The organism is Devosia oryziradicis, from assembly GCF_016698645.1.
Classification (GTDB): Bacteria; Pseudomonadota; Alphaproteobacteria; order Rhizobiales; family Devosiaceae; genus Devosia; species Devosia oryziradicis.
In genome coordinates this window covers 2952775-3010445 of the sequence record NZ_CP068047.1, presented here as the reverse complement: position 1 = coordinate 3010445, position 57671 = coordinate 2952775, and the positions used below count along the sequence as shown (strand labels likewise).

46 protein-coding genes (2 of these 46 only partly in view) are annotated in these 57671 nt (G+C 63.7%); 22 read left to right on the top strand and 24 right to left on the bottom strand.

Going from position 1 to position 57671, the window contains the following annotated elements; translation table 11 throughout:
• The 6 genes from JI749_RS14935 to JI749_RS14910 all read left to right on the top strand — a co-directional run.
• On the top strand, nt 1-80 hold the 3' portion of the coding sequence (locus tag JI749_RS14935) for a heme lyase CcmF/NrfE family subunit (RefSeq protein ID WP_201655618.1). The gene continues 1894 nt to the left of window position 1, outside the view; only the last 80 of its 1974 coding nucleotides appear in the window; its start codon lies off the left edge, out of view; the stop codon is at nt 78-80.
• Nucleotides 77-517, top strand: coding sequence for a cytochrome c-type biogenesis protein (locus JI749_RS14930; protein ID WP_201655615.1), 441 nt, complete (start codon nt 77-79; stop codon nt 515-517). Before JI749_RS14935 ends, JI749_RS14930 begins: the two co-directional genes overlap by 4 nt.
• A 125-nt stretch (nt 518-642) precedes the next feature.
• Complete coding sequence (locus JI749_RS14925) at nt 643-2181, top strand: Do family serine endopeptidase (protein ID WP_233280780.1); 1539 nt, start codon at nt 643-645, stop codon at nt 2179-2181.
• A 123-nt stretch (nt 2182-2304) separates the two neighbouring features.
• Nucleotides 2305-3024: a response regulator transcription factor gene (locus JI749_RS14920; protein WP_325166747.1), complete on the top strand. Its 720-nt coding sequence runs from the start codon at nt 2305-2307 to the stop codon at nt 3022-3024.
• A gap of 3 nt (nt 3025-3027) precedes the next feature.
• A complete protein-coding gene (locus JI749_RS14915; protein WP_201655607.1) occupies nt 3028-4449 on the top strand; it encodes a sensor histidine kinase in 1422 nt (473 codons plus the stop codon).
• An 81-nt stretch (nt 4450-4530) separates the two neighbouring features.
• On the top strand, nt 4531-7413 hold the full coding sequence (locus tag JI749_RS14910; RefSeq protein ID WP_201655603.1) for a bifunctional [glutamine synthetase] adenylyltransferase/[glutamine synthetase]-adenylyl-L-tyrosine phosphorylase: 2883 nt from the start codon (nt 4531-4533) through the stop codon (nt 7411-7413).
• On the opposite strand, the gene JI749_RS14905 is transcribed toward JI749_RS14910, so the two are convergent.
• The 3 genes from JI749_RS14905 to pepN form a co-directional block, all read right to left on the bottom strand.
• A complete protein-coding gene (locus JI749_RS14905; protein ID WP_201655599.1) occupies nt 7410-7589 on the bottom strand; it encodes a hypothetical protein in 180 nt (59 codons plus the stop codon). The genes JI749_RS14910 and JI749_RS14905 overlap by 4 nt on opposite strands.
• Nucleotide 7590: 1 nt before the next feature.
• A complete protein-coding gene (locus tag JI749_RS14900) occupies nt 7591-9237 on the bottom strand; it encodes a sensor histidine kinase (RefSeq protein ID WP_201655595.1) in 1647 nt (548 codons plus the stop codon).
• 203 nt (nt 9238-9440) lie between these two features.
• The gene (pepN, locus tag JI749_RS14895) at nt 9441-12080 is read right to left on the bottom strand and encodes an aminopeptidase N (RefSeq protein WP_201655592.1); all 2640 of its coding nucleotides are present in this window, start codon (nt 12078-12080) and stop codon (nt 9441-9443) included.
• 307 nt (nt 12081-12387) lie between these two features.
• On the opposite strand from pepN, the gene JI749_RS14890 reads away from it, so the two are divergent.
• The gene (locus tag JI749_RS14890) at nt 12388-14238 is read left to right on the top strand and encodes an ABC transporter ATP-binding protein (RefSeq protein ID WP_201655590.1); all 1851 of its coding nucleotides are present in this window, start codon (nt 12388-12390) and stop codon (nt 14236-14238) included.
• 221 nt (nt 14239-14459) lie between these two features.
• A complete protein-coding gene (locus JI749_RS14885; protein ID WP_201655587.1) occupies nt 14460-16322 on the top strand; it encodes an ABC transporter ATP-binding protein in 1863 nt (620 codons plus the stop codon).
• Nucleotides 16323-16369: 47 nt separating this feature from the next.
• On the opposite strand, the gene JI749_RS14880 is transcribed toward JI749_RS14885, so the two are convergent.
• The gene (locus tag JI749_RS14880; protein WP_201655584.1) at nt 16370-18346 is read right to left on the bottom strand and encodes a putative bifunctional diguanylate cyclase/phosphodiesterase; all 1977 of its coding nucleotides are present in this window, start codon (nt 18344-18346) and stop codon (nt 16370-16372) included.
• A 258-nt stretch (nt 18347-18604) separates the two neighbouring features.
• Between JI749_RS14880 and JI749_RS14875 the strand changes: the two genes are divergently transcribed.
• From JI749_RS14875 to JI749_RS14865, 3 genes are all read left to right on the top strand, one after another.
• Nucleotides 18605-21124 carry a beta-mannosidase gene (locus JI749_RS14875; RefSeq protein ID WP_201655581.1) on the top strand — a complete coding sequence of 840 codons (2520 nt, stop codon included), beginning with the start codon at nt 18605-18607 and terminating at the stop codon, nt 21122-21124.
• Between the two features lie 251 nt (nt 21125-21375).
• Nucleotides 21376-22290 carry a DMT family transporter gene (locus JI749_RS14870; RefSeq protein WP_201655578.1) on the top strand — a complete coding sequence of 305 codons (915 nt, stop codon included), beginning with the start codon at nt 21376-21378 and terminating at the stop codon, nt 22288-22290.
• On the top strand, nt 22290-23204 hold the full coding sequence (locus JI749_RS14865) for a DMT family transporter (protein WP_201655575.1): 915 nt from the start codon (nt 22290-22292) through the stop codon (nt 23202-23204). Before JI749_RS14870 ends, JI749_RS14865 begins: the two co-directional genes overlap by 1 nt.
• Here JI749_RS14865 and JI749_RS14860 read toward each other — a convergent pair.
• The 3 genes from JI749_RS14860 to JI749_RS14850 all read right to left on the bottom strand — a co-directional run bounded on the left by JI749_RS14860 (nt 23201) and on the right by JI749_RS14850 (nt 26451).
• On the bottom strand, nt 23201-24481 hold the full coding sequence (locus JI749_RS14860) for an NAD(P)/FAD-dependent oxidoreductase (protein ID WP_201655572.1): 1281 nt from the start codon (nt 24479-24481) through the stop codon (nt 23201-23203). The two genes, JI749_RS14865 and JI749_RS14860, sit on opposite strands and share 4 nt — an antisense overlap.
• A 69-nt stretch (nt 24482-24550) precedes the next feature.
• A complete protein-coding gene (locus JI749_RS14855; RefSeq protein ID WP_201655569.1) occupies nt 24551-25915 on the bottom strand; it encodes an FGGY-family carbohydrate kinase in 1365 nt (454 codons plus the stop codon).
• Nucleotides 25916-26001: 86 nt separating this feature from the next.
• Nucleotides 26002-26451 (bottom strand): universal stress protein, encoded by a 450-nt coding sequence (locus JI749_RS14850; protein WP_201655566.1) that lies wholly within the window; start codon nt 26449-26451, stop codon nt 26002-26004.
• Between the two features lie 296 nt (nt 26452-26747).
• On the opposite strand from JI749_RS14850, the gene JI749_RS14845 reads away from it, so the two are divergent.
• The 3 genes from JI749_RS14845 to JI749_RS14835 are packed head-to-tail and all read left to right on the top strand — an operon-like array spanning nt 26748 to nt 32064.
• A complete protein-coding gene (locus tag JI749_RS14845; protein WP_201655563.1) occupies nt 26748-28769 on the top strand; it encodes a beta-galactosidase trimerization domain-containing protein in 2022 nt (673 codons plus the stop codon).
• On the top strand, nt 28770-29804 hold the full coding sequence (locus JI749_RS14840; protein ID WP_201655560.1) for a LacI family DNA-binding transcriptional regulator: 1035 nt from the start codon (nt 28770-28772) through the stop codon (nt 29802-29804).
• Between the two features lie 19 nt (nt 29805-29823).
• Nucleotides 29824-32064 carry a glycoside hydrolase family 95 protein gene (locus JI749_RS14835; protein WP_201655557.1) on the top strand — a complete coding sequence of 747 codons (2241 nt, stop codon included), beginning with the start codon at nt 29824-29826 and terminating at the stop codon, nt 32062-32064.
• Nucleotides 32065-32090: 26 nt separating this feature from the next.
• On the opposite strand, the gene JI749_RS14830 is transcribed toward JI749_RS14835, so the two are convergent.
• The 5 genes from JI749_RS14830 to JI749_RS14810 all read right to left on the bottom strand — a co-directional run bounded on the left by JI749_RS14830 (nt 32091) and on the right by JI749_RS14810 (nt 37659).
• Complete coding sequence (locus JI749_RS14830; RefSeq protein WP_201655553.1) at nt 32091-33071, bottom strand: ABC transporter permease; 981 nt, start codon at nt 33069-33071, stop codon at nt 32091-32093.
• Nucleotides 33068-34642 carry a sugar ABC transporter ATP-binding protein gene (locus JI749_RS14825; protein WP_201655549.1) on the bottom strand — a complete coding sequence of 525 codons (1575 nt, stop codon included), beginning with the start codon at nt 34640-34642 and terminating at the stop codon, nt 33068-33070. Before JI749_RS14825 ends, JI749_RS14830 begins: the two co-directional genes overlap by 4 nt.
• 72 nt (nt 34643-34714) lie before the next feature.
• A complete protein-coding gene (locus tag JI749_RS14820) occupies nt 34715-35665 on the bottom strand; it encodes a sugar-binding protein (RefSeq protein WP_201655546.1) in 951 nt (316 codons plus the stop codon).
• A gap of 168 nt (nt 35666-35833) precedes the next feature.
• A complete protein-coding gene (locus JI749_RS14815) occupies nt 35834-36850 on the bottom strand; it encodes an ABC transporter permease (RefSeq protein ID WP_201655543.1) in 1017 nt (338 codons plus the stop codon).
• 11 nt (nt 36851-36861) lie between these two features.
• The gene (locus JI749_RS14810) at nt 36862-37659 is read right to left on the bottom strand and encodes an ATP-binding cassette domain-containing protein (RefSeq protein WP_201655540.1); all 798 of its coding nucleotides are present in this window, start codon (nt 37657-37659) and stop codon (nt 36862-36864) included.
• 227 nt (nt 37660-37886) lie between these two features.
• Here JI749_RS14810 and JI749_RS14805 point away from each other — a divergent pair, with 227 nt between their 5' ends.
• From JI749_RS14805 to JI749_RS14780, 6 genes are all read left to right on the top strand, one after another.
• The gene (locus tag JI749_RS14805; RefSeq protein WP_201655537.1) at nt 37887-38867 is read left to right on the top strand and encodes an NAD-dependent epimerase/dehydratase family protein; all 981 of its coding nucleotides are present in this window, start codon (nt 37887-37889) and stop codon (nt 38865-38867) included.
• A gap of 47 nt (nt 38868-38914) precedes the next feature.
• A complete protein-coding gene (locus tag JI749_RS14800; protein ID WP_201655534.1) occupies nt 38915-39904 on the top strand; it encodes a substrate-binding domain-containing protein in 990 nt (329 codons plus the stop codon).
• Nucleotides 39905-40127: 223 nt separating this feature from the next.
• Complete coding sequence (locus JI749_RS14795) at nt 40128-41153, top strand: LacI family DNA-binding transcriptional regulator (RefSeq protein ID WP_201655530.1); 1026 nt, start codon at nt 40128-40130, stop codon at nt 41151-41153.
• A 132-nt stretch (nt 41154-41285) separates the two neighbouring features.
• Nucleotides 41286-42131, top strand: coding sequence for a sugar phosphate isomerase/epimerase family protein (locus tag JI749_RS14790; protein WP_201655527.1), 846 nt, complete (start codon nt 41286-41288; stop codon nt 42129-42131).
• An 84-nt stretch (nt 42132-42215) separates the two neighbouring features.
• Complete coding sequence (locus JI749_RS14785; protein ID WP_201655524.1) at nt 42216-43391, top strand: AraC family transcriptional regulator; 1176 nt, start codon at nt 42216-42218, stop codon at nt 43389-43391.
• A 97-nt stretch (nt 43392-43488) separates the two neighbouring features.
• Nucleotides 43489-44598 carry a Gfo/Idh/MocA family protein gene (locus JI749_RS14780; protein ID WP_201655521.1) on the top strand — a complete coding sequence of 370 codons (1110 nt, stop codon included), beginning with the start codon at nt 43489-43491 and terminating at the stop codon, nt 44596-44598.
• 8 nt (nt 44599-44606) lie between these two features.
• On the opposite strand, the gene JI749_RS14775 is transcribed toward JI749_RS14780, so the two are convergent.
• From JI749_RS14775 to JI749_RS14765, 3 genes are read right to left on the bottom strand one after another with little or no spacing between them, the layout of a single operon-like run.
• Nucleotides 44607-45422 carry an alpha/beta hydrolase gene (locus JI749_RS14775; RefSeq protein ID WP_201655518.1) on the bottom strand — a complete coding sequence of 272 codons (816 nt, stop codon included), beginning with the start codon at nt 45420-45422 and terminating at the stop codon, nt 44607-44609.
• Between the two features lie 13 nt (nt 45423-45435).
• Entirely contained in the window at nt 45436-46893 is a 1458-nt protein-coding gene (locus JI749_RS14770) for an NAD-dependent succinate-semialdehyde dehydrogenase (RefSeq protein ID WP_201655515.1), read from the bottom strand.
• 13 nt (nt 46894-46906) lie between these two features.
• On the bottom strand, nt 46907-48127 hold the full coding sequence (locus JI749_RS14765) for an iron-containing alcohol dehydrogenase (protein ID WP_201655512.1): 1221 nt from the start codon (nt 48125-48127) through the stop codon (nt 46907-46909).
• Between the two features lie 118 nt (nt 48128-48245).
• Between JI749_RS14765 and JI749_RS14760 the strand changes: the two genes are divergently transcribed.
• Both JI749_RS14760 and JI749_RS14755 read left to right on the top strand, forming a co-directional pair.
• Complete coding sequence (locus JI749_RS14760) at nt 48246-48932, top strand: GntR family transcriptional regulator (protein WP_201655509.1); 687 nt, start codon at nt 48246-48248, stop codon at nt 48930-48932.
• Between the two features lie 64 nt (nt 48933-48996).
• Nucleotides 48997-49590 carry a DJ-1/PfpI family protein gene (locus JI749_RS14755; RefSeq protein ID WP_201655506.1) on the top strand — a complete coding sequence of 198 codons (594 nt, stop codon included), beginning with the start codon at nt 48997-48999 and terminating at the stop codon, nt 49588-49590.
• 103 nt (nt 49591-49693) lie between these two features.
• Here JI749_RS14755 and JI749_RS14750 read toward each other — a convergent pair whose 3' ends face one another.
• From JI749_RS14750 to JI749_RS14710, 9 genes are all read right to left on the bottom strand, one after another.
• Nucleotides 49694-50764: an ABC transporter ATP-binding protein gene (locus tag JI749_RS14750; RefSeq protein ID WP_201655503.1), complete on the bottom strand. Its 1071-nt coding sequence runs from the start codon at nt 50762-50764 to the stop codon at nt 49694-49696.
• Nucleotides 50764-51867 carry an ABC transporter ATP-binding protein gene (locus JI749_RS14745; protein WP_201655500.1) on the bottom strand — a complete coding sequence of 368 codons (1104 nt, stop codon included), beginning with the start codon at nt 51865-51867 and terminating at the stop codon, nt 50764-50766. The genes JI749_RS14750 and JI749_RS14745 overlap by 1 nt, the downstream gene beginning before the upstream one ends.
• Nucleotides 51860-52111: a hypothetical protein gene (locus JI749_RS14740; protein ID WP_201655497.1), complete on the bottom strand. Its 252-nt coding sequence runs from the start codon at nt 52109-52111 to the stop codon at nt 51860-51862. Before JI749_RS14740 ends, JI749_RS14745 begins: the two co-directional genes overlap by 8 nt.
• The gene (locus tag JI749_RS14735; protein ID WP_201655494.1) at nt 52108-53067 is read right to left on the bottom strand and encodes a carbohydrate ABC transporter permease; all 960 of its coding nucleotides are present in this window, start codon (nt 53065-53067) and stop codon (nt 52108-52110) included. The genes JI749_RS14740 and JI749_RS14735 overlap by 4 nt, the downstream gene beginning before the upstream one ends.
• A 1-nt stretch (nt 53068) precedes the next feature.
• Entirely contained in the window at nt 53069-53971 is a 903-nt protein-coding gene (locus JI749_RS14730) for a carbohydrate ABC transporter permease (RefSeq protein WP_233280778.1), read from the bottom strand.
• Between the two features lie 66 nt (nt 53972-54037).
• Nucleotides 54038-55351, bottom strand: a complete 1314-nt coding sequence (locus JI749_RS14725; RefSeq protein WP_201655490.1) for an ABC transporter substrate-binding protein — start codon at nt 55349-55351, stop codon at nt 54038-54040.
• A gap of 223 nt (nt 55352-55574) precedes the next feature.
• Entirely contained in the window at nt 55575-56315 is a 741-nt protein-coding gene (locus tag JI749_RS14720) for a TetR/AcrR family transcriptional regulator (protein WP_407644887.1), read from the bottom strand.
• A gap of 102 nt (nt 56316-56417) precedes the next feature.
• Nucleotides 56418-57620, bottom strand: coding sequence for a mandelate racemase/muconate lactonizing enzyme family protein (locus JI749_RS14715; protein WP_201655488.1), 1203 nt, complete (start codon nt 57618-57620; stop codon nt 56418-56420).
• A 7-nt stretch (nt 57621-57627) separates the two neighbouring features.
• Nucleotides 57628-57671, bottom strand: the 3' end of a protein-coding gene (locus JI749_RS14710) for an NIPSNAP family protein (protein ID WP_201655485.1). It continues 283 nt past the right edge of the window; the window shows 44 of its 327 coding nt (coding positions 284-327); its start codon lies off the right edge, out of view; it ends in the stop codon at nt 57628-57630.

Here is a 57671-nt window from a genome sequence, read left to right as displayed (position 1 = left end):
TCCTGTCGCTGACCGACCGCAAGCTGCGTGTCGGTGCGCCCCGGCGCGCTGCCAAACCGATGCCACAGGCCGCGCAATGACCTGGCTTCGCGCACTGCTATTGGCTCTATGCCTTGCTGCTCCGGTTTTAGCGCTCAGCCCCGATGAAATCCTCGACGATCCCGTTCTCGAGCAGCGGGCGCGGGATATTTCGGCGGGGCTGCGGTGCCTGGTCTGCCAGAACCAGTCCATCGACGACAGCGACGCGGACCTCGCCAAGGACCTCCGCGTGCTGGTGCGCGAGCGGCTGGTAGCCGGCGACAGCGACGAGGCGGTGCGGCAATACCTGGTCGACCGCTACGGCGAATATGTGCTGCTCAATCCACGCGTGAACGGGCACACGCTGCTGCTGTGGATCGCCGCGCCGGTCTTGCTGCTGGCGGGACTGGGGACCCTGCTTGTAACCGCCCGCAGGCGGCGGGTGGCGGAGTCGGGCCTGAGTGCCGAAGAGCAGGCAGCGCTGGACGAGCTGAAGTAGGGATTGCCCCAATCCCGCCGCCAACATTGCCAAGGTTTAATGTTGGCGCAACTTCCAAGAAAGGCGGCGCATTCCATATCTAGGCCCACAAGCTGTTGAGGGCTTGCCGAAGGAGAATGACTTACATGCGCTCGACCATTCTGAAGCGTACCAGCCGCTGGCTCGGGGCCTCCGCCCTGGCGCTGCTGGTCGGTATCGGCGGTGTCTCCACCGCCTTCGTGATGACCGGTCAGGCTGCGACTGCGCAGGTGCAGAACGCCGCCCAGATCACCGTTCCCCAGGCCACGCAACCCCAGGCCGGCTTTGCCGACCTCGTCGAGGCGGTCAAGCCAGCGGTGGTCTCGATCCTTGTCGAAGCCGAGGAAAGCCCGAGCAACATGCAGCGCCGCGGCGGCGAGTTCGATTTCAATTTCCCTGACCTGCCCGAGGGCCACCCCTTCCACGATTTCTTCGATCAGTTCGGCGATCAGTTCGGTGGCCGTAACGGTCCCAATGGTGGCCAGCCGACGCCCCGCCACTTCATGGCGGCAGGCTCCGGCTTCGTGATTTCGGCTGATGGCTATGTTGTCACCAACAACCACGTTGTGCAGGACGCGACCAAGGTAACGGTAGTGTTCGACGATGGCACCGAGCAGGTCGCCAAGATCGTCGGCACCGACGAACGCACCGACCTGGCCGTGCTCAAGATCGAGGGCACCGACCTGCCTTTCGTGAATTTCGAGACCGAGGCCAGCCGCGTTGGCGACTGGGTGGTTGCCGTGGGTAACCCGTTCGGCCTGGGCGGCACCGTGACCGTCGGCGTCATTTCGGGTTCCGGCCGCAATATCGGCGGCTCGAACTATGGCGACTTCCTGCAGATCGACGCTGCGGTGAATACCGGCAATTCGGGTGGCCCGGCCTTCAACACCAAGGGTGAAGTGGTCGGCGTCAATACCGCCATCTATTCGCCCAATGGCGGCAATGTCGGCATCGCCTTCGCCATCCCGGCCGCAACCGTCAAGGGCATCGTCGGCCAACTGATCGAAGACGGCACCGTGACCCGCGGCTATCTGGGCGTCGGCATCCAGGACGTGAACCGGGACATTGCCGACGGCGTCGGCCTGGCCAATGCCAAGGGTGCCATTGTCAGCAACGTTGCCGAAGACGGCCCCGCCGGTCCTGCCGGCGTCAAGTCGGGCGACATCATCACCGCTGTCGACGGCGACCCCATCGACGACGCTCTCGACCTCAGCCGCACCATTGCCGGCAAGTCACCCGACTCCAGTGTCGAGCTGACCATTTGGCGCGATGGTGCCGAGACCAAGGTTTCGGTGAAGCTGGGTACGCTCAACGAGGAGCAGGTTGCCCAGGCCGACCAGGGCCAGCCTCCGGTTCCGCCCGCTCCGCTGCCGGCTGAAACCAGCGTCGGCCTGACACTGGTGCCGAACGCCGATGGCGCTGGTGGCCTGCTGGTCCAGGACGTCGAGCCGGAATCGGCCGCTGCCCAGAAGGGACTAGCCGTTGGGGATGCGATCCTCGAGGTCAACAACAAGCCGGTCAACTCGCTCGAAGAGTTCGAGGCTGCGCTTGATGCGGTCAAGGAACAGGGCCGCAATACCGCGCTGATCAAGGCCAGCCGCGACGGCAACGACCGCTTCATCGGCCTGCCGCTGGCTGCCGACTAAGTGACACGGCCCGGGTTTCCACCCGGGCCGACCACCCAACCGCAATCGTCACCCTCGGGCTTGACCCGAGGGCTCTTCACTTGACGATATATCGAGAAAATCAGTGACCTCGGGTCAGGCCCGATGGTGACGACAAAGAGTCAGGCGTTAGCGTCACCAAGGAGCGTCGCGGTGAAGATCCTGCTGATTGAAGACGACCGCGAGGCCGCCAGCTACCTGATCCAGGCTCTCGACGAAGCCGGCCATGTCACCCATCACGCAGCCGATGGCGAAACCGGCTACGCCATGGCCTCGGGCATGGATTACGATGTCCTCATCATTGATCGCATGCTGCCGCGCCGCGATGGCCTCTCCATCGTGGAGTCCCTGCGTGCCGAGGACGACAAGACGCCGGTGCTGATCCTTTCCGCGCTGGGCGAAGTCGATGACCGCGTGACGGGCCTGCGCGCCGGCGGCGACGACTACCTCACCAAGCCCTATGCCTTTACCGAACTGCTGGCGCGCGTCGAAGTGCTCGCCAGGCGCTCCAGCCCGTCCGAAGCTGCCACCAGCTATGAAGTGGGTGGCCTCAGCCTCGATCGTCTGTCCCGCAAGGTCGAGCGTGATGGCGAGACCGTGCTGCTGCAGCCGCGCGAATTCCGCCTGCTCGAATACCTGATGAAGAATGCCGGCAAGGTGGTAACCCGCACCATGCTGCTCGAAAATGTCTGGGACTACCATTTCGACCCGCAGACCAACGTCATCGACGTTCATATGTCGCGGTTGCGCTCCAAGATCGACAAGGGTCATGCCACCCCGCTGCTGCATACCGTGCGCGGCGCCGGCTACATGATCCGAGACTAGACCTTGAGCCGTCTCGTTCAACTCTGGCGCACCTCGACGGTCAGGCTGACGGCCACGTTCATCCTGATCTTCTCGATCTTCTCCATCCTGCTGCTGGCCTTTATCACCTGGCAGTCCAGCGTGCAGATCCAGCGCCAGCAGGCCAACGACATCGACCGGGAAGTGCGCGTGCTGCAGCGCATCGACACCAACCAGGGCATTCGCGCCCTGGCCTTTGCCGTCGAGCGGCTGTCGCGCAATCCGGGGCCGGGCGTCTATTTCCTGGGTGATACATCAGGCCAGTATCTGCTGGGCAATGTGACCGACATACCGGCCAACGTGCTGATCGATCCGGGCATCTACAGCTTCGACTACGAGCGCGCCGACCCGCTGGCAGACCCTCCGCCCGAAGGACCGGCCGGGGACCTGGCGCCGCCGCCACGGCCCGGCTTCGCCGTGGTCCGCTCGGTTGAACTCAGCAACGGCATGCGGCTGGTCGTCGGGCGCGACGTGGTTGAACGCCGGGGCTTTTCCGCCATCATCGTCCAGAGCTTCATGTTCGGCGTGCTTGGCATCATCCTGTTCTCGGTGATTGCCGGCGGGGTCACGGCGCGCCGCGTGCTCAAGCGAATCGATACGATCCGCGATACCTCCACCAAGATCATGTCGGGCAATCTCAGCGAGCGTGTGCCGGTCACCCGGCGCAATGACGAGTTCGACGGGCTGGCCACCAACCTCAACGCCATGCTCGACCGCATCGAACAGCTGCTGCAGGGTCTCAAGGAGGTCACCGACAATGTCGCCCATGACCTCAAGACGCCGCTGACGCGGCTGCGCAACCAGGCTGAATCCGCCTTGCGGGACGGAGCCAGCGAGGAAAGCCGCCAGCGGGCGCTGGAGACGACGATTGCCGAAAGCGATCGGCTGATCCAGACGTTCAACGCGCTGCTGATGATCGCGCGGGCCGAGGCCGGAGCACCCTCGGGCGCGCTTGCAGATGTCGACGTCAGCACTGTCGTGGCCGACCTTGCCGAACTCTACGGCCCGGTGGCCGAGGACGAAGGCATCGTCGTCGAGACGGCCATTGCCGAAGGCGTCCATCTCCGCGGCAATCGTGAGCTTATCGGCCAAGCCATGGTCAACCTGCTGGAAAACGCCGTGAAATATGCCAAGCCTGAAGGAGAAGGGCAGGGGCGTATTGCCGTCGGCCTGCGCCGGGCCGGCGGACGGGTGCTGATCGAAGTGGCGGACAATGGTCCTGGTATCCCCGAAGCCGATCGCAAGCGCGTCCTCGAACGGTTCGTCCGGCTGGAAAAGAGCCGCTCGGAAACCGGCTCGGGCCTGGGCCTGTCGCTGGTCGACGCCGTGACGCGCCTGCATGGCGGTGAGTTCAGGATCGAGGACAATGCGCCGGGTGTCCGGGCGGTGATCGACCTCCCGGGTTGATGGCTCGGACCTGTGGCTAGGCTGGGCGTACAGCGAAGTCCCCGGCTTGCCCCACCCCAGCCATCACGCTATCCCTCAACCATGCCCATCAAACTCGCCCCCTTGCCCAGCATTGCCACCCCGCGCTTTGATGCCTGGCTGGGTGGTCTGCCCCCCGATCAGCAGGCGGCCTTGCGCGTGGCCAGTGCCACACTCGGCCCACTGCTGGAGTCGGCACCCTATCTGCTCTCGCTTGCCCAGCAGAATGCCGAATGGCTCGTTTCCGCCCTGGCCGACACTGCCGACGGCGCCTTTTCTGACATTATCGACATCGTCGAGACCCTGGGCCGCACCGCCTCCACCGAGGACGCGCTGGCTCCGGTGCTTCGCATCGCCAAGGGGCGAACGGCGCTGCTGGCCGCCGTGGCAGAAACGGGCGGCGCCTGGACCACGGCTCAGTCCACCGCGGCGCTATCGGACCTTGCCGACGCAGCGCTCGAGGCGTCGCTCAATCTGCTGATGCGCCAGGCCGCCGAGAAGGGCCTGCTGGCCATTCCCGCCGCCGCGGCCACGGCTGCCAATTCGGGCCTCGCCATCTTCGCCCTGGGCAAGCATGGCGGGCAGGAGCTCAACTACTCGTCCGATATCGACATCGTCGCCTTCTACGATCTTGAAAAGGGCGTGCTCGTCGACCCTTCCGAGGCGACCAAGTTCTATTCCCGCATGGTGCAGAAGCTCGTGGCGCTGATGGAGGACCGGCAGGCGCACGGCTATGTCTTCCGCACCGACCTGCGGCTGCGTCCCGATCCGGGCTCTACCCCGGTCGCCATCTCCTTCGACGCGGCTCTCGCCTATTACGAAAGCCGCGGGCAGAACTGGGAGCGTGCCGCCTGGATCAAGGCACGAGCCTGCGCCGGCGATCGGCAGGTGGGGGAGGCTTTCCTGCGGGCGCTGGCGCCCTATGTCTGGCGCAAGCATCTCGACTTCGCCACCATTGCCGATATCCAGGCGATGAAGCGCCAGATCAACATCACCAAGAATGTCGGCGATATCCGCGTCGAGGGCCACAACGTCAAGCTCGGCCGCGGCGGGATCCGCGAGATCGAGTTCTTCACCCAGACCCAGCAGTTGATTGCAGGCGGCCGCGACAAGACCCTGCGCGTCAAGCCCACCGCCCATGCGCTGGCGGCTCTTGCCGACGCCAACTGGATCACGCCCAAGGCGGCGACCGAGCTCACCCAGACCTACTGGTATCTCCGGGCTGTGGAGAACCGCCTCCAGATGCTGCGCGACGAGCAGACCCATGTCATGCCGGCCTCGCCCGAAGAGGTCGCGACCATCGGGCGGCTGGTTGGCGAGCCGGACCTGCGGGCGTTCGAAGCCGGCTACCGCGCCGCGCTCGAACGGGTTGTCGGCTACTATTCCGAACTGTTCACCGAGGGCGAGAGCCTCGGCGCCGGCGGGGGCAACCTGGTCTTTACCGGCAATGACGACGATCCTGGCACGGTGGAAACCCTCGCCAGCATGGGATTTGCCGACCCGTCCAAGGCCATCGAGACCGTGCGCAAGTGGCATTATGGCAGCTATCCGGCCACCCGCGCCGCTGCGGCCCGCGCCCATCTGACCGAACTGCTGCCGGCCCTGCTGACCACGCTGAGCGGCGCAGGCAATGCGGACGAGGCGCTGGCAAAATTCGACAGCTTCCTCTCGCGCCTGCCCACCGGCGTGCAGCTGTTCGCGCTGCTGCGCAGCCATGCGAGCCTGCGCACCCTGCTGGTGCAGCTGATGGCGTCGGCCCCGCGCATGTCCGAGGCCGTCATTCACCGCGCCCATGTCATGGATGGACTGATCGACCCGGCCTTCGCCAATGACGTGACCCACCGCGACGTGCTGATCGCCAAGGTCGATGCCTTCCTCGCGGAATCGCGGTCCTACGAGGAAATCATCGATCGTGCCCGCATCATCGGGCAGGAGCAGAAATTCCTCATCGCCGCCGGGTTGCTCTCGGGCACCGTCAGCGCCAGCGGGGCAGGGGAGCAGTTCACGGCTTTGGCCGAAACGCTGGTAACACGGCTGTTCGGCAGCGTCCGCGCCGAGTTCGAGCGCCGCCACGGCGTGATCACTGGCGGCCGCGTCGCCCTTCTGGGCTTCGGCAAGATGGCCAGCCGTGAGATGACGGTCACCTCCGATCTCGATTTCATCCTGCTCTACGATGCGCCCGATGGTGAATCCGACGGCGGCAAGCCTCTGAGCACGAACCACTATTATACAAGGTTGACCCAGCGCCTCGTCGCGGCGGTGACGTCACCCACGGCGGAAGGCGTGCTCTACGAGGCCGATATGCGGCTGCGGCCTTCGGGCAATGCCGGACCGCTCGCCACCAGCCTGTCGGGCTTCAGCGCCTATCACCGGGACAATGCCTGGACCTGGGAGCATCTGGCGCTGAGCCGGGCTCGCGTGATCGTCGCCGACCGGGGCTTCGCATCCGAAGTGGACGCCGCCATTGCCGAGGTGATGTCGCGCAGCCGCGACGTGGGCAAGACCATCGATGACGTGGTCTCCATGCGCGCGCTGATGGCCAAGGAGCGCCCGGCGCGCCATCCATTCGACCTGAAGCTCGCCGAGGGTGGGTTGGTCGACCTTGAATTCATTGCCCAATCGGCTCAGCTTGTCGCCGGCCACCTGCTCGGTCTGCCGCAGGCCTTGACCGCCACCGTCCTGTCCCGCCTGGCGGCGGCCGACCTGGTGCCCGAGGGCGCGAGGCTGGCCGAAATCCACGGCGTCTATTCGACCATCCTGCAGGTCATGAGTTCGGCGTTGGTCAGCCCTTTCAAGGACGAGGCCTGGACCGATGCCTTCAAGGAATTGCTGGCCGGGTTGACGCACTATCCCAGTTTCGAGCTGCTTGAGCTCGATGTCACGACCATGCGGGCCGAAGTCAGCGCCGCGGCTGAAAAATGGTACGAGAAGGCGCGGAGCCTTTAGCGCCCCTCCGCTCGCCGCGGCGGCACGGGAATGCCGCGTTGTTCGAGCGCTTTCTTCACGCTGTCGGGTATTTCTCGGCAACCGCATTGCGCGGCGTGCTCGATATGCCAGTCGATCCGCTGTTCAAGCTTTGCATTGGCGGGCAGGCGATGGGTTTCGTGCCAATCCCGGTTCATTCTATGCCGCCTGCATTGAGCTGGCCGGTGGGAGGGGCAGGGAGATGGCGACCGTGGTACCCAGCGCCGGGCTCGAGTCGATGGCTAGGTTGCCCCCGCTCAGTTCGGCAATGGCCCGGGCAATGGAAATACCAAGGCCTGGCCCGACGCCTTCGCGCGTGAAGGTTGAATCCCCCAGCGCAAAGGGCTGCGACACGCTGGCCAGACGCTCTTCGCTCATGCCCAGGCCGGTATCGGTAATCTCGATGACGACGCCATCACGTGCCGCATAGGCATTCAGGGTGACCTTGCCGCCCGAAGGGGTGAAGCGCAGGGCGTTGTCGACGATATTGGCAATCATGCGGGTGAGGCCGAGACGGTCGCCCCGCACCACAGCGTGGCTGGGTTCGCCCAGGATAAACAATACGCCAGACCGCGAGGCCTGCGCCCGGAAGCGCTGGATGACGCTATCGAGCAATTCGTCGATATCCACCGGCTCGCTGCGCAGCGGCTTTTGCCCGCTCTCGAGTTCGGCGAGGTCGAGGATCGTGGCGAAGGAAGCCAGCAGATGTTCGCCCGAGGTCTTGATGGACTGCACATAGTCCGAATAGCGGGCATCCCCGAGCGGTCCATAGGTCTGGTGCCGCATCAGCTCGGCAAAGCCGATAATGTGGTTGAGCGGGGTGCGGATGTCATGGCTGAGATGGGCCAGGAAGTTGGTCTTGGAGCGGCTGGCTGCTTCGGCCTTGAGCTTTTCCTCGTGATAGCGTCGGGCTAGCAGGCGTTGCTCCTGGCGGATCGCATGCAGCATCGTGTCGGCCTTCTTGGCCTCGGTTACGTCGCTGATCAGCGTCATGATGGCGCCGTCGCCAAGCGGACGCTCGTCGATCAGCAGGCAGGAACCGTCCTCGCGGTGGAGCTCCAGCACCTTGCCGCCGCCATCCTCGTTCACCAGCTTGATGTAGCCGCCCATGGTCAGCCGTCGCACCGCCTCGGCATAGGTGGTGTTGAGGTTGGTGAGGTCGAGCCGGTTGCGATACTGCTCGTTGCAGACGATCAAGCGGCCGGCCTTGGTCCAGCACGCCACGCCCATCGGGATTGCCGCGGCCAGCGTCCGGTAGTTGTGGCGCTGCACCATATCCGGCATGTCGTCGCGGCGTCGCCGTGTCGCCAGGAGCGCCAGCAGGCCCGCCATGGCGAAGGCGACGGCGCCGCGCTGGCCGATCCCCATCCAGCTGCGACCCTGCTCCGTCTCGAGCGAAAGCACGCCGTGTGGTCCTGCGGGGACAACCTGGCCGGTCGACCCCGAGGCGGTCGCGGATGTCACGAAGCTTGCGCGTGAGATGCCGGTGAAGCGCCGGGTGGAGGCCGCCAGGGCAACGTTGGCCTCTTCGGCGGAGAGGTTGGCCATTTCGGCCGCCAGGACGTGTCCGATAATCAGTAGTTCCCGCCGTGCATCCTCGAAGGTGCGGGCTGTGTCATAGACGACGAACAGCGTGGCCGCCGCCAGGGCCGTCAGGGCTACCGCGGTCGCGATCGGCGTGAAGGATATACCAAACGGCCACGAGCGGGGCGATCGGTCCTTGCTGGAGGGGCGGCGGGATGTTGCTTGACCTTTGCCCGCGCCGAATCCGGTAGCGCTGGCGCCGGATTCCTCCGCCGACCGCATGAAATTCTCCATCATGAGGGTATCGAGCCCCAGCCCCGATTTGCCGTTAACGAAGAATGAATCAGCACGACTCGCCTGTCCAGACCCCCGGCGTGAGCCGGGGAGGCCGCTGCGGAAAATCACGAGTCGTCTGAATCACTTAGCGCGTGAAGAAAAATTCTTCCAACAATGGCGGACGTTTAGCCCGCCGCAGGTGTTCCAGCTCAGCTTGCCAGCATGCGCGTCAGGATATCCGCCGTATTCCGGCTCAAGCTACCCTTGTCCCGCAGGGCAAGAAGGGCGGCATTAGCCGCTTCGCGTCGGCCACTTTCCAGCATCGGCCATATCCGGAATCCGGTTAGAACGCGTGCGGCGACCTGCGGATTGACCTTGTCCACATCGCTCACGAAGTCCGTCACGAAGCGGAATCCGGCGCCGTCGGCGCGGGCGAACTGCGTCGGATTGCCCATCGCGAAGGTACCCACCAGCGAGCGCAACCGGTTGGGATTGGTCTTCGGAAAGGACGGATCGGCGAGGATTGCCTTCATGTCCTCGATCACCCCTTCGCGCGGCGCGGCCGCGGTGACGGTCAACCACTTGTCGAGCACTAGCGGGTCGGCCCCGAAGCGCGTGCGGAAGTTGGCCAGCATGCCGGCCGCATCTGGCGTCCCGGCGTTGGAGGCCGCCGACAGCGCCGCCAGCCGGTCCGTCATGTTGCTGGCGCCCTCATATTGCTTGAGCGCCAGGAGCGAAGCGCCGGCGGCGTCACTGGCTACAAGCAGGCTCAGCATGCGATTGCGCAGGGCGCGACGACCCGTGCTGGCCGGATCGGGCGCATAGGGCGCCGAACTGGCCAGCGCGTTATAAGTGCCCAGCATCTGGTCGGCCAGCGGCTCGAACACCGCCTGCAGCAGGCGCTCGCGCACCGCGTGGATCTTGTCCGGGTCGATATCCTTGCCAATCGTCCGGCCGATCAGTTGCTCGTCGGGCAGGCTCAGCGCCAGTGCCTTGAAAGCGTTGTCGAGCGAGTCGCTAGCCAGCGTGTCGCTCATGGCCTGGCTCAGCGCCGTCAGCGCTCCGTCGTTCAAGGGCGCGCCCGAAATCGCATCCAGGGCCAGCGCCATGCCGACATCCTGCAATGCCTGCCAGCGGTTGAACGGATCGCTGTCGTGCCGCGCGAGGAACAGCTGGTCCTGCTGGCTGGCTTCCGTCTGCAGAATGACCGGCGCCGAAAAGCCGCGCAACAGCGACGGAACGGGCCGGCTCGGAATGCCGGTAAAGGTGACCTCCGCGCTCGCATCCTTGAGCACGATCAGATCGTCGCGTACCTCCGCGCCGCTCACTCCGCTCCAGGCCATCGGGCTGCCATTGGGGCCGATCAGCCCGAACTTGATGGGCAGCACCAGCGGAGCCTTGTCCGGCTGTCCCGGTGTCGGCGGCGTCTCCTGGCGGAGCCTGAGCGTATAGGTCTGCTTGTCGGCATCATACTGCTCGGCAACGGTCAGCCGCGGTGTCCCCGCCTGCAGATACCAGGTCTTGAACTGCTCGAGGTCGATGCCGTTGGCCTCGGCGAAGACGGCGAGGAACGCCTCGATGGTGGTCGCTTCGCCGTCATGGCGCTCGAAGTAGAGGTCCATGCCCTTGCGGAAGCCGGCTTCGCCCAAGAGCGTCGCCAGCATCCGCACGATCTCGGCGCCCTTCTCGTAGACCGTTGTCGTATAGAAGTTGTTGATCTCGCGATACTGGTCCGGCCGCGGTGGATGGGCCAGCGGCCCGCCGTCCTCGGGAAACTGGGCAGAACGCAACGTCACCACGTCCGAGATGCGCTTGACCGCGCGGCTGCGCTCGTCGCTGGTGAATTCCTGGTCGCGATAGACGGTCAGCCCTTCCTTGAGACAGAGCTGGAACCAGTCCCGGCAGGTAATGCGGTTGCCGGTCCAGTTGTGGAAGTACTCGTGCGCAATCACGCGCTCGATGCCATCGTAATTCGCGTCGGTCGCGGTCTCGGGCTCGGCAAAGACCAGCCGGTCGTTGAAGATATTGAGCCCCTTGTTCTCCATCGCGCCGAAGTTGAAGTCGCTCACGGCCACGATGTTGAAGATATCAAGGTCATATTCACGACCGAACCGGCGCTCGTCCCAGGCCATCGAGCGCTTGAGGCTGTCCATTGCCCACAGGCACTGGTTCTCCTTGCCGTGGCTGCAATAGATGGCGAGGTCCACCTTGCGACCAGAAGCGGTGGTGAAACTGTCGGTGATCGACCCGAGGTCGCCTGCTACGAGAGCAAAAAGGTAGGCCGGCTTGGGGAAAGGGTCTTCCCAAACCGCGTAATGCTGCCCGTCGCCGGCATCGCCCTTGTCGATCAGGTTGCCATTGGCCAGCAGCACCGGAGCGAGATCAAGCGGGGCCGTCATGCGCACCTTGAATACCGCCAGGTTGTCCGGTCGGTCGAGATAGTAGGTGATGCGGCGAAAGCCTTCGGGTTCGCATTGCGTGCACCAGGTGCCGCTGGAGCGGTAGAGGCCCATCAGCCTGGTATTGCCCTCAGGCCGCAGCGTGACCTCGGTTTCCAGCACGAATCGGCGCAAGGGCGGTTCGAACACAGTCAGCCCGTTTGCATCGGCGGCGTAGGCGGACAGGATCAGCGGCGCGCCGTCGATGGCGATTGAACCCAGGCTCAGTTCGTCCCCATCCAACACCAACGGCGTTCCAGGCTCGGTGTCTTCGCGCGGCTCCACCGTCAGTTGAGCGGTTACGCGCGTGGTTTCGGCCCCGATCCTGAAGTCGAGGTCGACCGCCACGATCCGGTAGGGGCTCGGCGCGTAATCCTTCAGATAGACTGTGTGCTCGGTTTCAGTGCGCATGAATGGGTCCGTCAAATTCGTCGGTCTGAAATTAACTGTGTCTGCGCCGCAACAGTAAACTCGGCGGCGTCGTGTATCCTGATCGTCCAGCGACCGCTTCGGTCCACTCTTCTACGCCAATTGGGACGGCATTGGGGAGAGGGCTCCTGCCGGCCGCGGCACGCTGCTCCTCTGCGTCAATTGCGGACGTATCGAGCGCGGTATCCTTTATTTCTGGTCGGCATCAACAGCCATGCGCTACTGACAGCTTCTGTCTTTGGTGGAACGGCACAACTGACGCCTCTCCGGTCCACTGATGGTGAAGCCCATGCTGCGTTGGTTCGAACGACGTCTTGATCCCTATCCCGGTGGCGATCCGGTAGAGCCCCCCAAGGGCCTGTTGGCCTTCTGCCTGCACTACAGCCATGGCGCCAAGAAGTGGCTGGCATTGATGGCCTTTGCCGCCGCTGCGGTGGCGGCCGGCGAAATCGTCATCTTCGGCTTCATCGGCGATGTGGTGAACTGGCTGGCTGGCGCCAATCCGGAAACCTTCCTGCAGACCGACGGATGGAAGCTCGCATTGATGGGCGCGATGGTGGTCATCGTCCTGCCGGGCATGGCGCTGGTCTCGACGCTCACCATGCACCAGACGCTGCTGGGCAACTTCCCGCAGCGTATTCGCTGGATGAGCCATCGCTACCTCATCCGTCAGTCGATGAGTTACTTCCAGGACGAGTTTGCCGGCCGCATCGGCGCCAAGCTGATGCAGACCTCGCTCGCCGTGCGCGAAGTGGTGATGAAGCTGCTCGACATGCTCGTCTATGTCGTCGTTTACTTCACCGGCGCGGTGGTGCTGGCGGCGTCGGCCGACTGGCGCCTGGCCATTCCGTTCCTGGTGTGGCTGGCCGCCTATGTCTCGATGATGGTCTATTTCATCCCACGCATGGGCAAGATTTCCCAGGCGCAGGCCGATGCCCGCTCGATGATGACCGGCCGCATCGTCGACAGCTATACCAACATCGCCACGGTCAAGCTCTTCAGCCATTCCAACCGCGAGGAAACCTACGCCAAGGAGGCGATGGACGAGTTCCTCGACACCGTCTACCGGCAGATGCGCCTGTTCACCGTGCTCAATATGCTCGTGCTGTGGTCCAACGCCCTCCTGCTGTTCTCGGTCGGCGCCACTGGGATCTGGCTGTGGATGGGCGGGCTGATGACCCCCGGCGCGCTCGCCGTGTCGCTGGGACTGGTCATGCGCTTCCAGGGCATGAGCCAATGGGTCATGTGGGAGATGTCCTCGCTGTTCGAGAATATCGGCACGGTCAAGGACGGCATCTCGTCCATCTCGCTGCCGCGCGTCGTATCCGACGAAAAGGGCGCCGCGCCCATTGGCACGGTCAAGGGTGACATCAAGTTCGAGAATGTCTCGTTTCACTACGGCAAGAAGTCCGGGGTGATCGACGATCTCAACCTGCATATCCGTCCGGGCGAGAAGATCGGGCTGGTCGGCCGCTCCGGCGCCGGCAAGTCGACCATCGTCAACCTGCTGCTGCGCTTCTACGACCGCGCCGATGGCCGCATCCTGATCGACGGGCACGACATTGCCAGGGTCACGCAGGATAGCCTGCGCGCCAATATCGGCGTGGTGACGCAGGACACGTCCCTGCTGCATCGTTCGGTCCGCGAGAACATCGTCTATGGCCGCCCCGATGCGACCGAGGCGATGATGCGCGAAGCGGCCGAACTCGCCGAAGCGACCGCCTTCATCGACGGCCTGGCCGACCCCCAGGGCCGCAAGGGTTTCGACGCGCATGTGGGCGAACGGGGTGTCAAGCTCAGCGGCGGCCAGCGCCAGCGCATCGCCATCGCCCGCGTGCTGCTCAAGAACGCGCCGATCCTGGTGCTGGACGAAGCCACTTCCGCCCTCGATTCCGAGGTCGAGGCGGCAATCCAGAGCCAGCTGCAGTTGCTGATGCAGGGCAAGACGGTGATCGCCATCGCCCACCGCCTCTCCACCATCGCCATGATGGATCGGCTGGTAGTGCTCGATAAGGGCAAGGTGGTCGAGTCAGGCACCCACGCCCAGCTGGTCGACACAGGCGGCATCTACAGCCAGCTCTGGCACCGCCAGTCCGGCGGCTTCCTCGAGATGGACCAGCCGGAAGAGGCGGCACAGTGATTTCGTACCTCTCCCCCAACGGGAGAGCTGAAGAATTCAGTTCTAACCAACCAAGGAGAACCCACGATGGGTGACAATATCGAAACGGCCATCATCGCGACCGCGCTACCCGCAAATCCGGCGACCTGCGCTGACCAACGCAAACCCATGGACCGATTCCGAACCTGACCTGAGCGTTACAGAAACCTCCGTCAGGCGCGGCTCAAGATAATGAGCTCAAAATGTTCAACCGCGTCATCGACTATTTCGACCATCTCTATTCGCCCACCGCGCTCGCCGATATCAGGCAGCCGCCCATGGGCCTCCGCCCCTTCGTCAGCTACTTCATCGGCCAGTTCCGCGTCGCCTTCGCCATCCGCATCGTGCTGGTGGCCATCGGCTCGGTTGCCGATGCGCTGATGCCCGTGTTTGTCGGCCTGGTGGTCGGCATGCTGGCCACCACCAATCCTGGCGACATGTTCACGCAGCACGGCCAGACCTTCCTCTGGATGATCGTTGTCGTCGTGCTGGTGCGTCCGCTGACCTTCCTGCTCGACACGCTCATCCGCAACCACGGCATCGTTCCCAACCTGGTCGATCTCGTGCGCTGGCAGAGCCATTGGCACGTCATCAGGCAGAGCTGGACCTTCTTCCAGAACGACTTTGCCGGCAGGGTCGCCAACAAGATCATCCAGGCCGGCGAAGCCATCGAAATCGGGGTCAATCTGACCATCGACGCTGCCTGGTATGCCCTGGTCTTCGTGGTGGTTGCCATCGTCGTGCTGGCCCAGCTCGATCCGGTGCTGCTGGTGCCGATCGGGGTATGGCTGCTGCTCTATGCGATCCTTTTCACCATCACCATGCCGCTCATCGCCCGCTATTCCGAGGAACTCTCGGAATCGAAGTCCGTGATGACGGGCCGGATCGTCGACAGCTATACCAATATTCAGACGCTCAAGACCTTCTCCACCGGCGATCATGAGGACCGCTACGTGGCCGACTCCATCCAGGATCACGCCGTCAGCTTCCGCAAGCTGATGCGGGTATTCACCTACATGTGGTCGACCCTGTTCATGCTCAATGCGGGTCTCGTGGTCTCAGTCACCTGGCTGGCCCTGGCGGGCTGGAACAATGGCAACCTCACCGCTGCGGCGGTGGCGACGGCGATTCCGTTCGCGCTCCAGATCATGAACATGAGCGGCTGGATCCTCGAAATCGGCTCCAACATCTTCCGCCAGGTCGGCAACGTCAGGGACTCTATGGATACTATCGCCCAGCCGCTGACCATGCTCGACAAGCCCGGAGCCAAGCACCTCGACGTCTCCAAGGGTGAACTGACCTACGACAATGTTAGCTTCAACTACTGGCGCGGCAAGGAAGGCAGCGTCATCGACGCCTTTAACCTCAAGGTCGCGCCGGGCGAGAAGATCGGACTGGTCGGTCGTTCCGGCTCGGGCAAGTCGACGCTGGTGAACCTGGCCCTGCGCATGTTCGACGTGCAGGACGGGTCGATCCGCATCGACGGGCAGGACGTGCGCGACGTCACGCAGGAAAGCGTGCGCGCCGCCATTGGCCTGGTCAGCCAGGATACCTCGCTGCTGCATCGTTCGGTTCGCGAAAACCTCAAATATGGCCGTCAGTCGGCGACCGACGAGGAGATGATGCAGGCCGCCGAGCAGGCCAAGGTGCATGATGTGATCATGGGCCTGGTCGATCCCAAGGGGAACCGCGGCTACGACGCCCATGTCGGCGAACGCGGCGTCAAACTCTCGGGCGGGCAGCGTCAGCGCGTTGCCATTGCCCGCGTGCTGCTCAAGAATGCTCCGCTACTGGTGCTCGACGAAGCCACCTCCGCCCTCGATTCCGAGGTCGAAGCGGCCATCCAGGAGCAGCTGACGACGCTGATGCAGGGCAAGACGGTGATCGCCATCGCCCACCGTCTCTCGACCATCGCCGCCATGGACCGTCTGGTGGTGCTCGAACAGGGCAAGATCGTGGAGGAGGGCACCCACGCCCAGCTTCTCGCTTCCGGCGGACATTATGCTCATCTGTGGGAACGCCAGTCCGGCGGCTTCCTGGACCTGGACGCAGCTGCGGCGGAATAGCAATCAAGCGACCCGGGGCTCGGCTCCGGGTTGCCTATGGCCCAGCGTTAGCTGGCGGCCCCGAACAGCTGCTGGCGGCGATTCTGCCAACCGGCGCCTTCACCCTTGAGGTGCTCGACGGCCTTGTCCTCGCTCATCGGCCGGCCGAAGAGATAGCCCTGCATGACCGTGCCGCCGAGCCCGAGCAGGGCGTCAAGCTGCTGCTCGGTTTCTATGCCTTCAAAGACGCAGGAAATGCCCAGGTTCCGGCAGAGGTCGAGGGTCGTCTTGATGATGGCGCGGCTGGTGGGGTCACTGGTCACTTCGTTGACAAAGCTGCGATCGACCTTGATGCGATCGAGCGGCAGCTTCTGCACATGGGTAAGGCTCGAATGGCCTGTGCCGAAATCGTCGAGCGCGATGCGCGAACCCAGGGCCAACAGCGCCAGCAGCCCTTCATGCGCCCGGGCAATGTCGCCCATCACGGCGGTTTCGGTGATCTCGAAGTCAATCCGGCATGGCTTGCCCGCTTCTTGCACCAGTTTGGCAATGGCCTCCATTGCGGTGGTAGAGCCAAGGTCCTGGGCCGACAGGTTTACCGACAGCCGCACCGTCTTGGGTAGCCGCGCCGAAACGCTCAGTGCCTTGCGCAACACGGCCTGGGTAATCTTGGAGATGACCCCCATCCGTTCGGCCAGCGGGATGAACTCGACCGGGGAGACGTCGCCCAGGATCGGGCTGCGCCAGCGCGCCAGCACTTCGAAGCCGGTGGTGCGATTGAGTGCGATATCGAACTGCGGCTGCAGCAGGATATGGATTTCCTTGTCGAGATCGGCCGTCAGCAGCGCATGCTCCATGCGACGCACCCGGCTCAGATTCTCCGCATCCCGATCAGTGAACACCAGGGCCCGTCCACGGGCCTCGTGCTTGGCCACCCAGGTCACATAGTCGGCACGATCGAACAGGGTGTCCGCCGTGTCGCCAGGTCTGGAAGCGGCGAGGCCCGCCGAAGCCGTAAGATGCACCGTGCCCAGCGGCATTTCGAATGATGGGCGCATGGCGGCGGTCAGCACATCGCCGCATGCCTGCAGCGTGTCCCGGTCGGTATTCGCGCTCAGGATGAGTGCAAAATTGTTGCTGCCCAGGCGCGCCACGAAGGTCGAGGGCTGGCGCAGCCGGTTGATCCGGCGCGCCACCTCTTCGAGCACCAGGTCGCCGGTGATCTGGCCAAAAATCTCGTTGACCGACTTGAAGCTGTCCAGGTCGAGCCGCGCTACCGCGATCTGCCGCTGTTCGGCCTCGGCCTGCTCGAGCGCGAGCCGCAACTGCCGGTCGAATGACCGCCGGTTCGGCAGGCCGGTCAGGCTGTCCACATTGGCCAAGCGGTAGTTTTCATCGGACAACCGCTGCGTTTCGGCCTGTTTGCGGGCCATTTCGGCGCGCGATGCCACCAGGTCGCTGAAGTCGCGATAGTTGTTCAGCAGGATCGTCATCAGCGCCGCGACGACCAGCACCAGGTTGAAGGCCAGCGCGCCGTAGATCGGATTGCCAGTGACCACAAAGAATGCGGTGAACGGGACCATCACGCAAAGCGCCACCATCATGGCCGCGCCGCGCAGGTGCATCAGGCAGAAGACGCAGCCAATGCTGGTAATGCCCATGTAGAAGGCGATATGCGACTGCGCATATGGCCCGCCATAGGGATAGAGGCTGAGCGCCCAGGTCGAAAATCCGATACCGAGAATGCCGGCTGCCCAAACGGTGCTGTTGAGCAGCCACCGCGCCTTTTCAACCGAGATGCCGGCGTCTCGCGAGCGCCACCACATGGTGATCCGGGCCACGCAGATCGCTGCCAGCACGCCGGGCACATAGAGACGCAGCGCGTCGGGGGCGTCCGAATGAGTGGCTGCCAGGACAATCGAGTTGACCAGCAGCATCCCATACATAAGCGGAACCTGGCGGCTGAAGGCGCGCGCTTGTGCCTGCACCAGGTCCGGATCATCCGGAACGGCAAAGAACTGCACCAACCGCTTTACTGCCGACATGGCGGACGAGCCCTCCAGCCCACGGTCAAAGGTTATGCGAGCAAACCCTAATACAAACGTAAACCGGCCGACTCGAATGTGCCATTCGCCGGAATTTGCGCATAGCAACGATGCAATTCTCTCGGAAATCCGTTTTTAGACCCATTGGAAGGCGGGCCGAGACCAGCTAGAACGCTGCCGAAATCGATTGCAATCCGGACACCGGATCGCCACCCAGCTTAGACCGACCCCGTCCCGGACGGTCCCGAGGAGACTGCAATGGCCCTGACCGCCACCTATTCCGCCCTTGATCTGACGGGCACTTTCGCCCTGTCCTCGCCGACCACAGACGTCCAGGCGCCGATCACCCTGCCGGGTGACGTGCACACCGCTTTGCTGGCTGCCAACCGCATTCCCGATCCATATTTCGGTGAAAACGAAAAGACGGTGATGTGGGTCAACGAGACCGCCTGGGCGGTCGAGCGCAGCTTTACAGCCAGCGCCGCCGATATCGACGGCTACCTGACGCTGACCCTGGCCGAGGTGGATTGCATCGCCACCATCCTGCTCAATGGCGAGGTCGTCGCCAAAACGCAGAACAGCTTCATCCGCAACGACATCGACGTAACCGGCAAGGTGCGCGCGGGCGACAACACGCTGCGCATCGAATTCGACATTGCCCCCGACGTGGCCAAGGCTCGCGCCGACGCCCATCCGTTCCCCATCCCCTTCACTAAGAACTACCAGACCAATGGCCTGAAGGGCATCCACATGAACTTCATCCGCAAGGCGGCGTGCCACGCGGGTTGGGACTGGGGCATCTGCCTGATGCCGATCGGCGTCTATGGCACAATGAGCCTGCGCAAGTCGCGCCTGGCCCGCCAGGAGAGCGTCCAGGTCGACCAGGCCCATGGCAGCAACTCGGTCGAACTCTCGATAAAGACTCGCCTTTTCGCCTTTGCTCACGGTGAGGTGGAACTTGAACACACCATCGATGGCCAGGTGATTACGGACAAGGTCGTGGTGCAGAAGGGCGAAAACGTCTTCACCCATAACGTCACCATCCACGCACCAAAACTCTGGTGGCCGGCGGGGCAGGGCGAGCAGCCGCTCTACGAACTCGTGACCAATCTCGAAGGCGAAAAGACTGTGAGGCAGATCGGCCTCAGGCAACTCGAATGGGTGGTCGAGCCCGATGAGATCGATCACACCTTCAAGTGCCGCATCAACGGCCGCGACATCACCATGATGGGCGCGAACTGGATTCCGGCCGACGCGATCCCTTCGCGCATCACCCCGGACGTCATCCGCGACCTGCTCGAAAGCGCCAAGGCCGCTAACATGAACATGCTCCGCATCTGGGGCGGTGGCCAGTACGAGCCGGACTATTTCTACGAACTCTGCGACGAGCTCGGCATCCTCATCTGGCACGATTTCATGTTTGCCTGCATGAGCTACCCGTCCGATCGCCCCTTCCTCGACAATGTCCGCACCGAAATCACCCAGCAGGTGCGCCGTCTCAGCCACCACGCTTCGATTGCTTTGTGGTGCGGTGACAACGAAGTCATCGGCTCGCTGCACTGGTATCCGGAGACCAAGGCGGCGCCAGAGCGCTATGTCGCCAACTACGACCGCCTGAACAACATGCTGGGCAATATCGTGGAGGACGAGGACCCGTCCCGCCGCTTCTGGCCGTCGTCTCCGTCCATGGGCTATCTCGATTTCTCGGACGGCTGGCACGCCGACACTCGCGGCGACACGCACTATTGGGACGTCTGGCATTCGGCCAAGCCGTTCGAGGCCTACCGCACAGTCAATCCGCGCTTCGCCTCCGAATTCGGCTTCCAGTCCTTCACCTCGATGAATGTCATCGAGACTTTCGCCGAGGAAAAGGACCGCAACCCATCCTCGCCGGTCATGGAAAACCACCAGCGCAATGCCGGCGGCAATGCGCGCATCCTCGAGACCATGACGCGCTATTTCCGTTTCCCGCGCGATTTCGACCAGATGGTGTTCCTCAGCCAGATCCAGCAGGGCCTCGCCATCAAGACCGCGATTGAATACTGGCGCTCTACCAAGCCGCGCTGCATGGGCACCCTGTTCTGGCAGATCAACGACATCTGGCCGGTCGCCTCTTGGTCCAGCCTCGACTACGGCGGGCAGTGGAAGCTGCTGCAATACATGGCCAAGCGCTTCTTCCTGCCAGTCAACGTGGTCGCCGTGCCGGTCATCGAAGAAATCAGCACGAATTCTCGCGGCACGCCGGTGGAAAATCAGCCCCCGACCAGCATCGTGCTGCGGGGGATCAACGACACCGCCAAGCCGGTGAGTATCTCGCTCGAAGTGCGGGCGGTGAAGATTGCGGGTGGTGACCGGGTGGTCTTCTCGGGCAATACGGCCATCAGTCCCGATGGCGCAATCACCATTGCCGCCATTCCGTTCAAGGACCTCGCATCCGACGAGTTTCTGTTCTTTTCCTGGCGCGATGCCAAGGGTAACCTCTTGGGCGAAAACGACTATTTCCCCAAGCCCTACAAGGCTTACGAACTCGTCCAGCCCAAGGTGCGGGCTGCATGGTCCGATGTCGATGGCCAGCTTGTGCTCACACTCACAAGCGACCAACCCGCGCTGTTCGTCACCGCCACGGTCGATGTGCCGGGTTACTTCTCCGACAACGCCGTGACGCTGCTGCCAGGCCGCAACACCGACCTCACCTTCACCCCACGGCACGGCGCCAAGCCGACCGCATCGGAACTGGTCAAGTCGTTGAAAGTCCGGAACCTCAGCGAGACGTTCTAAAGCTTCCCGCGCTCGGCCCCACCCTTCCCAGCCTCCCCCATCGAGGGGGAGGTGCCGGCCGGTGGACAAGGCTGCATCTTCCCCACGAGTGGAGAGAACCTCCCCTTAGATTGGGGAGGTAGGTGGGGCCGCAAGCTCGGAACTCGTACTTCCATACAAGATTTATCCTCCGCCGCATTGACATGCTCCGGCGCATCACTCAACGCTAGCAGACCACTTCGCGCCCTTGCGCGCGCCTTTTCGGACCAGCCATGTCGACCACCCCAGCGCCTATCGAGGAGCGCCGCCTGCTTGGAATCGGGCTCGCGCTCGCGGCCTATTTCCTGTTCGTCTGCCTCGACAGCTCGGCTAAGTGGCTTGCCCTGGCGGGTCTGCCGGCCTTGCAGATCATGTTCGTCCGATATGCCGTGCATCTGGGCCTTGCCGCCGCCATCAATCTCCCGACCAAGGGGGTGGGTCTGGTCCGCACCAACAATTTCTGGCTGGAGATCGCGCGCGCCGCTGCCCTGGTGGGATCCACCCTCTGCAACTTTACCGCGGTCCGCTACCTGCCGCTGACCGTGGCCGGAGCTATCGGCTTTACCGTCCCCTTGATCATCACCGCGCTTTCGGTGGTCTTTCTGCGCGAACGTGTGGGCTGGCGGCGATGGACGGCGATCGCAGTCGGCTTCGTCGGCGTCCTGATCATCGTTCGTCCCGGCAGCGAGGTGTTCCATCCAGCAACGCTGCTGTCGCTAGGCGGCGCCCTGTCCTATGCCTGCTATGCCATGCTGACCCGGCGCCTGGCGGTCGTCGATTCCGCCGGTACGCAGCAGTTTTACGGCGCAGCCCTGCCGACGCTGGCCTTGGCGCCATTCGCTATTGCCAGTTGGGTATGGCCGGTCAGTGCCGTCGACTGGGCCGTGCTGGCGCTGATCGGCGTGATCGGCTTTTCCGGCCACCAGTTTCTGACGGTGGCGTCACGTTTCGCCCCGGCCTCGGCGCTGGCGCCCTTTGGCTATGTGCAGATCCTGTTCTTCACCGCCGCCAGCTGGATCATCTTCAACCAACCGCCTGACGCCTGGCTCTATGTCGGTGCGCCAATCGTCATGGCCAGCGGGCTCTACATCTGGCTGCGCGAGCGCACCCTGGCGAAGGTGGCCAGCCCGGTAACCGAGGAACGCTGATGGCGGCCCCGGTTTCACACAATGCCAACAAGGCCATCCTCATCCTGCTGCTGGCCCAGTCGATCCTGATCTTCCTCGATGTCTCCGCCAAGTGGCTCTCCACCGTGGGGATTCCGACGACAGAGATCATGTTCGCTCGCTATGGCATCCATGTCGGCCTGCTGTTGCTGCTGGTTCTGCCGGTTCGTGGGCGGAGCCTGCTCAGGACCGGCAACTGGAAGCTCGAGGTCGGGCGGGGCCTCTGCCTGCTCGGGTCGACGGCGGGAAACTTTCTGTCGATGCGCTACCTCCCGCTGACGGTGACCGGTGCGCTGCTCTTTACGATGCCGCTCATGGTCTGCGCCTTGTCGGGGCCGATGCTGGGTGAGACAGTGGGCTGGCGCCGGTGGCTCGCCATTGCGGTGGGATTCGTCGGCATCCTGGTCATCATCCGCCCGGGCACCGAGGCGTTCCACCCGGCTGCGCTGCTCAGCCTCTTCGCCGCATTCTCCGGGGCCGTCTTCGGCATCCTCACCCGCAAGCTGGCAGGGGTGGATGGCGCAATGACGCAGCAGTTCTATGCCGGCGCCATTGCTCTGGTCGCCATAACGCCCTTCGCCGTCACCGGTGGCTGGGTATGGCCGGGCGATGCGATTGGCTGGGTTGCCTTCTTCACCCTCGGTACGGCCGGTGTCCTCGGCCACGTCCTGATTTCCGTGGCGCACCACTACGCCACCCCGGCCACGCTGGCCCCGTTCAATTACCTGCAACTGCTCTACCTGGCGCTGGCCAGCTGGGTCATCTTCAACCAGCCTCCCGACAGGTGGTTTTTCCTGGGCGCTGCGATCATCATCGGCAGCGGCCTCTACATCTGGTTGCGCGAACGCAGCCTCCACAAGCAGGCGACCTCGGTGGACGAAGCCGTGGAGCGCTAGTGCTTGGCGGGTTCGCGGGCCATTGCGACCGCGTCGCCCTGGGTAATCAGCCGGGCACTGCGCTGGCCGCTGAGATAGATCCATAGCCAGCTCATCGCCACTGCCAGCCGGTTCCTGGTGTCGATCAGGAAGTATATGTGCGCCAGGCCCCAGACCCACCAGGCCAGCCATCCTCTCAACTGCGTCCAGCCGAAGTCGATCACGGCGGCGCGCTTGCCGATCGTCGCCAGGTCACCGGCATGGTTGTAGCGGAACGGCACCGGCTTGCCGAAGCGGCCCAGTCGCGTCCGGATGACGCGCGCGGCATGCTTGCCGCCCTGCTTGGCGGCGTCGCCGACGCCCGGCACCGGCTTGCCGTCGGGCATGGTGATGGTAGCCGTATCGCCGATGACAAAAATTTCCGGATGCCCGGGCACCGTCAGGTCGGGCTCCACCTTGACCCGGCCGGCCCGGTCCGCTTCCACGCCGAGCCACCTGGCGGCAGGCGATGCCTGTACGCCGGCCGCCCAGATGATCGTTGCCGCATCCAGGCGCTTGCCACCATAGACCACGCCGTTCGCATCGATTTCGGTCACCGCTGCGCCCAATTCCACCTCGACACCGAGGTGTCGCAGCGCCTTGAGCGTGTAGTCCGATAGTTCCGGTCTGAAATTGGCCAGTACCCGCTGGCCGCCCTCGATCAGCACGACGCGCGCTTCATCAGGCCGGATGCTGCGGAACTCGCCGCGCAGTGTCACTCGCGCCAGCTCGATGATGGCGCCTGCCATTTCGACGCCGGTCGGTCCCGCGCCGATCAGCACAAAGGTCAGCAATGCCCGGCGGCGTTCTGGATCGGTTTCGCGCTCCGCCGCCTCGAAAGCCGTCAGCAGCTTGCGACGGATGGTGGTCGCATCCTCCAATGTCTTGAGACCGGGTGCGAATTGCTCCCACGCGTCATGACCGAAATAGGCGTGGCGCGCGCCAGTGGCGATAATCAGGCTGTCATAGCCGACGCGGCTGCCTTCATCGAGCAGCACGGCTCTTCCGGCGACGTCCACGCCAGTCACCGTGGCAAGCAGTGTCGTGACATCACGGCGCTGGCGGAGGATGTGCCGCACCGGCCAGGCGATTTCCGACGTAGCCAGCGCCGCGGTCGCCACCTGGTAGAGCAGGGGCTGGAACAGGTGGTGGTTGCGCCGGTCGATCAGCGTGATCCGGACGCCGGCGCCCTCAAGCGCCTGCGCTGCCGCCAAGCCGCCAAAACCGCCACCGACGATAACAACGTGATGCTGAGCCATGCCAACCTCCTGTCCCCATCAATATTGGCATCGGCAGGCTGAGCCGCATCGTCAGCGGGCGCAAGGCTGCTAGGCGATCTCTGCCCGCCAGCGCGCCGCATAGGCGTCGAAGCCGGCTATATCGAGCGGCGCGGCCGCCGGTCCGGCCACGGCACGACGCTTGCCGGCACCGAACAGCATGCTGGCGCCCAGGCTTGTTCCGGTCGCGTCGCCCGAAGCGTGTACCGGCACGCCGCTGAGCTTGGCCAGCGCTTGGCCGAAGAGCGCGTTGCGCGCCAGCGGCCCCTCGATGATGACATCGCGCCCCAGGCCGCAGAGGTCGAGGCAGGCGCGGGTCACCAGCGCCAGGTAAAGCGATGCCGCTGCCGTGCGCTCCCCGGCGGTCAGTCCGTCGGGGTCATGCGTCCATCGACCCCTTGCATGTGGGAATGGTCCTACCCCTGGCGTGAAATTTGGTTGCACCCGAATGTCGTCAGCGATCACCCGGGCCACCTCGGTCGGGCTGGGCACAACGACGTCGCCTACCAGCTGGTCGAACTCGCGGCCGCCCATGAATCGCGCCGTGGGCACGGCCCGGCCGAAAGCGTCGACATTGGCAAGGCTATCCCGGTCGGCATCGAGCTTGTCGGTATCGCCACCAACAGTCATGGCAATGGTCCAGGTCCCCGTCGACAGGATCGTGAAGGGCGTTGCATGCGCACCAAGATGCGGCAGCAGCGATGCATTGGAATCGTGGATGCCGCAGGTTACGGGCGTCCCTGCAGGCAGACCGGTGTCCCGAGCGACCTCGCCCCGGATGGGCCCGAGCACCGATGCGGCAGGCCTGACCGGGGGGAAGAGCTTGTCCCAGTTTTCGGCGGCCACCAGGCTCGAGAACTGCGTCCGCACCGGCGCCCATAGATCGGTGTGACACCCAAGCGACGTGACCTCGCTGGCCATCACGCCGGTCAGCCGCCAGGCCCAGTATTGTGGATAGGTCAGGATTGCGGTTACCCGCGCAAAGTCCGCGGCATGAGCCTGAGCCTGCCAGAAAAGCTGTGCCGCCAGGTTGAGCCCGTTGGGCAAGCGCGGCGACAGCGACTCCGTGAAGTCCGGCCGAACGGCATCATAGGCAGCAGCGGTTTCCTCCGGCCCGCCATGCTCATAGTCCAGCACGGGCATGGCCAGTTGGTCACCCGCCATGAGCGCCGCTGTGGCACCATGCGTGGTGATGGAAATGCCGTCCACCCCATGCTCGGCATGCAATGCGCGCAGGCTATCGAGGATGAAGCGCCACAGCATGTCGACGTCGGCATGCGGATAGGGCCCGTCGCGCCGTACTGCATTCGGCGTGCTCCGCCCTGCCAGCTGCAGGTGCGTGCTGGAGTCGATCAGCACCACCTTGGCATTGGTCTTGCCGATGTCGATGACGGCAATCAGGCGGGGCAGGGGCATGGTGCACACTCGGCAGGGTTGTGCAGCGCCAATACTGGAAATCAGCCAAGCGCGCCACAGCTACCATGTTAGCGGCGGCAACGCGCCTATTTAACGACCAATACCGGTACTTGGGCACGCGCCAGCACTTCGGCGGCCTGGCTGCCCAGCAGCAAGCGGCCCAGGCCGCGCCGGCCATGCGAGCCCATGACGATCAGGTCGGCGCCCTGGTCATTGGTGGTCTTGAGGATGGCGTCAGCTGCAATGCTGGCCGGGACATGGATCTTGCTGACGGAAAGGCCCTCGGCCCCGGCAAGGGTCTCGGCGGCAGCCAGCGTCGCCTGAGCCGACTTCGCCTTGATCTCCTCGAGATCGGCGACAATCGCCCCGGTATCCACCGCCATGAACTCGGCACCTGCCGTGACCAGCACGGAGGGTTCGGTTGCAGTCACAAGAAACAGCTTTGCGCCGCTGTTCTTCGCCAGCGCCAGTGCATGTCGCAAGGCCTTGCCGGCCAGTTCGGAGCCGTCAATGCCGACAACGATACGTGTGTACATGGTGTGTCCTTTCGCTTTGGATCGAGCCTATGCGACTCGGACGGGGCCTTCTTTGATCTAGATCACAATCGGGCGGCCTTTCATCGCGGCCGCCTGACGGGGCCATAGTAGGCAGGCTCGCCGCCCACACGGCGATCCATCGAACTCTTGCCAAAACCGCGGAAGTTGATAACGTTTCAACTTAATTGATCGAAACCGCAGCGTCGATTGCCGCAGGGGGGCGGCCTGATGCTGGTTTCCCCATCTTTGACACCAGTTTGTGCCGGTTGCAGATGCGCCGGGTTCATGGAGCAATGATGCCTGCCCGTACCAACAAGCCGCTGCGATACCGCCAGATCCACCTGGACTTTCACACCTCCGAGCATATCCCGAACATCGGGTCGGCCTTCGATCCCCAGGAGTTCGTCGGGACGCTCAAGGCGGCCCATGTGGATTCAGTGACCATCTTTGCCAAGTGCCACCATGGCTGGTCCTACTACCCCACCCAGGTTGGCGCGCCTCATCCGCACCTGACGCGCAACCTGATGGGCGACATGGTCGAAGCGCTGACGGCAGCCGATATTGAGTGTCCGATCTACATTTCGGTGCAATGGGATGAGCGCAACGCTCGCCTGCATCCAGAATGGCGCGTCCGTTCTGCCACCCGGAACCGCTTCGATCCAGGTCAGCTCCAAGCCGGCTGGCACACGCTATGCCTCAACCACAAGGAGTATCGCGACGAGTTGCTGGCGCAGGCGCGCGAGATTGCCTCGGGCTACGCCACGCCCGGCCTGTTCTTCGACATCGTCCTGGCCCCCGACTGCGTGTGCCAGGCATGCCTGGATACCATGGCGGCACAGGGCCTCGACCCCGAAAAACCGGAAGATCGGCTCAAGAAGGATGAGTGGGTCAACGAGGTTTTCCGCAGCGAGATGAGCGCCGCGCTGCGCCCCGAATTTCCTGGCCTGCGCATCTTCTACAATTGCGGCCACATCCATAAGCAGGGGCCCAAACGCTTTGCCCCTTATTCGCATCTCGAACTGGAAAGCCTCCCCACGGGCGGCTGGGGTTACGATCACTTCCCCTCCAGCGCCCGCTACGCCGCGACGCTGGGATTTGATTTCCTCGGCCAGACGGGCAAGTTCCACACGTCATGGGGCGAGTTCGGCGGCTTCAAGCACCCGCACGCGCTGGAATACGAAGTTTCGCAGATGGTAGCCCTGGGTGCCAAATGCCTGGTCGGGGATCAGTTGCACCCCAGCGGCGCCATCAACCCGGACACCTATGCCTCGATCGCCCCGGCCTATGCCCGCATCGAGAAGCTTGAGCCCTATCTCGAAGGCGCCCGCCAGGTTTCGGAAGTCGCCATCCTCACGGCCGAATATTTCCACAGCGCCGGCGACCACAACAACCGCGCCGATGATGGCGCGGCCCAGATGTTGCTCGAACTCAAGCGCCCGTTCGACGTCATCGATCCGAGCGCCGATTTCGCCAACTATCGCCTGATCATCCTGCCCGATGAGGTGCCCGTCGACACAGAGCTCGCACAGCGCCTCAATGCGTACCTTGCCGCCGGCGGCAAACTGCTGGTGTCAGGCAAGTCGGCCCTCGGTGACGACGGCCGCTTCGCCGTTTCAGCCGGCATCGTCAGTCGCGGGCCAGCGGACTTCACTCCGTCATACCTGCGCGCCAGCAAGCAGCTCGATGCCGGCATGACGAACTCACCTTTCGTGGTCTACGGCACCGCGCAGGTCATCGAGGCCCAGGGGGCGCAGGTTCTTGCCGAGGTCGTCCGGCCCTATTTCAACCGGACCTACCAGCATTTTTCGTCCCATGCCCATACGCCGGACGACCCCGACGCCGCACCACTGGGGGCGGGGGTGACCCTACACGATGGCGTCGCCTATGTCGCTTACCCGATCTTTTCGATCTACCACGCCATGGGCCAGCCTCTGTACAAATACATCGTGCGCGGCCTGCTGGATGCGCTGGTCCCCAACCCGGCCCTGACCACCGATCTTCCCTCGGCCGGCCGCGCCACCCTGGTTCGGCAGGAGCCGCAGGGCCGCCATGTGCTGCATCTGCTCTATGGTCCGCCACAGGTGCGCGGCAAAGCGGTGCCAGCGGGCGACACGACACGGGTCATGGAAATGATTGAGGACATCCCCGCCCTTGGCCCGGTCTCCGCCACGGTTCGCCTGCCCAATCCTCCCAGCCGCGTCTATGACGCGCTGAGTGGCCAGGATATCGCCTGGAGCGAGGCAGGGCAGGGCGCCTATCGCGTCACCTTGCCGAGCCTTCACATCCATACCGCCCTCGTCTTCGAAGACAGCGTCTGAATGGAGCCTGTTAAACCTCCCGGACTTCGCAAGCGGCAAGCAACCATCGTCGATGTCGCCGAAGCGGCAGGCGTCGCGATCGGTACGGTATCACGGCATCTCAATGGCTTGCCGGTGCGCACGAGCAATCGCGACCAGATCGAGCGCGCCATCGCCGATTTGGGCTATCGCCGCAACGCCGTCGCCGTTTCCATGAAAACGGACACGACCCACATTGTTGGGCTGATGGTGCCGTCGCTGGGCGAGTTCCATGCCGCATTGCTCGAAAAACTCAGTCGCAAGATGCGGCTGACGGGTCGGGCGGTCCTGTCTTTCTGCCATGACCAGCAGCCGCAATCGATTGCCGAGGGCCTTGAATTCTTTGCCTCGCACCGTGTCGATGCCCTTATCATCGATGGCGAGGAGCGGCTGCGGTCGCAGATCCTCAAATATGTCGACGATGGCCTGATCGTCGTGCTCTACGACAACGACATCCCGGGCCTTCCGGTCGACCGGGTCTTTGTCGAGAACCGCAGGGCCAGCGCGCGACTGGTCGATCACCTGCTCGATCTGGGCCACACACGGATAGCCACCATCCACGGCAACCTGCGGGACTCCGCGGCGCGTGACCGGCTGGCGGGTTTTCACGATGCCTATGCTGGCCACGGCATGGCCGCGGCGCCGGAACTGGTGGTCAGCGGCGATTGGCGGGAAACCGGCGGCTATGCCTGCCTTCGCGACCTCATGGCCATGTCCTCGCCGCCGACCGCCGTTTTCTGTGCCAACTACAACATGACGCTTGGCGCGCTCACCTGGGCGCGCGAACACGGCATCCGCATACCCGACGATCTGTCTTTGGTCAGTTTCGACGACGTACCGGCCTTCCGCATGCATAGCCCGGGCATTACCGCCGTTGGCCAGCCGCTGGAAAGGCTGGCCGAAGCGATGACCGATCTCTTGTCCGATCGCCTCGCCAATCCCGAAACGCTGGGACGCAGCACGATTGCGATCGATTGCGACATCATCCTGCGGGGCTCCGCCAGGCCCGCCCGCTGACGACTTTGGAGTATCTTCCGTGACTGACCTCGAACTCTGGTACAATTCGTCCGCCTCCAAGTGGACCGATGCCCTTCCTCTGGGCAATGGGCGGCTTGGCGCCATGGTGTTTGGCGGGGTCGCGCGGGACGAATTTCAGCTCAACGAGTCGACGCTTTGGTCGGGCGGCCCCTACCAGCCGATAAACCCCGAGGCCAAATCCAATCTGGATGCGGTTCGCCAGCTCGTTTTTGCCGGGCGCTATGCCGAGGCCGAAGCGTTGGCCAACGCCCACTCGATGGCGCGGCCTTACCTCGAAATGTCCTATCAGCCGGCCGGCAACCTCTATCTCGATGTCGTTCATCCCGAGCTGTTCAGCAACTACCGGCGCTCGCTCGACCTCGATCGCGCCGTGACCACGACGACCTACCGTGTGAAGGGCGTGACCTACACGCGCGAGGCGTTTATCTCGGCGCCGCACGGTGTGCTGGTCGTTCGCATCAGTGCCGACCGAGCGGGCGCGGTCGATGTCGGCGTGGGGCTCACCAGTCCGCAGCACGGGCAGGTTAGTGTCTCCGGCGATGCCGTGCGCTTCGCCGGGCACAACGGTGGCGAGCATGGCATTGCCGGCGCCCTGACCTTTGCCATGGAGGCTCGCGTGCTGCCGGAAGGCGGGACCCTGTCGCGCGAGCCAACGCGTCTGATCGTCGCGAAGGCCGATGCTGTGACCATCCTGGTGGATATTGCCACCAGCTTTGTTCGCTTCGACGACGTTTCGGGCGACCCACAAGCTCGCATTGCCGACCGCATGGCGGCAGCCGTCGATCAAGGCTTCGATGCTCTGCTTGAGGCCCACCTGGCCGAGCACCGCCGACTGTTCCGGCGGCTCGATATCGATCTTGGCCGGACCCCGGCGGCAGACCTGTCGACCTATTTCCGCATCAGGGATTTTGCGGAGGGGGACGATCCGGCCCTGGCGGCGCTGTATGTGCAGTATGGCCGGTATCTGATGATCACAAGCAGTCGCCCCGGCACCCAGCCGGCAACGCTGCAAGGCATCTGGAATCGCGAGACCAGCCCGCCCTGGGGCAGCAAATACACCACCAACATCAACCTCCAGATGAATTACTGGTTGCCCGATCCGGGCAACCTGGCCGAGTGCATGGAGCCCTTGCTCGATCTCCTGGATGACCTGACGGTCACTGGTCGCGCCATGGCGTCGAGCCACTATGGGGCCCGCGGCTGGGTCCTCCATCACAATACCGACCTGTGGCGCGCAACCGGTCCCGTCGATGGCGCGCAATGGGGCCTGTGGCCAACCGGGGGCGCCTGGCTCTGCGCTCACCTGTGGAGCCACGCCGCCTATCAGGGTTACCCCGAAGCACTGGTGCGCCGCCTCTACCCTGCCTTCAAGGGGGCCGCCGAGTTCTTCCTCGATACGCTTGTCCCGCTTCCGGGGACTGACCTGCTGGTCACCAACCCCTCGCTGTCGCCGGAAAACGTCCACCCCCTTGGTGCTACCATCTGCGCCGGCCCAGCCATGGACAGCCAGATCCTGCGGGACCTGTTTGACGCCACCATCGCTGCCGCCGAACAGCTCGGCCTCGATCCCGACCTGCGCGCCGAATGTGCCGCCGCCCGTTCGCGCCTGCCCGCCGACCGCATCGGCGGCGCCGGCCAGCTTCAGGAATGGCTGGAGGATTGGGACATGGACGTGCCCGAAATCCATCACCGCCACGTCTCCCACCTCTATGGCCTCTATCCAAGCCAGCAGATCAACCCCGCCGCTACGCCCGATCTGTTTGCCGCCGTTCGTCGTTCGCTCGAGATCCGCGGCGACGACGCCACCGGGTGGGGCATCGGCTGGCGCATCAATCTGTGGGCCCGGCTGCTCGACGGCGACCACGCCTATTCCGTGCTGGCGCGCCTCCTGCATCCCGAGCGCAGCTATTCCAACCTTTTCGACGCCCATCCACCCTTCCAGATCGACGGCAACTTTGGCGGTGCGGCCGGCATCCTGGAGATGCTCGTTCAATCCCGGCCCGGAAGTATCCAACTGCTGCCGGCCTTGCCCTCGGCGTGGCCCAAGGGACGGCTGCGCGGTGTACGCGCCATGGGCGGCATCGAGGTCGATCTGAGCTGGGCCGATGGCAGGGTGACCGCAGCCCGCCTCGTCTCCTCGGGACCCCAGACCGTGACCGTCACTTGGGCGGGCGGGCAGCAGCAGGTTGAGCTCCCGGGCGGCAAGCCGGTTGACCTGCCATTTCCCGTGGTCGTCTGAAGGCTGATATGCCTGCCGCCGGGGCCTTACTCGGCGGCTGTCTCTCGTGCCGCCTCGACCAGGCGTCGATGCGCCCGATAGACGCCCAACTGCTGGTCGACAAGCACGCCGATCAGGATAACCGTGCCCATCACCGCAAAGTTCAGCGACGAGGGAATGCCGAGCAGGTTGACCAGGTTCTGCAGGATTTGCAGCAGGATCGCGCCAAGTATCACGCCGATGATCGACCCCTCGCCACCACGGAGCGAGAACCCGCCAAGCACTGCAGCCGCGATGGCATAGAGCTCATAGAAATTGGCCTGAGAAGACGGCGAGACCGACCGCGTATACATGGCGAAGAACACGGCAGAGAGGGCGGTGAGCGCCGCGCAGATCACATAGGCGGCGCCGATCACCAGGTTCGTGCGAATGCCGGAAAACCTGGCAGCTTCCTCGTTCTTGCCCACCGCGAAGAGGTAGCGGCCGAATACCGAGCGATGGAGGACGATCCAGGCGATGATGCCGACGACGACCAGCAGCAGCAGCGAAGTGGGGATGCCGTAGACGCGGGCGGTGAAGAAATCGAGGCCCGGATAGGTGCTGCCGAACGGGAAACCTGCCGTTGCATCCCCGGTATAGCCGCGCGCCACGCCGCGATAGATCAGCAGGCCACACAGTGTCACCACGAAGGGCGGCATCTTGAGCCGGGTGATCAGCAGCGCATGCGCCAGCCCCAGCAGGATGCCCAGGATGAGCACGATCAGCAGTGCGATGGGCCACGGCACGCCCTTGTTGCCAACCAGGTCGACAAACAGCACGCCAAGCAGCGCAATCATCGAGCCCGACGACAGGTCGATGCCGCCGGTGATGATGACGAAGCCCTGGGCGATGGAAAACAGGCCGAACAGGCCGATCAGGTTGGCCGTATTGGAGATGTTGTTGGGCGACAGGAACAGCGGATTGCGCAGGTAAACCCCCGCCGCCACCACCAGGATCAGCACCAATAGGCCGATGTCTTTCTTGCTCACTGCACGTTTCTCCGGGAACCAACCGGCTTGCCGACGGCGAGCAGGAGGACGTTTTCTTCACTGAACTGGTCGCGTTCCAGCATGCCGGAAATGCCACCTTCATGCATGACGGCGATCCGGTCCGAGACCCCGATCACTTCTTCCATGTCGCTCGAGATCATCAGCACCGCGACGCCGGAATCGGCGAGGGAGCGCATCAGGCGGTAGATTTCGGACTTGGCGCCGATATCGATACCGCGCGTCGGCTCGTCGAAAATGATGACGCGCGGCGCCATGGCCAGCCACTTGGCGAGCACCACCTTCTGCTGGTTGCCCCCCGAGAGCGACCCGGTCCGCGTGGCCACGGTGGGTACCTTGATCGCCAACTGGCTGCGGCTTTGCTCGGCCTGTCCGTTCTCCCGCTCGGCCGACACCAGGGTCGCCACCGAATAGGCGCTGAGATTGGGCAGTGAAATGTTCTCTGCTACCGACAGGTCGAGCAGGATGCCAGTGCCCTTCCGGTCCTCGGGGACGAGGAAAATGCCATGCTGCACTGCGTCATTTGCACCTGTCAGCCGGATCGGCTGTCCATCGCTGACCAGGCTGCCCCCGTAGATCGGATCGATGCCGAACATGGCGCGGGCAAGTTCGGTGCGGCCCGAGCCGACGAGCCCGGCCAGCCCGAGAATTTCGCCGCGATGCAGCTCCAGATCGACGGGATGGCCGGGATAGGCGGCCGTGCGCACCCCACGCGCTGCGAGGGCAACGCTGCCGCGCCCGCCCTGGGGTGGAGTGTAGACGACCTTGAGTTCGCGGCCGATCATCAGCTTGACCAGCCGGTCGTGGCTGATCTCGTCCTTGGCGAGCTTGCCCACCAGCCGCCCGTCGCGCAGCACCACCACGCGATCGCAGGCGCGCTCGATTTCGCCCAGGCGATGCGACACGAAGATGACGGCGATGCCGCGGGCGCGCATGCGCTCGATGACGGCCAGCAGCTTCTCGGTTTCGGCGATGGGCAGGCTCGATGTCGGCTCGTCCAGGATCACCAGCCGGGCGTCCTGCGACAGGGCCTTGGCGATTTCGACCAGTTGCTGCTGCGCCAGCGACAGCTTGTTGACCGGCGTTTCAGGAGAAAAGTTGGCGCCCAACTGGTCCAGCAGCGGCTGCACCGCGTCGCGCTGCTTGGCCGTATCGACCAGGTTGAGCACGCCAAAGCGGCGCGGCTCACGCCCGATGAACACATTGGCGGCGACGTCCAGGTTGTCGAACAGGTTGAGTTCTTGGTGCACGAAGGCAATGCCGGCGCGCAGTGAACCGCCCACGGTCAGTGCGGCATAGGGGACGCCGTCTACCTCGATGCTGCCGCTATCGGGCGTGGTGACGCCGCCGAGAATTTTCATCAGCGTCGACTTGCCGGCGCCGTTCTCGCCGACAAGGCCAATGACCTCGCCGGGCCGAACCTCGAGGTCGAGGCCGTCGAGAGCCTGTACGCCGGGATAGGATTTTCGCACGCCGGTCAGCCGCAGGAATGGCTCCGCAGCTGCTTGTGCAGCCGGGGCAGGGGCGCCGGTGGCAGGTTGGCTCAGGGTCATGGCAGGTCCGAGACTACAAGAAACCGGCGGCGTAGCAACAAGCCGCGCCGCCGGACGATCGGTGCAAGGGAATTAGCCGCCGATCTTGGCCTTCAGGTCCGCCTCGAACTCATCGACATTCTCGGCATTGATGACCTTGGTCGGCACGATGATCAGGCCATCCTCGGGGATCTGCGACTTGTCGCCCTCGAGATAGGCTGCCATCAGCTTCATGCCCTGATAACCCCATTCATAGGGCTGCTGCACGATGGTCGCCGCGAAGCTGCCTTCACGCACGGCGCCCAGGGTGACCGGGTCTTCGTCGAAGGCGACCACGGTGATCTGGCCCAGCTTGCCGGCTGCCTGCAGGGCTTCGTAGATCTTGGGCGGGTTGTAGGAATAGAACCCGACCATGCAGTTGATTTCCGGGTTGGCGACCAGAACGTCGTCGACATTGGTGCGGGCACGGGCGAAGTCCACGTCGTCGCCGCGAACGTCCACGAGCTCGATGTTGTGACCTTCGATTGCCTGCTTGAAGCCGGCAATGCGTTCCTTGGCGTTATCGGCGCCCAGGAAGCCCACGAAGCCCATGCACTTGCCGCCATCAGGCATCGCCTTGACCATTTCTTCGCCCGCCTGCACGCCGGCCAGCGTGTTGGACGAGCCCAGGTAGGCAATGCGATCGCTCTGCGGCGCATCGCTGTCGGTGGTGAACAGCGGCACCTGGGCGGCAATGCGGTTGAAGGCGTCGATCGAGTTCGCCGGATCTGCCGACGAGATCATGATGGCGTCGGTGCCGGCGGCAACCAGGTCGTCCATCAGCGAGTTCTGCAGCGCTGCCGTGCCCTGGGCAGGATAGCGGAACTGCACTTCATAATTGGGCAGCTCTTCCTGAGCCTTGTTCACGCCGGCTTCGGCCAGCTTCCAGAAATCGGACGCGGCATTCACCACGAAGGCGAGCTGCTGCTTGTCCTGTGCCTGGGCGGAAACGCCCAGCATCAGGCTGGCTGCCAACAGGCCAGCAAACGTCACGGTATGCTTCATAGTCTATCCTCCCTCGCCGAGCATCGGCCCGGACTTTCTCACGATTGAGCGGTCTTGACCCGGCCTCTCGCTACAGTCGCCTCCTCCAGGAAACTGCAGGCCTTCGTCATATTAATGATAGGCAGATAATGAATATTAGTAAACAGGGCTCCTGTCTGTCTTCCCCTCTTATTCGCCTATGTCTTTGTTGCGCAGGTGGTCGAATGCGACCGCCAGAACGATGAAGCTGCCGACAAACGTGCCCTGCCAGAAGGTGCTGATACCCAGCAGGGTCAGGCTGTTGCGGATGATTTCGATCAGCGCCGCGCCGACCACCGCGCCTACCGCCGTCCCACTGCCGCCGGCCAGGTTGGCGCCGCCGATCACCGTCGCGGCGATGACGGTCAGTTCCATGCCGGTGCCCAGGCCCGTCGTCACCGAGCCGAGCCAGCCGGCCTCGAGGAACCCGGTAATGCCGGCGCAGAACGAGACGAACATATAGACCGAGACCTTGACCGCCTTGACCGGCACGCCCGTGAGGATGGCCGCCCGCTCATTGCCGCCGATGGCGTAGAGATAGCGTCCCCAGCGCGTCCAGCGCAGCGCGAATGCCGTCACCAGGCCCAAACCCACCATCACGAGCACGGGATTGGGTATGGGTAGGCCGAACAGATTCGCCGAGCCGCCGCCAATGGCAAAGAGGATGGCCTGGTCGGGTCCGAATTCGTAGATCAGCGCATTGTTCGACATCACCATGCCGATGCTGCGCGCGATCGACATCATGCCCAGTGTCACCACGAAACTGGGCATGCCGGCGATGGCGATCAGCGTTCCGTTGATGGCGCCAACGAGCAGCGAAGCGGCCATGGCCGCCGGAAAGGCCAGCGCGATCGGCAACCCGGCATGCATGATGACCGTCGTTGTCATCGCCGAGATCAGCACGGTCGAGCCGACGGACAGGTCGATCCCGCCGGTGATGATCACGGCCGTCATCCCGATGGCGACGATGGCGACAAATGCAAAATTGCGCGTGACGTTAAACAGGTTGTTCGGCGTGGCAAAGGTGCTGGTCAGCATCGACATGGCGATGACGGACAGCACGGCGGCCAGCAGAACCCAGAATATCTGGCGGCTGACCAGCCATGACCCGAACGTGGTGTGGGTCTGTTGGTCGATAGCCTTTTGCAGGGATGTATCGGCGCTCATGATCGTTCCTTCTAGGCGCTTTCGATCGCGCCAGTGATGAGGCCGGTCACCTCTTCGGGCGAGCTGTCGGCAACCCGCTTGTTCGCCACCATCCGCCCGCGCCGAAGCACCAGCAAACGGTCGCAGACGGCAAATACGTCCGGGATACGGTGGCTGATCAGCACCACCGCCATACCTTGGTCCCGCAGGCGACGGATGAGGTTGAGAACCTCGGTCACCTGCCGCACGCTGATGGCCGCGGTCGGCTCATCCATCAGCACGATGCGCGGATTGGACAGCCTTGTGCGGGCAATGGCGACCGCCTGCCTCTGACCACCCGACATGCGCCGTACCAGGTCGCGCGGCCGGGTTTCCGACTTCAGTTCCGCGAACAATTCGGCCGAACGGCGATACATGGCCTGGTAGTCCAGCAGTTCGGGCAGGACGAATTGCCACCACTTGCGTCGCTTGTACCAAGGCAGTTCGGCCTGCGCGGTCGTCTTGGCTAAGGTGGTCAGCTCGCGGCCCAGGAAGATATTGGCAGCCGCAGTCAGGTTGTCGGCCAGCGCCAGGTCTTGGTAGACGATTTCGATCCCCTTGGAGCGCGCATCCTTAGGCCCGTGCAGTTCCACCGGCTGTCCGTTGAGCCGGATCTGGCCCTCGCTGGGGTGGAAGTTCCCGGCAATGATCTTGACGAGCGTGGTCTTGCCCGCGCCATTGTCGCCGACCAGCCCAACGACCTCGCCGGCCTGCAGCGTCAGTGAAATATCGGTCAGCGCCGTTATCGCGCCATAGTGCTTGGAAATGCCCTCAAGTTCCAGAACCGCCATGCGGTGAGCCCCCTCACGTCAGCAGGTTCGATCCTGCGTTCTATTAGTAATCAATATATTGCAGCGTCTTCTTTCGTCGTCAATCCAGACTCGGCTGAATCAGCAGCGCGCCAGGAAAACGGGGATTGCGTAAGGGATGCTGACGCAATCTGTCAAATAATATGAATGATAATTTTCCATTGACGGGCGGCGAAGCAGCTAATTAGTATTAATCAACGGAGGGGCTGATGCTTTTGCTAGTGACCGGGGCAACCGGCAAGGTTGGGCAGGTTTTGCTTGGGCGCATCCTGTCGGACCCGCGCTGGGCCGAGACGCGCATTCGCGCCATCTGCCACAATCGCACCTTGCCGCCGCATGCCCGGGTCGAGAGCATCCGGGGCTCGATCGCCGATCGTGATACCGTTGAAGCGGCAATGGCTGGCGTCACCCATGTCATCCACATGGCGACCGTTAAGGAAGACCCCCAGCAGGCCATGGACGTGTCGGTAAAGGGCATGTTCTGGCTGCTTGAAGCGTTCCGGAGCAGCACGACTGCGGAACAGTTCATGCTGATCGGCGGTGATTGCTCGGTAGGGCACATCTCGGTCGCCTATGATGAACCGATCACCGAGACCTCGCCGCGCCGCCCCTATCCGGGCGTCTACGCCCTCTCCAAGGTGCTCGAGGAGGTCATGCTCGAGCAGTACTATATCCAGTACGACATCAATGGCTGCTGCCTGCGCGCGCCGTGGATCATGGAGAAGGACGATTTCCGCTATGCACTGAGTTTCGGCGCCGACCAGTTTGGTGGACCGGCATGGACCGAGGTCATCTCGACCGAAGAGCAGGCCCGCTACGCGGGGGAGGGACGGGTGCCCCTTCTGATAGACAGCGCCGGCCAGCCGCTCAGGCGCAGCTTCATCCACGTGACCGACCTGGTCGAGGCCATGCTTGCCGCTCTCGACAACCCGGCCGCGCGGCAGCAATTGTTCAACATCGCCATGAACCGGCCGCTCGACTACGGCACCGTGGCGGCCCATCTCGAGCGCAGCCGCGGCCTGCACAGCGTCCGCATCGAGACACCATTCCATTCCAACTGGCTCGACAACAGCAAGGCGCGGCACGCGCTGAACTGGGAGCCGGCGCATGACGCCATAAGTCTTGTTGATGCAGCCTTCGCTTACCAAAGGGCCGCGGATGATCCGCGAAAGGTCTGGTACGTCGGCTGAACCAACCGGGGGTCCGATAACGGACGAAGTCACATAGGGAGGACGCTATGAAGAAGACTATGATTGCCTTGGCCGGACTTGCCATCGTGGGAGCGCTCGCCGGCAGCGCTCATGCCCAGGATAAGAAAATCCTGGCCGTCGTGGTGAAGGGGTTGGACAACCCGTTCTTCACGGTCATGGGGCAGGGCTGTGCGGATTGGAACACCGCCAATCCCGACAGCGAATATGAATGTCTCTACACCGGCCCGGCCCTGAGCTCGGACGAAGCCGGCGAAGTTCAGATCGTGCAGGACCTGATCAGCCGTGGCGTCGCTGGCATCGCCATCTCGCCTTCCAATGCGCCGGCAATGGCCAACATGCTGCGTTCGGTCGCGCCGACCATGCCGATCATCACCGTCGACGCTGATCTGCTTCCGGCGGACGCCGATCTGCGCAAGACCTATTTCGGCACCAACAACTACGACATGGGTGTCGGCATGGCCAACGAGCTGATGAAGCTCAAGCCCGAAGGCGGCACCGTGTGCCTGCAGCTGGGCAACGTCGCGGCAGCCAACATCAACGAGCGTGCTGCCGGTTTCCGCGACACCATTGCCGGCACCAAGGGCATCGAACGCCTGGCCGACACCAATGGCTGGACCGAAATCGAAGGCTGCCCGGTCTTCACCAATGACGATATCCCCACTGCTAACCAGCAGATGGCCGACGTATTCACCGCCAATCCGGATCTGACCGCCTTTATCCTGGTCGGCGGCTGGGCACAGTTCGGCCCGCAAGCCTATGCGCAGAACACCGACCAGGTCATGGATCGGCTCAAGAGCAAGGACCTGATCATCATTGCCGGCGACACTCTGCCGCCGCAGGTCCAGGCCTTCAATGAGGGCCGTAGCCACTTCCAGATCGGCCAGCGGCCCTATCAGATGGGCAACGAGGCGCCCGACATCCTGATCGAGCTCATCGGTGGCGGCACCGTCGAAGACCCCAAGTTCACCGGTCTTGACCTCTGCACGCTGGAAGACCCGGGCATCTGCGCTCCGTAGTCTCCTCCCGCGAACGGTGGACGCGTCTCGATGCGTCCACCACCCTCGCTCCCGCGCGCACGTCGTTGCGCCCACTTATTGTTCCAAGCGCGAATCTGCTGCTTGTCCGGGGCAATCGGCTTTCGGCAAAGAATTCTGATTGAGAGACGCGCGAACCATGGTTGACAGGGCATCGGCGACCAGAAACGGCAGCGGACCAAAGGAGCAGCGGCGGCGCGTCACCATGACCGACGTTGCCAAGGCTGCCGGATGTTCCCAGGCCACCGTGTCTTTCGTACTCAACCGCACCCCCGGGATGAAGCTGTCGCAGCAGACCCGTGACCGAGTTACCGAAGCCGCCCGGGCGCTGGGCTACGCATCCCCGACCTTTCCCGTGCGAACCGCCAGTTCAGCCGCCGGCGTGCAGCCGATCGACGGCATTATCGGCTTTGCCGTCGACCAGCTCGCCACCAGCCCTGAAGCAGTGGTCGCCATCGAAGGCGTCCGCCAGGCTTCCTGGAATGCCGGCAACATCGTTCTGGTGGCGCAGACGCTCTGCGACGATGAAATGGAGCCGCGCACCCTCCGCGCCCTCACCGGGCCAGGGGTTTCCGCCCTGATCTACATGGCCATCTTCACCCGCGAGATCGTGGCGCCGGCCTACCTGTCCGACCTCAACATCCCTGTTGTGCTGCTCAACTGCTATACCGCCGACAACGCCTTCCCGGCCGTCGTGCCCAGCGAGATCGTAGGCGGGCAGATGTCGACCCGCCACCTCATCGAACATGGTCACCGCCGCATCGCCACCATTACCGGCGAGCCCTGGATGGAGGCAGCGGAGCATCGTCTCAAGGGCTACCGTCGTGCGCTGGCCTCGGCGGACATCCCGTTCGACCCCGATCTCGTGGTTGAAGGCGATTGGTCCGCCGGCGCCGGTTACCGGGCAACGGTGCAACTGCTGGCCTTGCCGGATCGGCCCACCGCCATCTTCTGCCAGAACGATCGCACAGCCATCGGCTGCTACGAGGCGCTGAAGGAAGCCGGCCTTTCCATTCCCGATGACATGTCGGTGGTCGGCTATGACGACGAGGAAATCGCCCGCCACATGCACCCGCCGCTGACCACGTCCATCCTGCCCCATCGGGCCATGGGAATGTGGGCGGTGGAACAGCTCTCGGCGCCCACGCCTGACACCAACCGCTACCCGATCACCAAGCTCGAATGCCCGCTGGTGGAGCGGGCCTCGGTCGGACCGCCGCCCCGCCGCTAGCCCAGTCTGGTCAGAAATCTCAGGTTTTTAGCGCGAATACTCCTTTACGCCACGCTCCCACACACCCAAAAAACTGTAGGGAAGCAAGCGCACGCTCTGCCTGACGGGCGGCGTGTCGGGGAGGGAGCGACCATGAAAATCGGCGTAAACACCTTTGTCTGGACCTCGCCCTTCACCACCAGGGACTTCACCCTGATGCCGAAGATCAAGGCCATGGGCTTTGACATCATCGAGGTCGCGGTGGAGGACACTGCGCTCATCGACGTCCCGCTCCTGCGCAAGACAGCCCGCGATGAAGGCCTTGAGCTTACCATTTGCGGCGCCTTCGGCACGACACGTGACATTTCCAGCGACGATCCTGCCATCCGCCGCAACGGCGTGGCTTACATCACCGACTGTCTGCGCCTCACCGAGGCGGTGGGCAGTTCGCTCTTTGCCGGCCCGGTCTACTCGGCGGTTGGCAAGACGCGCATGGTTTCGCCCGACCAAAAGGCCCAGGAGCGCGCCTGGTGCGTGGAAAACCTGCGTGGCCTGGGCAAGATCGCAACCGACGCGGGCATAACTATCGCTATCGAGCCGCTCAACCGCTTCGAGACCGACATGATCAATCTTGTCGACCAGGCCATCGAGCTGATCCACGAAGTGGGTGACCCCGCTTTCAAGGTGCATATCGATACCTTCCACGCCAACATCGAGGAAAGGAGCATCCCCGATGCCATCCGCCGGGCAGGGGATCTACTGGGTCATTTCCACGCCTGCGAGAACGACCGCGGCACGCCCGGAACCGGCAGCATTGACTGGGTTGGGGTCCGCGACGCCCTGCGCGGGGTCGGCTACGCCGGCCCCGTCGTCATCGAATCCTTTACCCCCGGCATTGTCGAGATCGCCAAGGCCGCGGCCATCTGGCGTCCGCTTGCCTCGTCGCAGGATGAACTGGCCCGGGATGGCGCGCGCTTCCTGCGCCAACTTCTCGGCTAGCCCGCCGACGGCGTAGGCAAGCGCCACAACTCGGATATAGTGGACGCCGCGGGCGTCGGCGCCCGCCCGGCAAAGGGAGGAGCCGTGGTCGACGAATTCAACGTTGCGGTTATCGTCGAGACGTCCAACAGCTATGCCCGTGGCATCCTGCGCGGCATCCACGACTATGCCAAGAGCCGCCGCTGGACTCTTTACCTGACCGAGCATGGCCGGCACGAACTGGACGAATCCTTCGCGGGCGACTGGAAATTCGATGGCATCATCGCCCGCATCGAAACCGACAGCATGGCCCGCATCGTCACCGCCATGGGCGTGCCCACTGTCGACGTGAGTGCCGCGCGCCTCGTGCAGGGGATTCCCTGGGTCGAAACCGATGACGAGGCCATTGCGCGGCTGGCCCTGGAGCATCTGCGCGACTGCGGCCTGCAGAACTTCGCCTACTTCGGCGACCCCTTCTACAATTGGTCGATCTGGCGTCAGCAGGCCTTCGAGCGCCTCCTCGGACGCGATCTGCTCAAGTCGCAGATATTCAATCTGCCCGCGCGCCAGGAGCCGCGCGTGCGCTGGTGGACGCAGCGCGAAGCCATCCGCGCCTGGCTCGACAGACTGCCCAAGCCAGTGGGCATCTTTGCCTGCTACGATGGCTGCGGCCAGCAGCTTCTCGAAATCTGCCGCTACTATGACATCGCGGTGCCGGGGGATGTCGCCATTGTCGGCGTCGATAACGACGAGCTGCTGTGCGAGATCACCACACCCACAATGTCGAGCATCGTTCCCAACGCCTTCCGCACCGGCGTTTACGCTGCCGAAATTCTTGATCGGCTGCTGCGTGGCGACAAGCTCTCTGGCCGCAAGCATTCGATCGAGCCGCTCGGGGTGCGCAAGCGCGTGTCTACCGATGTCCTTGCCGTCGGCGACCGGCACGTGGCCGAGGCGGTGGCCTTCATCCGCAACAATGCCCGCAACAATATCGGCGTCGAGGACCTGCTCGGCTCCATCCCCCTGTCTCGCCGCGTGCTCGAGGCGCGTTTCCGCAAGGCGCTCAATCGCACGCCACACCAGGAAATCCTGCGCGTCCGTGCCAATGCCGTGCGCGAAATGCTGGTCGAAACGGACCTGTCACTGTCCGAGATCAGCGCGGCGATGGGGATCGAGCATCCCGAATATCTCAGCGTCTTCTTCAAGAAGGAGACCGGTCTGACCCCGCGCGAATACCGCGACCAGGCGAGGGCGCGATCACTGCTCAAGGCCAGCAGCTGAGCCGTTCATCCGGGAAATATCTCAGAAATCTCGCGCGAATGCTCATGGCTATGGCCGGCAGGGCAGCAATATTTGTTCCATCAACCAGGAGGGGACCATGGACAAGGCGCGCGTAGGGCTGATCGGGCTGGGATTTGGAGCGGAGTTTATCCCGATCTACCAGGCCCATCCCAATGCCGAAGTCACCGCAATCTGCCAGAGGTCGCAGGCCAAACTCGACGAAATCGGTGACCGGTTCGGCATCGCGGCCCGCTACACCGATTTCCGCGACGTGGTAACCGACCCCAATGTCGACTTCGTCCACATCAACAGCCCCATTCCCGACCATGCGCCGCAGACCATCGCCGCGCTCAAAGCCGGCAAGCATGTCATGTGCACCGTTCCCATGGCGACCACGCTCGAAGAGGCCACCGAGATCGTGGGCCTCGTCCGCGAAACCGGGCTGAAATACATGATGGCTGAGACCGTGGTCTATAGCCGCGAATACCTCTTCATCAAGGAGCTCTACGACAAGGGTGAACTCGGCCGCATCCAGTATCTGCAGGCCTCCCATCCCCAGGACATGGAGGGTTGGCCGGACTATTGGAAGGATATGGTGCCCATGCACTATGCCACCCATGTCGTCAGCCCACTCATGGCCATGGTCGACGGCATGGCCGAGTATGTCAGCTGCTTCGGCTCGGGTGCGGTCAACGAAGAGATCGCCCGGCGCTCCGGCTCGAGCTTCGCCGTCGAATCCTGTCACATCAAGATCAAGGATTCCGACGTCGCCGCCCATGTGTGGCGCTTCCTCTGGGACACGGCGCGGCAATATCGCGAGAGCATCGACGTCTACGGTTCGAAGAAATCCTTCGAGTGGGAGCTGATGACCGGCGAGCACCCGGTGTTGCACACCGCCAAACGGCCTGAAACCGAGATTGCCGAAAGGGTCGAAGTGCCCGACTACGCCCACCTGCTGCCCGCGGAGATCCGCAAGTTCACGCGCGCCATCGTCGATGCGGACCACCTGTCCTTCATCCAGGGCGGCGGGCATGGTGGCTCCCACCCCCACATGGTCAACGAGTTCGTCAACGCGCTGCTGGAAAACCGCGACCCGTTCCCCAATGTCGAGCAATCGGCAAACTGGACATCGGTGGGTATCTGCGCGCACCAATCCGCGCTCAAGGGCGGCGAGATCGTCAAGGTGCCCGACTTCGCCAAGCGCTGAATGCGGGCCTACTGCGTGATAAGCTCGGCCAGATACCGCCCGGTCAGCGAATAGGGCACGCCCAGGTCGCGCACGCTGTCCATGTGGTTGCGGCTGACCACGATACGCTGTGACACGGCCAGGCCCTGGCCCGACAGCTTGCGTGCGAAAGTGTTGGCCTGCTCGTGGAACGGCGCGGTTTCCCGGGCGCCAACCACCACCATCACCTTGGTGCTGGCGTCATACTGCTTCTTCATCGGCGTGAATGCCGCCACCTCGTCATCCGTGAGCGCGATCTCGTCCTTGAGGAACGACTTCTGCAGCGGCTTGAGATCGTAGAGCCCGCCCAGCAGGAGGGCAGACTTCACGCGGCTTGGGCCGCGATCGTGCTGAAACAGCGTGGTCGCCAGATGCGCTCCGGCGGAGTGGCCGCTGATGGTCAGTTTATCGGGGTCGCCGCCGTATTGGGCGATGTTGTCCAGGACCCACTGCTTGGCACGCCCCACCTGGTCCACCAGCGTCGCCATGCGAACCGCAGGCATCAGCGCGTAGTCGACGATGACAGCGATGGCGCCGGCGGCGACAACGGTGTCAGCCACCAGCGAATAGTCGCGCTTGGAAAAGGCGCGCCAGTATCCGCCATGGATGAACATGTGGACAGGGCAGGGCGCTTTCATGTCCGCCGGGAAAAACAGGTCGACGGTTTCGGACGGTCCCTGGCCATAGGCAATGTCGGCCTGCATCGGCACAGTGGCGCGCGTCGCCGCGCTGCGGGCGACGATATCGGCAACGATGTCGTCGAAGTTTGCGACATGCCCTCGTATTCGAAATGCGTCCGTTTCCATGGCGTCTGTCTTCCTAGAAACTGGTGGCGATATATTTCGCCTCCATGAACTCCGCGATGCCGTGATGCTGGCCACCTTCACGTCCAAGTCCACTTTGCTTCACCCCCCCGAACGGCGCCGCCGGATCGGAAACCAAGCCGCGATTGAGGCCGATCATTCCCGCTTCCACCGCACCAGCCACGCGCAGGCCCTTTGAGAGGTCGCGCGTAAAAATGTAGGCCGCCAGGCCGTATTCCGTATTGTTGGCGCGGGCGACGACCTCCGCCTCATCCGCGAAGCGATAGATCGGCGCGACCGGACCAAAGATTTCCTCGGTTGCCATCTCCGCGCTATCGGTCGCTTCGGTCAGCACCGTGGGCGGATAGAAGAAGCCTGGCCGATTGGGCCGGCTCCCGCCTGTCACCACCTTGGCGCCCTTGGCAATGGCGTCCTCGACCAGCCGCTCGATCTTTTCGACCGCCTTGCGCGTGATCATCGGACCACATTCGGTCTCTGCCTCGGCGCCCGCTCCGACACGCAGCGCCTCCATCCGCTTGGCGAGGCCTGCGGAGAAGGCGTCATGGATGCCCGACTGCACGTAAAGCCGGTTTGCAGCGGTGCAGGCCTCGCCGGCATTGCGCATCTTGGCGATCATCGCTCCGTCCAGCGCTGCCTCAAGGTCAGCATCGTCGAACACGATGAAGGGCGCATTGCCGCCGAGCTCCATTGCGCATGAGATCACATGCTTGGAGGCCTCCGCCAGCAGGGCGCGGCCGACGCCGGTCGAGCCGGTGAACGAAAGTTTCCGCACCCGTGGATCGGCCAGGATCGCCGCTGTAAGCGGGACAGGCGAGGTCGTGGTCAACACGTTGACCACGCCGGGCGGTACGCCGGCTTCCTCATAGATCGCGGCCAGCGCATAGGCCGTCAGCGGCGTCTCCGAAGCCGGCTTGAGGATCACCGTGCAGCCGGCCGCCAGGGCGGGGGCGATCTTGCGCGTCGCCATCGCCGCCGGGAAGTTCCACGGCGTGATCATCAGGCAGATGCCGATGGGCTGGTAATCGACGACAATGCGGTTTGTGCCGGCGGGGGCGATCCCGAATTCTCCGGTGATGCGCACCGCCTCTTCCGCATTCCAGCGGAAGAATTCGGCGGCATAGGCGACCTCGCCCCTGGCATCGCGCAGCGCCTTGCCGTTCTCGAGGGAGATCAGCGTAGCCAGCATCTCGGCCCGCTCGGTCATCAGTTCGAAGCAGCGGCGCAGGATTTCCGAGCGCTTGCGCGGGGCCATGTTGCGCCAACCGGGGGCCGCCTTGGCCGCCGCCTCGACGGCAAGCCCGGCATCGGCAAGGGTGGCATCGGGCACCGTGGCCAGCACGGCCTCGGTCGACGGGTCGACGACATCGATGGTCGCGCCGCCGTCGGCGCCGCGCCACTGTCCGTCGATATAGAGCCCGCGCGAGGCTGCCTTGAGGTCTGGTGTGGTGGTCATTGCGAAAGTCCCGTCATGCCGCCGCGCCCGCCATGTCGCCATCGAAGGCAGCGCGCAGCAGTCTCTTCATGCCCGGCAGGTCGAAAGGCCGGGGGTTGTTCTTGATCAGGCGGTCGATGCCGAGCGCCTGCTCGGCCGTCCAATCCAGCTTGTCTTCGGCAAGGCCCAGCTTGGCCAGTGTCGGCGCTATGCCGATGGCGCCGAATATCCGGCTGACGATGTCGATGCCGCCCTGCGCCCGCTCCTGGACATCACCACCGGCAACGCCGAGTGCCGTCCCGATTTCGGCCATCTCCGCCACGCTGGCACGCTGGTTATAGGCCATGACATAGGGCAGCACGCATGCCACGCCCAGGCCGTGCGCCGTGTGGGTGAGTGCGCCGACGGGGTATTGGATGGCGTGCGCGGCCGCGGTTCCCGCTGATCCGAAGGCGCAACCAGCGGCCATGGCGGCAAGCATCACGTCCGCGCGGGCCTCCGCATTGCCGCCATCCTTGACGGCTGTTTCGAGGCTCCTACCCAGCAGCCGAATGGCCAACAGGGCATAGTGGTCGGTGAGCGCATTCTTGCCGATGAAAACGTGCCGCTGGGGCAGGGCCGCGTCGTCCGTTCGCCGCACGGCGGTGAACGCCTCGATGGCGTGGGTCAGCGCATCGGCGCCCGCCACCGCCGTGAGACCCGGCGGGCAGGTCAGCGTCAGTTCTGGGTCGCAGATGGCCGCGGTGGCGATCAGGTGTGGGCTCGAAATGCCGACCTTGAGCGTCCGCACCGGGTCGGAAATAACGGCAACCGGCGTGACCTCGGAGCCTGTTCCCGCCGTCGTCGGCACCGCGATGATGGGCAATACCGGGCCGGGCACTTTGAATTCGCCGTAATAGTCCGCCAGCGTCCCGCCATGGGTCAGCAGCAATGCGGCGCATTTGGCCATGTCCATACACGAGCCGCCGCCGATACCGATGACCATGTCTGGCGCAAATCCTTTTGCTGCCGCGACGCAGGTCCCCACTGTTTCGCTCGGCACGTCGGGTAGCACACCATCGTGAACGAGCACATCCACCCCGGCGCTGCGCAGGTCCGCCATCATTTCGGCAAAGCTGCTGGTGCCGGCGAAGCGCTCGTCCGTGCAGACCAGCGCCCGCTTGCCCGATTTGGCTGCGACAGCTCCAAGCGCCCGGCGCTGGCCATTTCCAAACAGAATTTCGCCCGGCAGCCGAAGCGCGCCAAACAGCCCCATCAGAAGTCCTCCCCGCCCACAGCCACCCATTCTGATATCAGATCGTATAGGATATAGTATTGTGGGCTCGCCACCATCATGCTAGATGACTGCCCATGTCAAGTGGCGAGCGGCGCGAATGAAGTCGACGGTGATCAACGAGATGCCAACCGGCCTGGCGCGGCCCAGCAGCCTGGCGGGTACGGTCTATGACGCCATCTTCGCGCAGCTGATGTCGCTGCAGATTCCGCCGGGCGCACGCATCACCGTCGATAATCTGGTTCGCGAACTCAACGTCTCGCATACCCCCATCCGCGAAGCGCTCGGACGGCTCGAGGGCGAGGGTCTCGTATTGAGGGCGCACCTGGTGGGCTACCGTGCCGCGCCCCAGGTCAGCCGCGACCGCTTTGACGAACTCTATGAACTGCGTCTGATGCTCGAGCCCGAAGCTGCGGCCAAGGCGGCCGCGCGCATGGATGAAGCCGGCCTGCACGCGCTCGACCAGTTGGCCGGTGTCATGGCCAAGACCAATGACGGCCCCGACGAGCGGCTGCGCTATTCCGATTTCGCCCGGCAGGACGCCGAATTCCACGACAAGATTCTCGATATCGCCGGCAACGGGCTGATGCGGGATGTGCTCCGGATGCAGCACACGCACTTTCACATCTTCCGACTGATGTACCACCGGCTGGTGACGGCCGAGGCGCTGGACGAGCACGAGGCATTGATGGACGCGATGCGTCGCGGCGACCCGCAGCTCGCCCGCCAGGCGATGCATGTCCACATCCAGAATTCCCGCACCCGGCTTCTGCCGGCTTTTGTCTGATCGACCCAGGGAGTTGGTCGCCAGGCGGGCAAACCGATATCTGAAAACAAGGAGGAGCAGATAAATGGCTGGCAAGAAGATACTGATGCTGACCGGTGAGTTCACCGAGGAATACGAAATCTTCGTCTTTCAGCAGGGGATGATGGCGGTCGGGCATACGGTGCACGTGGTGTGCCCGGACAAGAAGGCCGGCGATCGCATCAAGACCTCCCTGCACGACTTTGAGGGCGACCAGACCTATACCGAGAAGGTCGGTCACTATGCCGACATCAACAAGACGTTCTCCGAGGCCCTCGCCCAGCTCGACCAGTATGATGCGGTGTACTGCGCCGGTGGGCGCGGTCCGGAATATATCCGAACCGACAAGCGCATCCAGCAGATGGTCAAGCACTTCCACGATGCCGACAAGCCCATCTTCACCATCTGCCACGGCGTGCAGATCCTGATCGCGGTGGATGGCGTTGTGCGCGGCAAGCGCGTCGGTGCCCTGGCTGCCTGCGAGCCCGAAGTGACCCTGGCCGGCGGCACCTATGTCGACCTCAGCCCCACCGATTCCCTGATCGACGGCAAGATGGTGTCGGCCAAGGGCTGGACGGCTCTGGCCGCGTTCATGCGCGATTGCCTCAAGGTGCTGGGCACCGAAATCAAGCACGCCTGATCGAGGTCCGGAATGCAAAACGCCCCGACGTAAAGTCGGGGCGTTTTCTATTGGTGGGAGCCAGCGTCGGGAAGACCGCCGGCTCCCGTTGGCGCCAGCCTGGCTAGCCGGCGTGACGCAGGTTGATGCCGCTCTGGCCGTCGAACAGGACGACCTTGTCCGGGTTCCATGAGAACCGGACTTCCTCGTCCACCCTCAGGGTCGTCTGGCTGGGCACAGTCGCCTGCAGCAGGCTGTCGCCCGTGCGCAGCGTGATGATCTTCTCCACCCCGTGGTTCTCGATGTCATGCACCCGGGCCGATCCGGGTGCGCCGCCCTCGAGATAAAGATCTTCGGGGCGAATACCGAAGGTGAGCGGGCGACCCGCCAGCGGCTCGCGCCCGTCCAGCGGCAGGCGCTGGCCCGCCGCGGTCACCGCCGCTCCCTGCTCCAGTTTCCCATCCATCAGGTTCATCGGCGGCGAACCGACGGCCCGTGCCACGAACGTGTTGATGGGGTTGTTGTAGATTTCACGCGGCGTACCCTTCTGCACCAATTGCCCATTGTTGAGCACGCCGATCTTGTCGCCCATGGCCATGGCCTCAACCTGGTCATGCGTCACGAACAGGAACGTTGCGCCCAGGTTGACCTGCAAGTTCTTGAGCTCGGTCCGCAGCGCTTCGCGGAGCTTGGCGTCAAGCGCCGACAGCGGCTCGTCCATCAGGAACACCCGCGGCCGGCGCACGATGGCGCGGCCGATCGAGACGCGCTGCATCTCGCCGCCCGATAGCCGGTCGACCTTGCGATCCATCAGATGCTCGATGCGCAGCGTCTTGGCCACGCGATCGACCTGCGACTTGATTTCAGCCGGGCTCGATTTGCGGATGGGCGACTTCAGCGGGAATTCCAGGTTCTCCCGCACCGTGTAGCGCGGATAGAGCGAATATTGCTGCAGCACCAGGGCCACGTCGCGCTCGGCTGCGCCCCACTCGCCGACATCCTGCCCGTCGATGAAGATCTGGCCTGCACTCGGCTTTTCGAGGCCCGCGACCAGACGCAGCGTCGTGGTCTTGCCGGCTCCCGTCTGGCCCAGCAGCACGAAGAACTCGCCGTCGGCGATTTCGAGGTTCAGGTCCTTCAGCGCCACATGGTTGCCGAAGGACTTGGAGATCCCTTTGAGTTGAATATGCGCCATCAGAGCCTGATCCCCAAGGAAATGCCGGAGGTGGTGTCGAAGAAATGCGCCTGGGCCGGGTCGATCCGCGCCCAGACCTGGTCGCCTGGGCCAGCCACAAAGCCGCTCTTAGTGCGGGACCGAAGCACGATATCGCCGACCTTGAGGTCGACGATGTCATGCGAGCCGAGCGGCTCGATGATGCCCGATGTCACCGCGACATAGCCCTCGCGGGGCTCGTGCGAGAGCAGAACACCCTCAGGGCGTACGCCGAGCTTGAGCTTGCGCTGTTGCGCGCCGGCCTTGGTGAGTTCACCTGACAATGCGGCCGGAAAGGCGAAGTTTACGCCGCCCAGGCCGACGCTGACACCGTCCGCGCCTTCGCTGATCGCAGCGTCAGCGAGGTTCATTACCGGGCTGCCGACGAATTGCGCGACGAACATGTTGGCCGGATAGCGATAGACCTCGTCGGGCGTACCCACCTGCTGCAGCAATCCTTCATGCATCACCACGATGCGGTCGGCCAGCGACATGGCCTCGACCTGGTCATGCGTCACGTAGATGGAGGTGGAGCCGTTTTCGATGTGGAGGCGCTTGAGTTCGACGCGCATGGTCTCGCGCAGCTTGGCATCGAGCGAGCCGATCGGCTCATCGAGCAGGATCGCCTTGGGCCGGCGCACCAGCGAGCGGCCAATGGCAACGCGTTGCATGTCGCCGCCCGACAGTGCTGACGGCCGGCGCTTGAGCAGGCCGGTAATGCCGAGTGACGTGGCAACCGACTGTACGGTCCGGTCGATCTCCTCCCGACTCTGGCGCACGGCCCGCAGCGGAAACGCCATGTTCTCGTACACGGTCAGGTGCGGATAAAGCGCGTAGTTCTGGAACACGAAGGCCACGTCGCGTTCCGATGCGTGCACGTTCTGCACCGGCTTGCCATCGATCAGGATGTCTCCGGAATCGATGTCTTCGAGCCCGGCAATGGCCCGCAGCGTCGTGGTCTTGCCGCAGCCGGAGGGCCCCAGCAGAACCACGAATTCGCGGTCCTTCACCGTCAGGTTGATCTCGCGGATGACATGGACCGGACCGAAATGCTTGTCGATGTTGCTCAGTTGAATTTCAGTCATGTCCACCACCCGATGCCACTGTTTGCGAGATGGACACCGGGCCGGTGTCGTCTTCGTCCACCTTTGCTTCCGGTGCCGGTATATGCACCGAGATGTTGAAGCCGATCAGGCCGATCAGCATCACCAGCACGCTCCAGGCATGCAACTCGGCGCTCCATGGCTGGCACAGGAACAGGATGCCCAAGACCATCAGGGTGATGGCGCCAGGGCCGAAATATTTCTGGTTGAATTCTCGACTGATCATTTGCGAATGGCACCAAAGCTCATGCCGCGCAGCAGGTGGTTGCGGAGCAGAAAGGTGAAGATGGCGACCGGCAGCAGGAACAGCACGGTTCCGGCGGCAATCACGGTCCAGTCCTGCAGGCCCGTACCGACCTGGCTGGGAATGAACGGCGGTGCGGTCTGGGCCCGGCGGTTGGTGAGGATCAGCGCGAACGCGTACTCGTTCCAGGCGGTGATGAAGCAGAAGACTGCGGTGGCGGCGATGCCCGTGGCGGCTTCCGGCAGCACGATCTTGAAGAAGGCCTGCATGCGGGTATAGCCGTCCACCAGCGCCGCTTCCTCGTACTCCTTCGGAATCTCGTCGATGAAGCCCTTCATCAGCCAGACGGCGAACGAGACGTTGAACGCGGTGTAGAGGATGATGAGGCCGATATGGGTGTCGTTGAGCCCTACCGCCCGATACATCAGGAACATCGGGATGGCGACCACGATGGGCGGCAGCATGCGCGTCGATAGGATGAAGAAGAGCAGATCCGCCTCGCCCTTCACCCTGAACCGCGAGAAGCCATAGGCCGTGATTGTCCCCAGTGAAACCGCCAGCAGCGTGGAAGTGACGGCGATGATCAGCGAATTGACGAAGCGATCCGGATAGGCCGAGTAGACCACCTCGCCATTGCCATCGCGGGACAGCCGCTCGCCGCCATCCAGGATCAGCTTCTCCCACCATGGCGCGGCTTCATAGACCTCCGGTGCCACCGGCCCCGTCAGCTGTGCCCGCTTGGTGAAGAGCTTGACGAAGGGCGTGATGGTGGGTTGGAAGACCACCGTGGGCGGCACCGACGTGGCCAGCACGAGCGGCTTGAAGGCCGTCGAGGTGATCCAGTAGATCGGCGACAGGAAGATCAGGGTCACCACGATAACCGCGGCAATTGCCAGGCGATTGCCGAGCCGGCCCGCGCGCGTTGAAACGACAGCCATCTCAGCGCTCCTTCGCCTTGTTGAGGTATTTGACGTAGATGTTGGTGATGCACAGCACCATGATCAGGATGATGTAGGCGAGGGCCGAGGACGGACCCGTCTGCCACTGCTGGAACGCCATCTTGTAGAGCCGCGACGAAATCAGTTCGGCGGCCGGCTGGCCGGTCATCACGAAGGCGATGTCGAAGGTCTTGAAGGCCTCCATCGTGCGGAAGATAACCGCGATCAGCAGGATCGGCGCCACCAGCGGCAGTGTGATGCGGAAGAAGGTGTAGAGCTTGCCGGCGCGATCGATCGAGGCAGCTTCGTAGAGGTGCTTGGGCACTGCGGACAAGCCCGCCAGCGACAGCAGCATCACGAAAGGCGACCACATCCAGATATCGGTGATGGCGACGGCGTAGAGCGCCAGGTTCGCATCGGTCAGCCAGGCGGTGCGACCGAGGCCCAGTGCATGGTTGAGAATGCCCCAGGACGGGTCATAGATGAGCTTCCAGAACAGCCCCACCACCACAGGCGACAGCATCATCGGCAGCATCAGGAGCGTGGTGAGCAGGCCCTTGAAGGGCAGGGGACGGTTGAGCAGCAGCGCCAGGCCGAAGCCGACGATGAACTGCCCCGTCACGGAAACGATCACGTACCACAGCGTGGTCGAGAAGGTCCGCCAGATGACCGGGTCGGCCAGCACGTCGATATAGTTCTTGAGGCCGACGAAATTCACCGGCGCCTTGCTCGATGCACGGAAGTCGGTGAATGAAAACCCGAGCGAATAGAGCAGGGGAAACACGTTGAAGACGATGAGGAAAACCACCGTCGGAATGACGAAGACATTCCGGATGGTGATGTCGCTCCAGCCGCGCGACGCGGCGCGCGACGCCGGATCGAGCGTCGTAATGAGGTTGGTCAAGGCGTAGTCCCCCGGTTGGCAGAGCCGGAGAGGAAGCGAGCCTCCTCTCCGGACAGGTTTGGTGCCTTACTTTGCGTCGTAGCCCGCGGACTTGAGCGTATCGACCCAGGTCGCTGCCAGGTTGTCCAGCGTCGTCTTGGCGTCGCCTTCGCCGTTCACCACATAGGGATAGAAGGCGTCGGCGGCTTCGGTCAGCAGCTCGGCATATTCGGGCAGGGCCCAGAAGTCGCGAACCTTGAACATGGTCTGGAAGAAGGCCTCGTTGAACGGCGTGGCCTTGCGGAATTCCTCGGATTCGAGGATGGCCGCATTGGCGGTGTAGCCGCCAAGCTCAGCCCAGCGCTTCTGGGTATCTTCCTTGACGAACCATTCGAGGAATTTCATCGCCTCTTCCTGGTTCTGGCTGTACGAGATCAGCGAGATGCCCTGGCCGCCCAGAGCGGCAAAGTCATCACCGCGCGGTCCGGGCGGGTTGGCAAAGAAGCCCATATTGGCGGCATGCGGGTTGGTCGCCTCGTTGACCAGTGCCGGGAAGAACGCAAAGAAGTTCATGCCCATCGCCACCTGACCCTGCGCGATCGCCGTGTTGACTTCGGCGAAGAACGCATTGCCCCAGCCCGGAGGGCCGAAGGTAAACAGTTTGCGATAGTCGGTCAGCGCGTCGATCGATGCCTGCGAGTTCAGCAGGCCGGTGACTTCATAGGTATTGTAGTCGCCGAGCGAGCCGCCATAGGCGAAGATCGAGTTTTCGACGCCCATCACGATCGCGTCGCCGGCATTCTGCGAATAGATGGCCGCGCCGTAACGGTTTTCATCCGGACGGTGGAAGAACTCGGCGATGTCGATGAGCTGCTGGAAAGTGACCGGCACGGCCAGGTCATAGCCGTACTTTTCCTTGAACGCAGCCATCTCGGCCGGATCTTCGAACCAGTCCTTGCGGTAGGCCCAGCCCAGCGCGTCGCCTTCCAGCGGCACCGACCAGTACTGGCCCGAACCACCCGGATATTCCGAGTAATAGGCCATGGTGGCCGGAGCCATCGTCTTGGTCAGGTCATGCTCGTTGATGAAGTCGGTCAGGTTCACATAGTGGCCGCCCGTCGAGGCCGCACCCAGGAACTGGCTGTCGCCCACCACCAGGTCGTAGGCCGAACCCTGAGCGTTGAGCTCGGTGAACAGCTTGGTCTGGAAGTCCGGCCACGGCACGGTTTCCACGGTCACGGTGACGCCCGTTTCCGCCTGGTATTCGTTCACCAGTTCCTGCAGGTAGTTTGCCGGGTCCCATTCTGCCCAGAGGATCGTGAGCTCCTGGGCCTGGGCAGCCAGGCTGCTTATGGCCGCGAGACTCGCTCCGGCCAGTAGTCCAACCATAGTCTTGCGCATTGTATCATCTCCCTCACATGCACATTCTCGCCTGGTGAACCTGGGCGTATGACGCCGCGTCTCACCGGATGCCGATCGAGCGAAACCTCCTGCTCGCTCTTCGGATCGTCATCCCCCTCTGTGGCTCGCGGAACCGCGCCGATCTGCTCGGCAGGTCGCTCCCCATCATCTGCGCTTCTGGACCAGCCATCCGCACCAGCGGTGCGGCTGCCGACAGCGCAAATTACTTGCCTCCCTTTCGGTTGGCTGCTGCTGGCGCATCTTTCGTACGCTCGGCCGCGGTATTGTTCCTGGTCGGCGGGCCTTCGCCGGCTTCTGCCTCTGCAGCGTTGATCAGCGCCTTTGCAGCCCATTGGGCCACATTCTGCGCCTCGCTTGACCCGAGGCCCCAGATATCCTTGAGCACGTTCAGCACTTCGACGCCGTAGACCAGCGACAGCGCCTGGGCCACGCGCAGATGCGCACCGGGCGATAGGCGATTGGCCAGCGGCGCCGTGGCCTGCATCAGCAAGTCCACGCGGTGACCGCGGGTGAACAGCGGCTCGCTGCCCAGCGTACCGGCCCGGCGCTGCGCCCACTGTTCGAGCGACAGGCGCAGCGAGGCCTTGAATGTTGCCTCGAACTCCTCGATGCGAGGCATGGCGGTCGCCAGCAGGTCGGCCACCCGCGCCTCGACGCTGTCATGTCTGGGAGACCAGTCCAGTATCGGCCCGAGAGCCTCGTCGACCACAGCATGAACGAGGGCCGCGAGGCTGGGGAAATAGCGGTAGGCCGTTGCCCGCGACACGCCCGCCATTTCCGCAACGCCGGTCACCGAAGGCGTCATGCCCGACTGCATCAGCGCAACCGCCGCGTCGAGCATGAGTCGGCGGGTCCGCGCCTTTACGCCGCGTTCCGCACCGGAATTCCGCCTGGTTGGGTTCTGTTGTGAGACGACCATGCCAATATGATACATGCGTCTCATTCTTGCGCAATAGCTATCCTGCGCGCAGCGTGACGACCAAATGCAGCACCCCCGAGCCGTGAGGGTCGAGGGTGACTTGATGCGCAGCGATGGGGGTGGCGGTTACGGTTCGAAGAAGCCCGCATCCTCTTCCAGCAGGTACTTTCTCGCCCCTTCAGGATCGATGTCCAGCCCCAGCCCGGGGCCTGGCAGCAGGTCGACATGACTGTCGGTGACAATCCTGTCGGGCAGCCCGATCACGATGTCCTCCCACCACGGGTCCGAGGCGCTCGGATATTCGAAGGCAATGTAGTTGGCGGGCAGGGTGGCGCACACATTGATCAGCGCACCCAGGCCCAGCAGGCCATTGGCCGTGCCATGCGGCGCCATCATTATCGAGTGCATGTAGGCGTGTTCGGCCACCCATTTGAGCTCGGCCATGCCGCCGATATCGGCTGGATCAGGCCCGACGACGCGGACGGCCTGGGTTTCAATCAGTTCCTTGAAATTATGCCGCAGGTAGATCTGCTCGCCCGTATGAATCGGCGTCGAGGTCGAGGTCGTGAGTTCACGATAGGCCTGCGGGTTCACCCAGGGCACATAGTCGCCCGTCAGCATGTCCTCCAGCCACATTAGGTCATACTTCTCGACGGCGCGCGCAAAGCGGATGGCGTCATTGAGGAACCAGCCGGGCCCGCAATCGAGCGCCAGCGAAACCTTGTCGCCCAGCACCTCCTTCATCGCCGCCACGCAATCGAGCATGTGGTTGAAGCCGCGCTCGCTGATCTGCCCCTGGTCCATGGCGCCATGGTAGCCGGCATTGTTCTGCCGCACCCCATAGTGGAAGTCGTCGATCGTATCCTTCATGTTGGAATGGAAGCTGATGCCCTGCTTGACCATGAAGAATTTTTCGGGCCGCTCCATCATCCATTTGACGTCGGCGGCATAGTCCTCCGGCCGGTCACCGGTCCGCTTTTGCCGGATGGAGCCGTTATAGACCCGCACCTTGTCGCGCACCTTGCCGCCCAGCAGCTTGTAGGCCGGCACGTTGGCCGCCTTGCCGGCAATATCCCACAGAGCATGCTCGATCGCCGAAACCGCCGCGCCATAGGGTTTGAACGACCCCCGCTGGCGAATCTTGAGCATACAGCGCTCGACATCGGTCGGGTCCTCCCCGATCAGCGCCTCGCGGAAATGCAGCACCCATGGCTTGAGGTAGGTTTTGGTGAATTCCACCTCGCCCAGCCCATAGAGGCCCTCGTCCGTGACGATGCGCACGATCGGATGGCGGCCGATGACGGCACAGCGCAGGTCGGTGATCTTCATGGCGGGCTCACTTGACTGACGAGAAGGCGGTAGGCGCCAGGATCTGGCTGC

Bases quoted from the DNA above. Each gene is read 5' to 3' on its own strand.
- JI749_RS14875 (WP_201655581.1), top strand. From the start codon at position 18,605: ATGGCCCTGACCGCCACCTATTCCGCCCTTGATCTGACGGGCACTTTC.
- JI749_RS14925 (WP_233280780.1), top strand. From the start codon at position 643: ATGCGCTCGACCATTCTGAAGCGTACCAGCCGCTGGCTCGGGGCCTCC.
- JI749_RS14870 (WP_201655578.1), top strand. From the start codon at position 21,376: ATGTCGACCACCCCAGCGCCTATCGAGGAGCGCCGCCTGCTTGGAATC.
- JI749_RS14760 (WP_201655509.1), top strand. From the start codon at position 48,246: ATGAAGTCGACGGTGATCAACGAGATGCCAACCGGCCTGGCGCGGCCC.
- JI749_RS14930 (WP_201655615.1), top strand. From the start codon at position 77: ATGACCTGGCTTCGCGCACTGCTATTGGCTCTATGCCTTGCTGCTCCG.
- JI749_RS14805 (WP_201655537.1), top strand. From the start codon at position 37,887: ATGCTTTTGCTAGTGACCGGGGCAACCGGCAAGGTTGGGCAGGTTTTG.
- pepN (WP_201655592.1), bottom strand. From the start codon at position 12,080: ATGCGCACTGAAACCGAGCACACAGTCTATCTGAAGGATTACGCGCCG.
- JI749_RS14850 (WP_201655566.1), bottom strand. From the start codon at position 26,451: ATGTACACACGTATCGTTGTCGGCATTGACGGCTCCGAACTGGCCGGC.
- JI749_RS14885 (WP_201655587.1), top strand. From the start codon at position 14,460: ATGTTCAACCGCGTCATCGACTATTTCGACCATCTCTATTCGCCCACC.
- JI749_RS14845 (WP_201655563.1), top strand. From the start codon at position 26,748: ATGCCTGCCCGTACCAACAAGCCGCTGCGATACCGCCAGATCCACCTG.
- JI749_RS14815 (WP_201655543.1), bottom strand. From the start codon at position 36,850: ATGAGCGCCGATACATCCCTGCAAAAGGCTATCGACCAACAGACCCAC.
- JI749_RS14825 (WP_201655549.1), bottom strand. From the start codon at position 34,642: ATGACCCTGAGCCAACCTGCCACCGGCGCCCCTGCCCCGGCTGCACAA.
- JI749_RS14910 (WP_201655603.1), top strand. From the start codon at position 4,531: ATGCCCATCAAACTCGCCCCCTTGCCCAGCATTGCCACCCCGCGCTTT.
- JI749_RS14725 (WP_201655490.1), bottom strand. From the start codon at position 55,351: ATGCGCAAGACTATGGTTGGACTACTGGCCGGAGCGAGTCTCGCGGCC.
- JI749_RS14750 (WP_201655503.1), bottom strand. From the start codon at position 50,764: ATGGCGCATATTCAACTCAAAGGGATCTCCAAGTCCTTCGGCAACCAT.
- JI749_RS14795 (WP_201655530.1), top strand. From the start codon at position 40,128: ATGACCGACGTTGCCAAGGCTGCCGGATGTTCCCAGGCCACCGTGTCT.
- JI749_RS14745 (WP_201655500.1), bottom strand. From the start codon at position 51,867: ATGACTGAAATTCAACTGAGCAACATCGACAAGCATTTCGGTCCGGTC.
- JI749_RS14800 (WP_201655534.1), top strand. From the start codon at position 38,915: ATGAAGAAGACTATGATTGCCTTGGCCGGACTTGCCATCGTGGGAGCG.
- JI749_RS14765 (WP_201655512.1), bottom strand. From the start codon at position 48,127: ATGGGGCTGTTTGGCGCGCTTCGGCTGCCGGGCGAAATTCTGTTTGGA.
- JI749_RS14900 (WP_201655595.1), bottom strand. From the start codon at position 9,237: ATGCGGTCGGCGGAGGAATCCGGCGCCAGCGCTACCGGATTCGGCGCG.
- JI749_RS14770 (WP_201655515.1), bottom strand. From the start codon at position 46,893: ATGACCACCACACCAGACCTCAAGGCAGCCTCGCGCGGGCTCTATATC.
- JI749_RS14855 (WP_201655569.1), bottom strand. From the start codon at position 25,915: ATGCCCCTGCCCCGCCTGATTGCCGTCATCGACATCGGCAAGACCAAT.
- JI749_RS14920 (WP_325166747.1), top strand. From the start codon at position 2,305: ATGGTGACGACAAAGAGTCAGGCGTTAGCGTCACCAAGGAGCGTCGCG.
- JI749_RS14775 (WP_201655518.1), bottom strand. From the start codon at position 45,422: ATGGAAACGGACGCATTTCGAATACGAGGGCATGTCGCAAACTTCGAC.
- JI749_RS14905 (WP_201655599.1), bottom strand. From the start codon at position 7,589: ATGAACCGGGATTGGCACGAAACCCATCGCCTGCCCGCCAATGCAAAG.
- JI749_RS14810 (WP_201655540.1), bottom strand. From the start codon at position 37,659: ATGGCGGTTCTGGAACTTGAGGGCATTTCCAAGCACTATGGCGCGATA.
- JI749_RS14880 (WP_201655584.1), bottom strand. From the start codon at position 18,346: ATGTCGGCAGTAAAGCGGTTGGTGCAGTTCTTTGCCGTTCCGGATGAT.
- JI749_RS14820 (WP_201655546.1), bottom strand. From the start codon at position 35,665: ATGAAGCATACCGTGACGTTTGCTGGCCTGTTGGCAGCCAGCCTGATG.
- JI749_RS14840 (WP_201655560.1), top strand. From the start codon at position 28,770: ATGGAGCCTGTTAAACCTCCCGGACTTCGCAAGCGGCAAGCAACCATC.
- JI749_RS14755 (WP_201655506.1), top strand. From the start codon at position 48,997: ATGGCTGGCAAGAAGATACTGATGCTGACCGGTGAGTTCACCGAGGAA.
- JI749_RS14780 (WP_201655521.1), top strand. From the start codon at position 43,489: ATGGACAAGGCGCGCGTAGGGCTGATCGGGCTGGGATTTGGAGCGGAG.
- JI749_RS14860 (WP_201655572.1), bottom strand. From the start codon at position 24,481: ATGGCTCAGCATCACGTTGTTATCGTCGGTGGCGGTTTTGGCGGCTTG.
- JI749_RS14715 (WP_201655488.1), bottom strand. From the start codon at position 57,620: ATGAAGATCACCGACCTGCGCTGTGCCGTCATCGGCCGCCATCCGATC.
- JI749_RS14790 (WP_201655527.1), top strand. From the start codon at position 41,286: ATGAAAATCGGCGTAAACACCTTTGTCTGGACCTCGCCCTTCACCACC.
- JI749_RS14865 (WP_201655575.1), top strand. From the start codon at position 22,290: ATGGCGGCCCCGGTTTCACACAATGCCAACAAGGCCATCCTCATCCTG.
- JI749_RS14890 (WP_201655590.1), top strand. From the start codon at position 12,388: ATGCTGCGTTGGTTCGAACGACGTCTTGATCCCTATCCCGGTGGCGAT.
- JI749_RS14720 (WP_407644887.1), bottom strand. From the start codon at position 56,315: ATGAGACGCATGTATCATATTGGCATGGTCGTCTCACAACAGAACCCA.
- JI749_RS14740 (WP_201655497.1), bottom strand. From the start codon at position 52,111: ATGATCAGTCGAGAATTCAACCAGAAATATTTCGGCCCTGGCGCCATC.
- JI749_RS14735 (WP_201655494.1), bottom strand. From the start codon at position 53,067: ATGGCTGTCGTTTCAACGCGCGCGGGCCGGCTCGGCAATCGCCTGGCA.